Origin of the sequence: Pseudomonas sp. Z1-12 (genome assembly GCF_051132015.1) — a bacterium.
Classification (GTDB): domain Bacteria; phylum Pseudomonadota; class Gammaproteobacteria; order Pseudomonadales; family Pseudomonadaceae; genus Aquipseudomonas; species Aquipseudomonas zanjanensis.
This window is the reverse complement of sequence record NZ_CP071647.1, coordinates 1,780,577-1,838,247: the sequence shown is the minus strand read 5'-3', so window position 1 is coordinate 1,838,247 and position 57,671 is coordinate 1,780,577. Positions and strand designations below refer to the sequence as shown.

Below are 57,671 nucleotides of genomic sequence, written 5' to 3'. Positions count from 1 at the left end.
TTCAATACGATCACCCGTAGCCAGGCACTGGGACATTTGTTCAAGCATGGTCTTGATAGCCAGCTCCACATCCTTGGATGAGAGTAGCCCTTGATGGGTGACAATTCGTTCGATCAACTCCGACTTCGTCATATTTTTCCCTTCTTTTTCAAGCAGCTAGGAAAATCGCTTGAAAAGGTTTTAGCATGACCGGAGGGATTTGAACAGCCCAAGTATTGACATTCTTCTTTGCTCCCTGGCCGCTTCTTTCCATGCAGGCCAGGAGTTTTCTCAAACTATCGACAGATGACCAACATCGTGCGAGTCAGATAGCCAGCCGGATTAAAACCAAAGGGGTATTGATCGTTATCCTTCGCGTCGTCGGATCGGGTAATGACCTTGTAGCCTGCGCCCTTGCACTCTCTTGCGGCTCTCTTATGGCACTTCTCCCAGCCAGAGCCCAACCCTGAACAGTCGACTTCGATACCGCTGACACCACGCACTGCGTGGGTCTTGGCACTCGTAGCGCAACCTGTAGATGCCAATATTGCGAATATCAGGATGAGCCTGTTCATTCATCTCCTTAAATATCCATCACCTGACTGGGTGGCGCCTGATCTGACGCTATCGCGAGCAAGCTCGCTCCCACATTGCCCCAAGAAAACCAGGACGTCTGTGTCCAACCTTGATAGATAGCCGATCCGCTTAAAGAAAGAGACAGCCGGGTTGCAGGATTGGTTTCACAGCGAGACCAGACAGCGCACATGGAACGGGCAAAGCCTGGCTCTTCCTGAATCGCGCCCACAAAAAAGGGCGACCGAAGTCGCCCTTTTTCATGGTCTGACAGAACTTAGTTCTGTTTTTCCATCTGTGCACGCAGCAGGTCGCCCAGAGTGGTAGGACCAGGAGCATCAGTAGCTGGCTTCTCGCGCAGGCTCTGGATTGCTTCTTTCTCTTCAGCATCGTCTTTCGACTTGATGGAGAGCTGGATTACGCGGCTCTTGCGGTCAACGCTGATGATCTTGGCTTCTACTTCTTCGCCTTCTTTCAGAACGTTGCGCGCGTCTTCAACGCGGTCACGGCTGATTTCGGAGGCTTTCAGAGTCGCTTCGATATCGTCGGCCAGGGTGATGATGGCGCCTTTGGCGTCAACTTCTTTCACGATGCCCTTAACGATTGCGCCTTTGTCGTTCTCTTGAACGTACTCGGAGAACGGATCGCTTTCCAGTTGCTTGATACCCAGGGAGATACGCTCGCGCTCTGGGTCAACCGACAGGATAACGGTGTCCAGCTCGTCGCCCTTCTTGAAACGGCGTACGGCTTCTTCGCCCACTTCGTTCCAGGAGATGTCGGACAGGTGAACCAGGCCGTCGATGCCGCCGTCCAGACCAATGAAGATACCGAAATCGGTGATCGACTTGATGGTGCCGGAGATTTTATCGCCCTTGTTGAACTGGCCAGAGAAGTCTTCCCATGGGTTGGACTTGCACTGCTTGATGCCGAGGGAGATACGACGACGCTCTTCGTCGATGTCCAGAACCATGACTTCCACTTCGTCGCCGACTTGTACGACTTTCGAAGGGTGGATGTTCTTGTTGGTCCAGTCCATTTCGGAAACGTGTACCAAGCCTTCAACGCCTTCTTCCAGCTCAGCGAAGCAGCCGTAGTCGGTGAGGTTGGTAACACGAGCGGTGACGCGGGTGCCTTCTGGGTAACGGGCTTTGATAGCGACCCATGGATCTTCACCCAGTTGCTTGAGGCCCAGGGAAACACGATTGCGCTCGCGATCGTACTTCAGAACCTTGACATCGATCTCGTCGCCAACGTTGACGATTTCCGAAGGATGCTTGATACGCTTCCAGGCCATGTCGGTGATGTGCAGCAGGCCATCGACGCCACCCAGATCGACGAATGCGCCGTAATCGGTGAGGTTCTTGACGATACCCTTGACCTGTTGGCCTTCCTGCAGCGATTCCAGCAGAGCTTCACGCTCGGCGGAGTTCTCGGCTTCCAGGACACTGCGACGGGAAACGACAACGTTGTTGCGCTTCTGGTCCAGCTTGATGACCTTGAATTCCAGCTCTTTGCCTTCCAGGTGCGTGGTGTCGCGCACTGGACGGACGTCAACCAGGGAACCTGGCAGGAACGCACGGATGCCGTTAACGTCGACAGTGAAGCCGCCTTTAACCTTACCGTTGATAACGCCCTTGACCACTTCCTCAGCTGCGAAGGCCGCTTCCAGAACGATCCAGCATTCAGCGCGCTTGGCTTTTTCACGGGACAGCTTGGTTTCACCAAAGCCATCTTCAACCGAGTCCAGCGCAACGTGAACTTCGTCACCGACGTTGATGTTCAGTTCGCCAGCGTCGTTGTAGAACTGCTCAAGCGGGATCAGCGCTTCAGACTTCAGACCAGCGTGAACGGTTACCCAGCGAGCCTGGTAATCGATATCAACGATAACGCCGGTGATGATGGAGCCTGCCTGAAGGTTCAGGGTTTTCAAGCTTTCTTCAAAGAGTTCCGCAAAGCTTTCGCTCATTTTAATTCCTGTTGATTAGGGCGAAGTAAACGCCCATCTCCACACCCCAGACGATGTGGGTTAGTTTCATATAAAAGAAGCGCCGCAGGACTATGACTGGTCCCCTGCGGAGCTTCCTGTCACCCGGCGATATCGCGAAGCGCGATCTCGCTCATGATGCGTTGCAACACCTGATCGATGGACAACTCCGTGGAATCCAGCTGTATCGCATCGGCCGCCGGCTTTAGCGGGGCTACTGCGCGCTGGGTGTCACGCTCATCGCGTGCACGGATCTCATCTAGCAGACTCGACAGACTAACATCCTCGCCTTTGCCCTTCAACTGCAAATATCGGCGGCGCGCCCGTTCCTCGGCGCTGGCAGTCAGGAAAATCTTCAGTGGCGCGTCGGGGAACACCACCGTGCCCATGTCGCGGCCATCGGCCACCAGCCCCGGCGGCTCCTGGAATGCGCGCTGGCGTTGCAGCAAGGCTTCGCGCACCGCCGGCAGCGCGGCGACCTGGGAGGCACCGGCGCCCACGCTTTCGGTACGGATGACGTCGCTGACTTCGTCGCCTTCCAGAATAATGCGCTGGAGCTGGCCGTCGGTCGCCGCGATGAATTGCACGTCCAGATGAGCGGCCAGCGCCTTGAGCAATTCCTCGTTGGTCAGGTCGACGCCATGGTTGGCGGCGGCGAACGCCAACAGACGGTACAAGGCGCCCGAATCGAGCAGGTTCCAGCCCAACTGCCTGGCCAGGATCCCGGCGACGGTGCCCTTGCCCGAACCGCTTGGGCCATCGATGGTGATGACCGGTGCCTTGATGTTCACGACTGTGCCTCTTGTGCTACTCGGATACCGACCTGCGCGCACAGCGCCAGGAAGTTCGGGAACGACGTCGCGACGTTGGCGCAGTCATGGATGCGAATCGGCGCACTGGCGCGCAAAGACGCAACACTGAAGGCCATGGCGATGCGGTGATCACCGTGACCATGGACTTCGCCGCCGCCGATCTGGCCGCCATCGATAATGATGCCATCCGGGGTTGGCTGGCACTTGACGCCCAGGGCGAGCAAGCCGTCAGCCATCACCTGGATGCGATCCGATTCCTTAACCCGCAGCTCTTCAGCGCCCGTCAGCACGGTACGCCCTTCTGCACAGGCGGCCGCCACGAACAGCACCGGGAACTCGTCGATGGCCAGCGGAACCAGCGCCTCCGGAATCTCGATACCCTTGAGTTTAGCCGCTCGTACGCGCAGGTCAGCTACCGGTTCGCCACCCACTTCACGCTGGTTTTCCAAGGTGATGTCGGCGCCCATCAGGCGCAGGATGTCGATCACGCCGGTACGGGTCGGGTTGATGCCGACGTGTTCCAGAACCAGGTCTGAGCCTTCGGCGATCGAGGCGGCCACCAGGAAGAACGCCGACGACGAGATATCGCCCGGCACTTCGATGTGGGTCGCGGCCAGCTTGCTGCCAGACTCGACGGACGCCGTGGCGCCATCGACCGTGACCGGGTAGCCGAAGCCGCGCAGCATGCGCTCGGTGTGGTCGCGGGTCGGGGCCGGCTCGGTGACGGTGGTCTTGCCTTCGGCGTAGAGACCCGCCAGCAGCAGGCAGGATTTCACCTGGGCGCTGGCCATTGGCATGGTGTAGGTCAAGCCCTTGAGCTTGTTGCCACCACGAATGATCATCGGCGGACGACCCTCGGCGGCCGTCTCGATGACCGCGCCCATTTCCCGCAACGGGTTGGCCACGCGATTCATCGGACGCTTGGACAGCGACGCATCACCGGTCAGGGTGCTGTCGAAATCCTGGGCGGCCAGCAGGCCGGACAACAGGCGCATCGAGGTCCCGGAGTTGCCCAGGTAGATCGGCCCCGGAGCAGGCTTGAGGCCGTGCAGGCCGACACCATGGATGGTCACGCGACCGTGGTGCGGGCCTTCGATGACCACGCCCATGTCGCGAAACGCTTGCAGCGTCGCCAGGGCGTCTTCGCCCTCGAGGAAGCCTTCCACTTCGGTTACGCCTTCGGCCAGGGAGCCGAGCATGATCGAACGGTGGGAAATCGATTTATCGCCCGGTACACGAATACGCCCACTCAGGGAGCCACCAGGTTGTGCCAGGAAAATCAGATCGTTGGAGTTCATAGCGTCCACATAGGCCCGACGGGCCAGGATTTTACTGAAATGCTCGCGGGCCACCCTGGCGCGTGTGAAAACGCCCAGCAATTGGTGCCCGTCCCCTGCATCGACCGCGTCGCGCAAGGCGTCGAGGTCGCTGCGAAATGTATCGAGTGTGCGCAAGACAGCTTCGCGGTTGGCGAGGAAGATGTCGTGCCACATGACCGGGTCGCTTCCGGCGATTCTCGTGAAATCGCGGAAACCGCCGGCAGCGTAACGGAAGATCTCAAGATTTTCATTGCGTTTGGCCAATGAATCCACCAGGCCGAACGCCAACAGGTGCGGCAAATGGCTCGTGGCCGCCAACACTTCATCGTGACGCTCGACCTGCATGTGCTCGACATCGGCGCCCAATTCGCGCCACAAACGGTCCACTACGGCGAGCGCGGCAGGGTCCGTCTGGTCCAGGGGCGTGAGGATCACTTTGTGACGACGAAACAGTTCGGCGTTGGAGGCTTCCACCCCGCTCTGCTCGGAACCGGCAATCGGATGACCGGGTACGAAACGCGCCGGCATCCCACCGAAAGCCTCGGTGGCTGCACGCACCACGTTGCCCTTGGCACTGCCGACGTCGGTCAGGATCGCTTGCCCCAGGTTCATGGTTGCCAGACGCGCCAGCAATTTTTCCATGGCCAGGATCGGCACCGCCAGCTGGATCACATCCGCGCCTTGGCATGCGATTGCCAAGTCATCTTCGCAGCGATCAACCACGCCCAACTCCACGGCCAGCCTGCGCGACTGCGGATCCAGGTCGACACCGACCACTTCACGGCACAAGCCGCTTTCACGCAAGCCCTTGGCAAACGAGCCGCCGATCAACCCCAGGCCGACCACCACCAGGCGATCGATCATAGGGGCAGCAGGTTGCAGCGAAGTGACATCAACCACGAACCAGGACCTTGCTCAACGCCTCGAGGAAACGGCTGTTTTCCGCCGGCAGGCCAATGGTGATGCGCAGATGGTTCGGCATGCCGTAATTGGCCACCGGACGCACGATCACACCTTCGCGCAACAGCCCCTGGTACACCGGCGCGGCGACGCGCCCCAGGTCGACACAGATGAAGTTGCCTTTCGAGGGAATCCAGCCCAAGCCCAGTTCACGCAAGCCTGCTTCCAACTGCTCCATGCCGGCCGCGTTGAGGCGACGGCTTTCAGCCAGGTAGGCTTCATCCTGCAACGCGGCACAGGCGGCGGCCAGGGCGAAGCTGTTGACGTTGAACGGCTGGCGCACGCGGTTCAGCACATCGGCCACCACCGCAGTGGACAGGCCGTAGCCGACCCGCAGCGAGGCCAAGCCGTAGGCTTTGGAGAACGTACGCGATACCAGCAGGTTCGGGTAGGCCGCGAGGAAATCCAGGCCATCGGGCAAATCGCTGCCTTCGGCGTATTCGATGTAGGCCTCGTCCAGCACCACCAGCACATGCGCGGGCACGTCCTGGAGGAAATCATCCAGGGCCTGGGCATCGAACCAGGTGCCGGTCGGGTTGTTCGGGTTAGCGATGAAGACCACGCGGGTATTGGCGTCGATGGCCGCCAACATGGCCGGCAGGTCGTGCCCCCACTCCTTGGCGGGAACCACATGGGCATCAGCGCCGACGGCCTGGGTCGCGATCGGGTAGACCGCGAACGCGTGCTCGCTGAATACAGCGTTGAGACCTGGCGCCAGATACGCCCGCGCCACCAATTCAAGAATGTCGTTGGAGCCGTTGCCCAGGGTCACCTGGTTCAGCTCGACACCGCAACGCTCGGCCAGCAGGCTTTTCAACGCAAAGCCATTGCCATCGGGGTAACGGGTCAGCTCGGCCAGTTCGTCGCGGATTGCCGCCAGCGCCTTGGGGCTCGCGCCCAGCGGGTTTTCGTTGCTCGCCAACTTGACGATGCTGGCCGGATCCAGGTCCAGCTCGCGGGCCAGTTCGTCCACGGGTTTGCCCGGAACGTAAGGCGAGAGTTGTTGCACGCCTGGCTGAGCCAGAGCGAGGAAGTTGCCACTCATTTGCTATCCGCCCTTAAAGAACTGCCTTGGGGTAGGAACCCAGCACCTTGAGTGCCACTGCTTCCTGACTGATTTTTTCCAGCACACCTTTTACCAGCGGATCGCGGTGATGGCCGACAAAATCGATGAAGAACACGTAGGTCCATTTACCGCTACGCGACGGACGGGTCTCGATCCGCGTCAGGTCGATACCGTTGTCGTGGAACGGCACCAGCAACTCATGGAGCGCGCCCGGCTTGTTGCTCATGGAGACGATGATCGATGTCTTGTCGTCGCCGGTCGGCGGCACTTCCTGGCTACCGATCATCAGGAACCGCGTGGAGTTGTCCGGGCGATCCTCGATTTTCTCGGCCAGGCGAGTCAGCCCGTAGAGACCGGCCGCCATGTCGCCGGCAATCGCCGCCGAGTTCCACTCGCCCTTGACCCGCTTGGCCGCCTCGGCGTTGCTCGAGACCGCCACACGCTCGACGTTCGGGTAATGAGCGTCCAGCCACTTGCGGCACTGGGCCAACGACTGGGCGTGGGAATAGATCCGACTGATGCTATCGGTCTTGGTGTTCTCCCCCACCAGCAGGTGATGGTGAATGCGCAGCTCGACTTCGCCGCAGATCACCATGTCGTGCTCGAGGAAGCTGTCCAGCGTGTGGTTGACCGCGCCTTCGGTGGAATTCTCCACCGGCACCACGCCAAAATTCACCGCGCCGGCGGCGACTTCACGGAACACTTCATCGATGGCCGCCATCGGCTTGCTGATCACCGCGTGACCGAAGTGCTTCATGGCCGCAGCCTGGGTGAACGTGCCTTCCGGCCCCAGGTAGGCGACTTTCAGCGGCTGCTCGAGGGCCAGACACGAGGACATGATTTCGCGGAACAAGCGCGCCATCTCTTCGTTGCCCAGCGGCCCCTTGTTGCGCTCCATGACACGCTTGAGCACCTGGGCTTCACGCTCGGGGCGATAGAACACCGGCACTTCGCCTTCAGCCAGGGAGGCCATCTTCACCCGGGCGACTTCCTGGGCGCAGCGCGCGCGCTCGCTGATCAGCTCCAGGACTTTTTCGTCCAGGGCATCGATGCGCAGGCGCAGCGCCTTGAGTTCTTGCTCAGACATCAGCCATGTTCCTTCTCGAACTCTGCCATGTAGGCGATCAGCGCATTGACGGCGTTGATGTCGACGGCATTGTAGATGGAGGCGCGCATGCCACCGACCGAACGGTGGCCCTTGAGGTTCAGCAGGCCGCGTTCGTCGGCACCGGCCAGGAACGGCTTGTCGAGACGGTCGTCAGCCAGGCGGAACGGTACGTTCATCCATGAGCGATCGGTCTTGTTGATCGGGTTGCTGTAGAGACCGCTGGCGTCGATGAAGTCATACAGCGTGCGCTGCTTCACTTCGTTGAGCTTGCCGATGGCTTCGACACCGCCCTGCTCCTTCAGCCATTCGAACACCAGGCCGGACAGGTACCAGGCCAGGGTCGGCGGGGTGTTGTACATCGAGCCGTTGTCGGCCGCGACCTTGTAGTTGAGCACGGTCGGGCACAGGGAACGGGCGCGCCCCAGCAGGTCTTCGCGAATGATGGCGACCAGGATGCCGCTTGGGCCGATGTTCTTCTGGGCACCGGCATAGATCATGCCGAAACGGGAGATATCCACAGGGCGCGAGAGAATGTCCGAAGACATGTCGGCCACCAATGGCACGTCGCCAGTTTCCGGGATCCAGTTGAATTCCAGGCCACCAATGGTTTCGTTCGGCGCATAGTGAACATAGGCCGCGTCCTTGGACAGCTTCCACTCGTTCTGGCCGGGAATGGCGAAATAATCGTAGGGCTTGGCGGTGGCCGCCACGTTGACGTGACCGTAGCGCGACGCTTCTTCGATGGCTTTCTGCGACCAGATGCCGGTGTCGATATAGTCGGCGCTGCCGTTTTCCGGCAACAGGTTCAACGGGATCTGGGCGAACTGCTGGCTGGCGCCGCCCTGCAGGAACAGCACTTTGTAGTTGGACGGGATGTTCAGCAGATCACGCAGGTCCTGCTCGGCCTTGGTGGCAATGGACACGAACTCATCGCTGCGATGGCTCATTTCCATGACCGACAGGCCCTTGCCGTGCCAGTCGAGGAGTTCACCCTGGGCACGTTTCAGGACCGCTTCAGGAAGCGCCGCCGGGCCGGCACAGAAGTTATAGGCTCTCTTGCTCACATCCAATCTCGCTCTGATCTGGTGGTCACTTAAATCTTTTGATCTACACACAACTCCACTGTGGGAGCGAGCTTGCTCGCGATAGCGGCACAACAGTCAACATTGATGTTGAATGCCGGTCCGTCATCGCGAGCAAGCTCGCTCCCACAGGGGGCCGTTCACTCAAGGTATGAAACCTCAGGGGAGCAGCATTCCCCCGGCAGGGGATGGTGCAGTGTCGCAAATTTTCAAACAGAACAAACAACAAGGGGGCGAATCTTCATCCGCCCCCTGCGTGTCCGCTTAGTCCTGCGGTTCTTCTTCGTCTGCGGCAGCGTCGAGCGGTTGGTCGCCGACAGCGTCGTCGACATCGGCGCCGAGGGTGCCGTCGAGCGCCACGCCGTCTTCGCCTTCCAGCTCCTCGCCTTCGACTTCCGACGGCTCCTGGACCCGCTCGAGCCCGACCAGCGTTTCGTCGCTGGCCAGCTTGATCAGCGTCACGCCCTGGGTGTTACGACCCAGGCTCGAGACTTCGTCGACCCGCGTACGCACCAGCGTGCCCTGGTCGGAAATCAACATGATCTCCTCGCCGTCGAGCACCTGCACGGCGCCGACCAGGCGACCGTTACGCTCGTTGCTGACCATGGCGATCACGCCCTGGCCGCCACGCTTGTACTCGGGGAACTCGCTGATGGCCGTGCGCTTGCCATAACCACGGGCCGAAGCGGTGAGGATCTGGCTGCCTTCTTCAGGGATCAGCATGGAAATCAGCTTCTGCCCTTCCGGCAGGCGCATACCACGGACACCGCGGGCGGTACGGCCCATGGCGCGAACGTCGGATTCCTTGAAGCGGGTAACCTTGCCGCCGTCGGAGAACAGCATGACCTCACGCTCGCCGTCGGTGATGGCGGCGGAAATCAGCACGTCGCCTTCATCCAGTTCCAGGGCGATCAGGCCGACGCTGCGCTGGCGGCTGAAGGATTCCAGCGGGGTCTTCTTCACGGTGCCGTTGGCGGTGGCCATGAAGATGTAGTGACCTTCGGTGTATTCCTCAACCGGCAGCATGGTGGTGATGTATTCACCCTCATCCAGCGGCAACAGGTTGACCAGCGGACGGCCGCGGGCGGCACGGGATGCTTCCGGGATCTCGTAGGTCTTGAGCCAGTACACCTTGCCTTTGCTGGAGAACAGCAGCAGCGTGGTGTGGCTGTTGGCGACCAACAGGTGAGCGATGTAGTCCTCGTCCTTGACGCCGGTCGCCGACTTGCCTTTGCCGCCGCGACGCTGGGCCTGGTAGGCGGCCAGCGGCTGGGTCTTGGCGTAGCCGCCGTGGGAAATGGTCACCACGCGGTCTTCTTCCGGGATCATGTCACCCAGGGTCAGGTCCAGGCGCGCATCGAGGATCTCGGTGCGGCGCACGTCGCCGTATTCGGCGCGGATCACTTCCAGTTCTTCGCGGATCACTTCCATCAGGCGCGTGGCGCTGTTGAGGATGCGGATCAGCTCGCCGATCTGGTTGAGGATCTCCTGGTACTCGGCCAGCAGCTTCTCGTGCTCCAGGCCGGTCAGGCGGTGCAGGCGCAGTTCCAGGATGGCTTGCGCCTGTTCCGGGGACAGGAAGTACTTGCCTTCGCGCAGGCCATATTGCGGATCGAGGTTTTCCGGACGGCAGGAATCGGCACCGGCGCGCTCGACCATGGCCACCACCGCGGAGGATTCCCAAGGCGTGCTGACCAACGCTTCCTTGGCTTCCGACGGCGTTGGCGAAGCCTTGATCAAGGCGATCACCGGGTCGATGTTCGACAGGGCAACGGCTTGGCCTTCGAGAATGTGGCCACGCTCGCGCGCCTTGCGCAGCTCGAATACGGTACGGCGGGTAACCACTTCGCGGCGGTGACGGACGAAGGCTTCCAGCAGGTCCTTGAGGTTCAGGATCCGCGGACGGCCGTCGATCAGCGCAACGATGTTGATGCCGAACACGCTTTGCAGCTGGGTCTGGGCGTAGAGGTTGTTGAGGATGACCTCAGGCACTTCGCCACGGCGCAGCTCGATCACGACGCGCATGCCGTCCTTGTCGGACTCGTCACGCAGCTCGGTGATGCCTTCGAGCTTCTTCTCTTTCACCAGCTCGGCGATCTTCTCGATCAGACGGGCCTTGTTCAGCTGGTATGGCAGTTCGGTGATGACAATCTGCTGGCGACCACCGACTTTGTCGATGTCCTCGACCGTCGAGCGGGCGCGCATGTAAATGCGGCCACGGCCGGTGCGGTAGGCTTCGATGATGCCGGCGCGACCGTTGATGATCGCGGCGGTCGGGAAGTCCGGACCAGGGATGTATTGCATCAGCTCATCGACGGTCAGCTCGGGATTGTCGATGAGGGCCAGGCAACCGTCGATGACTTCACCGAGGTTGTGCGGCGGGATGTTGGTCGCCATGCCCACGGCGATACCGCTGGAGCCGTTGACGAGCAGGTTCGGGATACGGGTCGGCATGACCGCCGGGATCATTTCGGTGCCGTCGTAGTTCGGCACCCAGTCCACGGTTTCCTTGTGCAGGTCGGCCAGCAGCTCGTGGGCCAGCTTGGTCATGCGCACTTCGGTGTATCGCATGGCCGCGGCGTTGTCGCCGTCCACGGAACCGAAGTTGCCCTGGCCGTCTACCAGCAGGTAGCGCAGGGAGAATGGCTGCGCCATACGAACGATGGTGTCGTACACGGCAGTGTCGCCGTGGGGGTGATACTTACCGATCACGTCGCCGACGACACGGGCGGATTTCTTGTACGGCTTGTTGAAGTCGTTGCCCAGCTCGCTCATCGCGAACAGCACGCGCCGGTGCACGGGCTTCAAGCCATCGCGCGCATCCGGCAGCGCCCGCCCGACGATTACGCTCATCGCGTAGTCGAGGTAGGACTGTTTCAGCTCGTCTTCGATATTGACCGGGAGGATTTCTTTGGCCAGTTCGCCCATGAGAAGCCTGATTCCTTTTTCTGGTGAAACCTCGTCACATCCAGATGGGACGAACGAAGCTCGCCGCTGCAGAACAAGTGCCGTGCAGCGACTTACGACAAATCAACGAGTTATGCCATGGATCTGCGCAGTAAAGACCACCTCGCGAGGCAGCCTTGGAAACCGCCGGATGTTATCACAAGAGCCGCCACGCACCTATCCCCCAGATGCGCATGGTGCGTAGTTAGTTGACCGGTGACAGGCTGATATGGGATCAGAGGGGCTTAGAAGCGCAACGAATGAAGATTTATGGCTGGATTCCGACTCATTTGTTGACTTTTCGGACCTCATCGCGAGCAAGCTCGCTCCCACAGGAGTTTTGTGAACACCGAAAATCCAGTGTGGGAGCGAGCTTGCTCGCGATGGCGGCCGATCAAACCCTGAAGATCTTCAGTGCAACCGCTTGCGGCACATCAATTGCGCCAGCTTCGCGGTGTCCGGACGCTCGATGATGCCCTTCTCGGTCACGATCACATCGATCAAATCCGCCGGCGTGACATCGAATACCGGGTTGAAGGCGTCGATATCCGCGCCGAGCCCCTTGCCACCGACTTCCAGCAGTTCGCGCCTGTCGCGCTCTTCCATCGGAATGTCGTCACCGCTGGCCAGGCTCATATCGACGGTCGAACTCGGCGCCACCACCATGAAGCGCACGCCATGGTGCATGGCACAGACGGCCAGCTGATAAGTGCCGATCTTGTTCGCCACGTCGCCATTGGCGGCGATGCACTCGGCACCGACGATCACCCAAGTCACCCCTTTGGTCTTCATGATGTGGGCAGCGGCGGAGTCGGCGTTGAGGGTCACCGGAATACCCTCACGAGCCAATTCCCACGCCGTCAGGCGCGAGCCTTGCAGCCACGGCCGGGTTTCGTCGGCATAGACGCGCTCCACCATGCCTTCGATATAGGCACCCCGGATGACCCCCAAGGCCGTGCCGAAACCGCCGGTGGCCAGGGCGCCGGTGTTGCAGTGGGTGAGGATGGCCTGGGCGTTGCCCTGGTGCTTGCGGATCAGGTCGACACCCAGTTGGGCCATGGTCAGGTTGGCTTCGCGATCACTCTCGTGGATGGCGATGGCCTCGGCCTCGAGCACCGCCAGCGGCTCGGCATGCCCTTTCAAGCGCCCCAGCCGGTCACGCATCCGATCCAGCGCCCAGAACAGGTTCGCCGCCGTCGGCCGGGCCTCGGCCAGCAAGGCAAAATCGGCCTCCAGCGCCGCCTGCCAATCGCCGCCCTCGGCCATCCTGGCCCGCGCCGCCAGCACAACGCCATACGCCGCGCTGATGCCGATGACCGGCGCGCCGCGCACGACCATCGAGCCAATGGCCTCGGCCACGTCGGCGACACGGGTGCAGGCGATCCAGTTCTCCTCGAACGGCAGGCTACGCTGGTCCAGCAGGTACAGGACGCCATCACGCCAATCGATGGCCTTCACCTTCTCCGCAGCCAATAGTCGATCGCGCATCCTTCACCCCGTACTCATGAACAAAAGCCGCCGATTATAGCGATCCCTCCGCGAAGACGCTCGGGTATACTTCGCCATCCTTTATACCCCATGGAACCGTTCCACGATGCCCAAGCCTGCCGTTGCGCTCGACTTATTATTGCTGCCGACCTGGTTGGTGCCTGTCGAACCCGCCGGTGTAGTGCTCAAGGATCATGGCCTGGGCATCCGCGACGGCTGCATCGTGTTCATCGGCCCACGGGCAGAAGCCCTGAAGTGTGACGCCACCGAAGTCCGTGAGCTACCCGGCATGCTGCTCAGCCCCGGCCTGGTCAACGCCCACGGCCACGCGGCCATGACCTTGTTCCGTGGCTTGGCCGACGACCTGCCCTTGATGACCTGGCTGGAACAGCACATCTGGCCGGCCGAGGCCAAATGGGTCGATGAAGATTTCGTGCGCAATGGTACCGACCTGGCGATCGCCGAGCAGATCAAGGGCGGCATCACCTGTTTCTCCGATATGTATTTCTACCCCAAGATCGCCAGCCAGTGCGTCCACGACAGCGGGATCCGCGCGCAAATCGCCATTCCGATCCTCGACTTCCCGATTCCCGGTGCCGCCAGCGCCGACGACGCCATTCGTCAGGGCATCGAATTGTTTGGCGACCTCAAGCACCACCCGCGGATCAAAGTCGCATTCGGCCCGCACGCGCCCTACACGGTGGGCGACGAGAACCTGGAGAAAATCCGCGTGATTGCCGAGGAACTGGACGCGGCCATTCATATGCACGTTCACGAAACCGCCTTCGAAGTGCAGCAGGCTGTGGATAACACCGGTGAGCGACCGATGGCTCGCCTCGGGCGCCTGGGCCTGCTGGGGCCACGCTTCCAAGCCGTGCACATGACTCAAATCAGCGACGAAGACCAGGCCTTGCTGGTAGAAAGCAATTGCAGCGTGATCCACTGCCCGGAGTCGAACCTGAAGCTGGCCAGCGGTTTCTGTCCGGTGGAACGCCTGTGGCAGGCCGGCGTCAATGTCGCCCTTGGCACCGATGGCGCGGCGAGCAACAACGACCTTGACCTGCTCGGCGAAACCCGCACCGCCGCGCTGCTGGCAAAGGCCGTCGCCGGTTCGGCCACGGCCCTGGATGCCCATCGGGCCCTGCGCATGGCCACGCTCAATGGCGCCCGGGCGCTGGGCATCGAAACAACCGTCGGCTCCCTGGAAATCGGCAAGGCCGCCGACCTGGTGGCGTTCGATTTGTCGGGCCTGGCCCAGCAACCGATCTACGACCCGGTGTCGCAGTTGATCTATGCCACCGGTCGCGATTGCGTCAAACACCTGTGGGTAGGCGGCAAGCCGTTATTGGAGGATGGCCGGCTGACCCGGATGGACGAACCGACACTGATCGCCACGGCCCAGGCCTGGGGTCGCCGCATCCGCGGCCACAACGAATGACCACGCCCCTTGAGCCACGGCTCGGGGCACCTGATTTTTCAAGCTTTTCGAGGATCTGCACATGAGCAACGTCGACCACGCCGAAATCGCCAAATTCGAAGCCCTGGCCCATCGCTGGTGGGACCGTGAAAGCGAATTCAAACCGCTGCACGACATCAACCCGCTGCGGGTCAACTGGATTGACGAACGGGTCAACCTGGCCGGCAAGAAAGTCCTCGACGTCGGTTGCGGCGGCGGCATCCTCAGCGAAGCCATGGCCCAGCGCGGTGCAACGGTGATGGGTATCGACATGGGCGAAGCCCCGCTGGCGGTGGCGCAACTGCACCAGTTGGAATCCGGCGTCAGCGTGGAATACCGGCAGATCACCGCCGAAGCCCTGGCCGAAGAAATGCCCGGCCAGTTCGACGTGGTCACCTGCCTGGAGATGCTCGAGCACGTGCCAGACCCGTCCTCGGTCATCCGCGCCTGCTTCCGCATGGTCAAGCCGGGTGGCCAAGTGTTCTTCTCCACCATCAACCGCAACCCGAAGGCCTACCTGTTCGCCATCATCGGTGCCGAATACATCATGAAGCTGTTGCCACGGGGCACCCACGACTTCAAGAAATTCATCCGCCCTTCCGAACTGGGCGCCTGGAGCCGCGCGGCCGGGCTGACGGTCAAGGACATCATCGGCCTGACCTACAACCCGCTGACCAAGCACTACAAGCTGGCCGCCGATGTTGACGTCAACTACATGATCCAGACCCTGCGCGAGGAATAAGTCGATGCGTCTCAAAGCGGTTCTCTTCGACATGGACGGCACGCTGCTCGACACCGCGCCAGACTTCATCGCCATCTGCCAGGCCATGCGCGCCGACCGTGGCTTGCCACCGATGAACACCCAGCACATACGCGACGAGATTTCCGGCGGCGCCCGGGCGATGGTCGCGGTGACCTTTTCCATGGACCCGGAATCACCGGGGTTCGAGGAACTGCGCCAGGAATTCCTCGACCGCTACCTCAAGGGGTGCGCGGTCCACAGCCACCTGTTCGACGGCATGGCCGAGGTGCTGGCCGATATCGAGGCGGCCAACCTGATCTGGGGCGTGGTCACCAACAAGCCGGTGCGTTTCGCCGAACCGATCATGCAGCAACTGGGCCTGGCCGAGCGCTCGAAAGTGTTGATCTGCCCTGACCATGTGAAAAACAGCAAGCCGGACCCGGAACCGCTGACCCTGGCGTGCAAGCTGCTCGACCTGGACCCGGCCAGCGTGCTGTTCGTGGGCGACGACCTGCGGGACATCGAGTCCGGCCGCAGCGCCGGCACCAAGACCTGCGCGGTGACCTACGGCTACATTCACCCGGACGACAACCCCAAGCATTGGGGCGCGGATGTGGTGATCGACCATCCATTGGCCCTGCGTGAAGTGCTGGATAACGCGCTGTGCAGTTGCTGAGCTGATTGTGGTGATGTCGCTTTGGTGATGTCGCTTTTGTGGCGAGGGAGCTTGCTCCCGTCCGGCGGCGAAGCCGTCGCCTGGGGACCGCTTCGCGCTCCAGCGGGAGCAAGCTCCCTCGCCACAAAAGCTCACTAAATTCATTAAGCTCAGTTAGCTCAGTTAGCTCACTGGCCATGATTGCTCTGCACAAACGGTAACGTGCCGCTTTATTTTGTTGAGGTTCTTTATGTTTGATTATTCCGCCCGCCCCGACCTGCTCAATGGCCGGGTGATCCTGGTCACCGGCGCCGGTCGCGGGATCGGTGCCGCTGCTGCGAAAGCCTACGCCGCCCACGGTGCCACCGTCCTGCTGCTGGGCAAGACCGAAGCCAACCTGACCCAGGTCTACGATGAAATCGAAGCGGCCGGTCATCCGCAGCCGGCGGTAATCCCGTTCAACCTCGAAACCGCCCTGCCTCATCAATACGATGAACTGGCGGCGATGATCGAAACCGAGTTCGGTCACTTGGACGGCCTACTGCACAACGCCTCGATCATAGGTCCACGTATGCCACTGGAACAGTTGTCCGGTGAGAACTTCATGCGGGTGATGCACGTCAACGTCAACGCAATGTTCATGCTCACCAGCACCCTGCTGCCCTTGCTCAAATTGTCCAAGGACGCGTCGGTGGTGTTCACGTCCAGCAGCGTCGGCCGCAAGGGCCGGGCCTACTGGGGCGCCTATGGTGTGTCCAAGTTCGCCACCGAGGGGCTGATGCAGACCCTGGCCGACGAAGTCGATACCGTCGCCCCGGTGCGCGCCAACAGCATCAACCCCGGTGCCACCCGCACCAGCATGCGTGCCCAGGCCTATCCGGGAGAAAACCCGCTCAACAATCCGACGCCCGAAGAAATCATGCCGGTCTACCTGTACCTCATGGGCCCGGACAGCACCGGCGTCAACGGCCAGGCGTTCAACGCGCAATAACGACCCGGGCCGGCGGCGCGACGATTTACCGTCGCGACACCGGCCCTGATCCATGCCAAACCAGGCGAACCGCCAAGCCCACGTCGCCGACGCTTATCGCGAGCTGTTTTCAATCCATTGATTCCTAATCGGTTTTTACTGAAATGAACCGAATGGCACGACTTTCGCTCTAACCTCTTCAAACATGCCATGTTCGGCAGGTAATGGACGTTGAGACGAGACTTATGCCTGCCATGGAAAGCGGACTAAACTCAAATCAGTTGTCCTACGGGACTGATGGACCAGTACGACGCGCAGCCCGAAGCCGTCACCCCAACCTGCGGGACAGATTCAGCTTAGGGGCTAACGCCATATGAAAACGCCCACCCAGATCAACGCGATCGATTTCGACAGCGCCAAATTGCAGCGCCTGGGCCTGGCCCAGCCATCGCCGCTTGCGGCACGCTCTGTCAGTCTGTCGCAATTGCGCCAACAACTGAGCCAGCAACTGCAGACCAGCCTGGAGCCACAGCGCATCCTGGGCCTGTTTTTCCGCGAAATTCAGCGACTGGTGCCCCTGGATGCGTTGGCCTATCAGCACAGAGCCAGTGACCTGCGCCTGGAGTTCGGGCAACGGGGGCATCACACCCTCAGCTACAACCTCAGCCATGAAGGCGAACACCTGGGGGAACTGGTATTTCGCCGCAACCAGCGTTTCACCGAGGCGGAACAGAGCGATCTCGAATCCATCATGTCGACGCTGCTGTACCCATTGCGCAACGCGCTGCTCTACCGCGCCGCCACCCGTAGTGCCCTGCGCGATCCGCTGACCGGTACCGGCAACCGCATCGCCATGGACCAGACCCTGATGCGGGAAATCGACATGGCCAAGCGTCATTCGCAGCCCCTGTCAGTGCTGATGCTCGATATCGATCATTTCAAGCGCATCAACGACAACCATGGTCACGGCGTCGGTGACGAAGTGCTCAAGGCCGTGGCCGAGTCGATCAAGGGCCAACTGCGCAACGTGGACATGGTGTTCAGGTTCGGCGGTGAAGAATTTCTGATCCTGCTGGCCAATACCAGCCGGGATGCGGCGGCCATGGTCGGCGAACGGCTGCGTTATGCCGCCCAGGCCCAGGATTACTTCGCCGCTGGCACCCGGATCGAGCTGACCGTCAGCCTGGGCTGCGCCACCCTGCTACCGGGGGAATCTTCGGAAAGCCTGCTGCGCAGGGTCGACAGCGCGCTGTACGTGGCCAAGCGCGAGGGTCGCAATCGACTGGCGATGGCCGGCTGACAAGTATCGGCAGCAAAGAATATCGAAATACCTGTGGGAGCGAGCTTGCTCCGGGCGGCGATCCGGTGATGATGGCTGCACATCCAACATCTGCGCAAGCTGACCCACCGCTATCGCGAGCAAGCTCGCTCCCACAGGGATTTGGAGTGGGGTTGAAACCAGCCTCCACCCCGAAACAACTGTGGGAGCGAGCTTGCTCGCGATAGCGGCCTTGCAGTCAACCTCCCCGTCGACTGTCAGACCGTTTCGCGAGAAGGCTCGCTCCCACAGGTTGTGGCTATCTGTAGTGGTAGAAATCAGCTCCCGGCCAATGCCAGGCGCTCGCGGGTGGATGACGACTTACTCACCGTTTCCGACTGTTCCAGTTGCATGCAACGCTCCAGGAACAGGTACATGTAGTCATAGCTCTTGCACACGGCCTGGCGCAGCTCCGTTTGCAGGGCTTTGCTCGGGTTCATCCCCGCCAGCGTACAGATGATTTCCAAGGCTTCCCAAGGATGAGCATCGTCGTACTGGGCATGCATCTTCAGCCATTTCATGGCCCGCTTGCGGTCTTCCTCGGCGAAGGCGGCCGCATAGACACCGTTGGAACACACCAGCGCCGACCACTCTCCCGTGGCACCCTCGATGGCATAGTTGGTCGCGGCGATGGCCACGATCAACGCGTCCGAGGAACTGGTGTGCCAGCACCAATGGCTCAAGGCATGAAGCTCAGGCGGTACCTGCTGGGCCTGCAGGTCTTCCAGGGTCACGCCGTGGGCGGCGCTCCAGTTGACCCAGTAGTCGGCATGGTTGAGTTCGACACGAATGTTGCGCATCAGCCAGCGACGCGCCATGTCCTCGCCAGGGTGGCGGGCAAAGCGGGTCTTGGTGAGGTTCTGTGCCATGTATAAAGCGAACTGTTCGACGACCGGCCAACCACCAATGAGGTAGTGGCGCATGGTCTTGGCGCTGAGCTTGTTGTCGCGCATGCGCTGATACAGTTCGTGTTCGACAACCCGGCGCTTGCTCTCGCTGCAATCGGTAATGAGCTGCTGTGCCCATTTCGGATAGCTTGCCGCGTCCATGAGCGGGCCTGTTCGGTTGAATGTGTCGATCACTGTCGGGCTCCTTTTGATTGTGATTTTCTCGGATCAACAAGCGTTTCAGCGGAACGTGCCGGGGGCCTTGAATAACAACGGCTGGGGCCGGGCCGGCCGACATTGCAACGTGTCGCAGGTAAACAATTGCGGGCGTTCGATCACATACCCCTGAGCGTAGTCCACCCCGATCTCCAGCAATGCCTGCTCGATCTGGGCGGTTTCTACAAACTCGGCAATCGTGCGCTTACCCATGACGTGACCGATGTGATTGATCACTTCGACCATTGCACGGTTAATCGGGTCGTCCAGCATATCCTTTACGAAACTCCCGTCGATCTTCAAGAAGTCTACAGGTAAATGTTTCAGGTAAGCGAATGAAGACATTCCGGCGCAAAAGTCATCCAGCGAGAAATAACATCCCAAGCTCTTGAGTTCATTGATAAAACGGATCGCACTGCCGAGATTCGAAATAGCGCTGGTTTCTGTAATTTCAAAACAAATCATTTCCGGCGGAATCGAGTAGGCGGCGAACTGTTTACGCAGGAAGTCGAGGAACGCCTGATCTCCGATAGTTGTGCCTGACAGATTAATCGCACACATCGCCATGGGCCCCTGTCGCGATTCATTCAGGCACTGGCGGATGATCTTGAAGACGTTTTCCACCACCCAACGATCCAGGGATGTCATCAGCCCGTAGCGTTCCGCCGCGGGAATGAAGCTGTCCGGCAGGATCATCCGCCCGGCCTCGTCATGCAGGCGCAGCAGGATTTCAATGTGTCCGCCACCATGATCGCCCGGGCCCAGCGCGGCGATTTCCTGGGCGTACAGGCAAAAGCGGTTTTCCTCCAAAGCCATGTGCAGGCGCTGGACCCAGGCCATCTCACCAAAACGCAGGGACAACTCCGAATCGTCGGCATGATAGACCTGGACCCGGTTGCGCCCCTTTTCCTTGGCCATATAACAGGCCATGTCGGCGGCCCGCAGGGATGCCTCCAGGGTCGTCGGGGTCTGGGCGATATGCACCAGGCCAATGCTCACGGTGGTCACGAACGGCCGGCCCTTCCAGACAAAATGCAGGTTCTGCACGGTCTGGCGCAGCCCTTCGGCAATCTTTTCCGCAGCCTCCGGCGAACAGTTCTCCAGCAGGATCCCGAACTCATCGCCGCCCAACCGGGCCAGGGTGTCGTTTTCCCGCAGCCCTGATTGCAGCAAGGCACAGATATGCCGCAACAACTCGTCTCCCGCCGCGTGGCCGCAGGTGTCGTTGACCAGCTTGAACTGGTCCAGGTCGAGAAACATCAAGGCATGACGACCGACCTGGCGAGTGAGGTTGTGCAAGGCCTGCTCGAGGCGATACTCGAATTCCCGGCGGTTGGCCAGGCCGGTCAGGGCGTCGTGGGTGGCCTGCCACGACAGGTTGGCGATGTATTGCCGCTCCTGGGTCATGTCATGCAGTACCAGCACGGCGCCGCTGACCTTGCCAGCATGGCGGATCGGCGCGCCCACCAGGGTGACCGAGACCGTGCTGCCATCCAGGCGCTGGATCAGTTTCGAATGTTCGCTGGCGCCACTGAGTCGACCGCTGAGGATGTGCTCGATCAAGGTCAGCCCTTCGGTCTGGGCATTGTCATCGAGCAAATTGAACAGCGCGGCCAAGGGCAGGCCCGTGGCATGTTCGGCCTTCCAATGGGTCATCGCTTCGGCGGCGGGGTTCATGTAGGCGATGGCCCCTTCCACGTCGGTGGTGATCACACCATCGCCAATGGATTGCAGGGTGATCTGCGCTCGTTCTTTCTCCATCTGCAGCGCATTGGCGAACACCTGCCGCTGGGCCAGCAACTTATGGGTACGCAACAGCGCCAGGACGATCAATCCCAGGGCGGTGGCGAAATTGGTCACCAGCAGCAGCCGCAGGATGAAACGCGAGCCCTCGCCCAGTGCGTCGCTGAACGCCTTGGCAGCCGGGGTCACGGAATCATTGATCGCGAAGATCTGGGCCTTCCAGCCGCGGATGTCCACCTCCGAGGCCTGGCCCGCGGCGATGCTGCCGTGCATCTGCCGGGCGACATTATTCAATTCGATCAGGTAGCCATCGCCCACCGTCCAGAGATCGATGGCTTCTTCCAAGTAACTGAAGTGACGGAAATTCAAATAAAGCCAGATCAGGCTGGACACATCGTCCGGGTGATTGCCGCCCTTGAGGATGCCGGCCCGTGCGGCTTCCAGGTCCGGCGGTTCGCGGTCCAGCGCCACCCGCAGTTCGTGGCCGCCCTCGGGAACGGCGATGGCTTGCTGAAATTTTCGGAAAATCGCCTCGTCGCGGCTGTCGGCGTAAAGGTTGAGGTAATAGATGGCGTCTTTCTGCCCCTTGGACCAGAGACTCTCCCCCGCCACATAGCCACGAACCGCGGACAATACGTATAGGCTGACGCCGCCGAGCAATGCCTGAAATAGCACAACGGCGATAAAGGGCCAGACGATACCCAGCAGCCGTGGTGTTCCGAGAGTCTGCTTTTGCTTCATGAGGTCCCTTGCACACAGGTATTGCGGACGAACACCCGCCAGAATTCCACTCCTGACTCAATAGCCTAGGCTAGTTTTCGACCCATCGAATGAATGGATGAACAGATCGACAGACTTTGCGTGGAATTTGGGGAAAACAGCGGGTTTGCCTGCTTTTTTTCCGATACTAAGCGCAGAAAACCGCCGGAAACTCAAGGCTGCTGTATTTGTTGCAAATGACCGTAGAGCCGAGCGTACAAACCCCCTTCGGCAATCAGCTGCAAATGGTCGCCGTCTTCGGCGATTCGCCCACCGTCGAACACCAGGACTCGATCGGCCTGTTTCACCGCCGAGAGCCGGTGGGCGATGATCAGGGTGGTACGTGCGCTCAAAAAACGCGCCAGGGCCTGGTGCAGGTTGTACTCGGTGGCCGCGTCCAGGGCCGAGGTGGCTTCGTCGAGAATCACCACCCGAGGATTGGCCAATACCATGCGGGCAATGGCCAGCCGTTGGCGCTGCCCGCCGGACAACCGCACCCCGGAACGCCCAACGATGCTTTCCAGGCCCAGGGGCAGCGCCCGTACCGTGGCGTCGAGCTGGGCGATTTCCAGCGCCTGCCAGCAGGCCTCATCGCTGCGTTCACGGCCCATGGTCAAGTTGGCCCGCACCGTGTCGTTGAACAACGCCGGATGCTGAAGCACCACAGCGACGTTCTCGCGAATGGTTTCCAGGCCAACCTCCTGCTGCGTGGCGCCGCCGAAACGAATGCTACCCGACTGCGGCGTGTACAGCCCGAGCAGCAACTGCACCAAGGTGCTCTTGCCGCCGCCACTGGCCCCGACGATGGCGACTTTTTCCCCCGCAGAGATGGACAGGTTCAATTGGTCGAGCACCAACTCCTCGCCGTAACCGAAACTCAACCCTTGGATCTCGATGCCCACGGTGTCACGGCCCTTGAACGGATCGACGACGCCGGTGTACTGCGGCTCGTCGGCCCGGGCCAGCAGTTCATTGATGCGGTTCAAGGCGCCGCCGGCGGCGTAAAAGGCGTACTGCAAATTCAACAACTGCTCGACCGGACCGATCATGAACCAGAGGTAGCTGAACACCGCCAGCATCTGGCCGATGGACAGGTCGGAAAACACCACCGTGAGCATGGCCGCCGCACGAAAAATATCGATGCCGAACTGGAACAGCAAACCACTGGCACGGTTCGAGGCGTCGGTTTTCCACTGCGAGTTCACGGCGTAATCGCGGACTTCCTTGGCGCGCATTCCCAAGCGCCCAAGGAAATGGCCTTGGCGATTGCCGGCGCGCACTTCCTGGATGGCGTCCAGGGTTTCGGTCAAGGCCTGGGTGAAGCGCGAGGTGCTGTCGTTCTCCAGTTTCTTGAGATGCTTGACCCGCTTGCCCAACTGCACCGTGGCGTAAATCACCAGCGGGTTGAACAGCAGGATCAGCAGCGCCAGTTTCCAGTGCATCCACACCAGGATCCCTGCGGTGCCCACCAAGGTCAGCATCGCCACCAGGAAACGGCTGAGGGTTTCGCCGATGAATTTGTCGAGGGTGTCCAGGTCGGTGACCAGATGGGCCGCTACCGTGCCGCTGCCCAGGCTTTCGTACTCGCCCAGGGAGATTCGCTTGAGACGTTCGATCAGGCGGATACGAATGCGGTAGACAAGGTCCTTGGCCAGCCTGGCGAACAAGCGCGCCTGCAGCACGTTGAACAGCAAGGCGCCGCAGCGCAGGGCCAGGGTCGCCAGCAACATCAGCCCGATATAGCCAGCAGCGCTCTGCCACGCCGTTGGCAATGCTTGGTTCATGACGTTCAAGGCCGCATCGCCGTGACCCAGCAGGACTTCGTCCACCAACAGCGGCAGCAGCAACGGGATCGGCACGCTGCACAGCGTCGCCAGCACAGCTACGCCGTTGGCGATCCACAGGGCTTTTTTATGGGTGAGGGCCAGGCGACGGATTTCCGCCCAGCTCAACCGGTCGATGCGCCGCGAGGCCGATGGGTCTGGCGGCCGCTCAGGCACAGGTCGCGCGCTCCAGCCATCGGCCCAGCAACGGCGACAACTGGCCCAGGGGTTGATAACCGTTGGTCAGCAAGGCCAGTTGGCCGTCGCGTTCGGCCAACAGCGTGGGGAACCCGGCGATGCCCAGGTCCTGTACCCAGGTGAAATCCGCCGCGGTGGCCGCGTGTTGGTCGGCGCGGTCAAAAGCCGCCGCGAATTCGATGCGTGGCAACCCGGCCTGTTCGGCCAGCTCCACCAGGACGCTGGCGTGGGTGACGTCGCGGCCTTGCACATAAAAGGCCTGCTGGATCAGCTTCACCAGCTTCCAGGCCAAGTCCGGGGCGAGGCTGCGAGCCGTCACCAATGCCCGGCAGGCTGGTTCGGTGTCGTAGACGAAACCGTCCGGCAGCGCGCCCTCAAGCTTGAAGGGCTGGCCGGTGGCCTGGGTCACGGCCTGCCAATGCTCAAGAATGTAGCGCCGGGTAGTCGGCTCCAGTGCCGAACCACTGCCGGTGCGCAAACCACCCACCACCAGGTGCACTTCAACGCCCGCGGCCTGCGCCTGCTCGACCAATGCCTCGGCCACCGGTGCAAAGCCCCAGCACCAGGAGCACATCGGGTCCATCACGTAGAGCAGGCGTGACGCCATGGTTCAAGCCTCGGAAGATGTTTGCTTATAGTTGTAGCCGATCGGGTGCGGCATGTTCCGCGCCTTGGCCAACTCGATCTGCTTCTGTCGGTCGATGGCGCTGCGACGGGTTTTCTCGCTCAGCTTATCCCAGCAATGCGGGCAACTGATGCCAGGCACGTAATGCTCCGAAGCGCGGTCTTCGACGCTCACCGGCGTACGACAAGCGTGACATTGATCGTAGTCCCCTTCGCTGAGGTCGTGGCGAACGGTCACGCGGTTGTCGAACACGAAGCAGTCGCCGCGCCACTTGGTTTGCTCCTGAGGCACCTCTTCGAGGTATTTCAGGATGCCGCCCTTGAGGTGATAGACCTCGTCGAAGCCTTGGCCAAGCATGTAGCTGGAAGCCTTTTCACAACGAATGCCGCCGGTGCAGAACATCGCGACTTTCTTGTGCCTGGCCGGGTCGAAGTTGGCCTTGATGTACTCGGGGAACTCGCGAAAGCTGGTGGTCTTGGGGTCGATGGCGCCTTCGAAGGTGCCGATGGACACTTCGTAATCGTTGCGGGTGTCGATCAACAGCACTTCCGGATCGCTGATCAACGCGTTCCAGTCCTGTGGCTCGACGTACGTGCCGACCTGCTTGTTCGGGTCCACGCCTTCGACGCCGAGGGTGACGATTTCTTTCTTGAGCTTGACCTTGGTGCGGTAGAACGGCTGCTCGTCGCAGTACGACTCTTTATGGTCGATGTCGTCCATGCGCGGATCGTTCTTGAGCCAGGCCATCAACCCGTCGATGCCTTCACGGGTGCCGGAGACCGTGCCGTTGATGCCTTCCTCGGCGATCAGCAGCGTGCCTTTGATGCCGTTGTCGAGCATGGCCTTGAGCAGGGGCTCACGCAGCTCGACGTAATCTTCAAGGGTGACGAACTTATACAGTGCCGCCACGACAATGGGTTGTGTCATGGGTGTTTCTCCAGGTGGCTACCCTCGTAAAGGGTGAACCGGATGCGAAAAAAAACGCGCCGGGTGAGCGGCGCGTTGCGATTCTAACAAAAACAATGTGGTTTTAGGAGCGAGAGCCTGCGTGGCGAGGGAGCTTGCTCCCGCTGGGTTGCGCAGCAGCCCCAAAAAACTGATTGGGATCAGCCTGACACGACGCGGTGATTGGCTTGGGGGGCCGCTTCGCAGCCCAGCGGGAGCAAGCTCCCTCGCCACAAAAGCTTCCTCGCCATAAGAACAGGTTGTGCGCTCAGTGCTTGCTGCCACCGGCACACGTCGGCGAAGCCGGGGCCGCGTCAACCTGCGCCCATTCTTCGGGCGTGTAGGTGTGCAGCGCCAACGCATGGAACTCACCCATCAGCTCGCCCAGCGTGCCGTAGACCTTCTGGTGGCGCTTGACGCGATTGAGCCCTACGAACTGCTGGCTGACCACCACGGCCTTGAAATGCGTCTGCAGGCCACGGCTGTGCATGTGGCTTTCATCCAGCACTTGCAAGTGCTCGGGCTGCAAGAGCCCGAGTGTCGATTCGATGCGTTGTTGCATGCTCATACCGGGCTCCGCTTACGGCTTTTTCTTGGCTGGGGCAGCGGCTTTTGGCTCGAGCTCGGCCGTCATGTCGGCCAGCAGCTTGTTGACCACCGGCACCGCGCTTTCAAGCTTGGCCTGGGTCAGCTGGGCCGATTGCTGGGTCAGCTGTGGCATTTTTTCCAGGACTTTCTTGCCCAATGGCGATTGGTAGAAAGCCACCAGGTCCTTGAGCTCCGATTCGTTGAAGTTGCTGGTGTAGAGCTTGACCATGTCAGGCTTGAGCTTGTTCCAGCCGATGGCTTGGTCCAGCGCGGCATTGGCCTTGGCCTGATAGGTTTCCAGGGTGGCTTTTTTCGACTCAGGGGCCTTGGTCTGTTCAAAGCGCTGGGCAAACATCTGCTGCACTTGCATGTACACCGGAGTGCCCAGTTTGTCAGCGTGCGCCAGGGTCAGGAACGCTTCGGCGCTGGCGTTGTGGCTGGCGGTATCGGCGAAAACAGGGCCGCTGGCACACACCAGAGCAACTGCGGTACAGATGGCACGAAGACGGGTCATCGAGTTTCCTTTGATTACAGGCGAGGTAAAACCCCAAGGGCGACCATTCTGCGCCTAAAAAACGCCGGGCCTCAACCCCGATGCTTGTCGGGTCCGATTGACGGACCGAACACACCGCTCCTGGATTGAGCGATGATTGAGGGAACCGGTGCTGCCCATCTGGGCCTAAACTGCGCATTCAGTCTTTAAGGAGTTTGACCCGATGAGCCGTATCGAAACCGACAGCCTTGGCCAGGTTGAAGTCCCGGACGACGCCTACTGGGGCGCCCAGACACAGCGTTCCATGATCAACTTCGCCATTGGCAACGAACGCATGCCGCTGTCGGTGCTGCATGCCCTGGCACTGATCAAGAAGGCCGCCGCGCGGGTCAATGATCGCAACGGCGACCTCCCCGCCGACATCGCCCGCCTGATCGAACAGGCCGCCGACGAAGTGCTGGACGGCCAGCACGACGACCAGTTCCCGCTGGTGGTCTGGCAGACCGGCAGCGGGACGCAGAGCAACATGAACGTCAACGAGGTGATCGCCGGGCGCGCCAACGAACTGGCCGGCAACCCCCGCGGCGGCAAGAGCCCGGTGCACCCCAACGACCACGTCAATCGCTCGCAGAGTTCCAACGACTGCTTCCCCACCGCCATGCACATCGCCGCCGCCCAGGCTGTCCATCAGCAATTGCTGCCGGCCATCAGTGAACTCTCCGGCGGCCTCGCGGAACTGGCGGCGCGCCACATGAAGCTGGTCAAGACCGGCCGCACCCACATGATGGATGCCACGCCAATTACCTTTGGCCAGGAGCTGTCGGCGTTCATTGCCCAGCTCGATTATGCCGAACGGGCGATCCGCGCCGCGCTGCCGGCCGTCTGTGAACTGGCCCAGGGCGGCACGGCCGTGGGCACCGGGCTCAATTCACCCCATGGTTTCGGCGAAGCGATTGCCGCGGAACTGGCGGCGCTCTCGGGCCTGCCGTTCGTCACCGCACCGAACAAGTTCGCCGCGCTGGCCGGCCATGAACCCCTGACCTCCTTGTCCGGCGCCCTGAAGACCCTCGCCGTGACCCTGATGAAAATCGCCAACGACCTGCGCCTGCTGGGCTCAGGTCCCCGGGCCGGCTTCGCCGAGGTGAAATTGCCAGCCAACGAACCGGGCAGTTCCATCATGCCTGGCAAGGTCAACCCGACCCAGTGCGAAGCCTTGTCCATGCTGGCCTGCCAGGTCATGGGCAACGACGTGACCATTGGTTTTGCCGCCAGCCAGGGGCATTTGCAGTTGAACGTGTTCAAACCGGTGATCATCCACAACCTGCTCCAGTCGATACGCCTGCTGGCCGACGGCTGCAGCAACTTCCAGCAGCACTGCATCGCCGGTCTCGAACCGGACGCCGAGCAGATGGCCGCGCACCTGGAACGTGGGTTGATGCTGGTGACCGCACTGAACCCGCATATCGGCTACGACAAGTCAGCGGAAATCGCCAAGAAAGCCTACGGCGAAGGGCTGACCTTGCGCGAGGCGGCGCTGCAACTGGGGTACCTGACCGATGAAGAATTCGATGCCTGGGTGAGGCCGGAGAATATGTTGGAGGCCGGTAGCCAAGGCTAACGCCATCTCTCCTGTGGGAGCGAGCCTGCTCGCGATGGGGCCGGCAGGCTCGACATCACTATTGCCTGTCAGGCCGCCAATCGCGAGCAAGCTCGCTCCCACAGGGGGGGACAGTTTTAACCGCGACAGTCCAACCGCTGGAGATCCACTGTGGGAGCGAGCTTGCTCGCGATGAGGCCGGCAGGCTCGACATCACAGTTGCCTGTCGGGCCGCCAATCGCGAGCAAGCTCGTTCCCACAAAGGGGCTAACGCCCCACACGTCGGGCCTTGAGTCCGGCGATCAACGAGGGGCCCAGGGCGACCAGCGCCGAACCCAGCACCACCAGCACCGCCCCGCCATAGCCCAGCAGGTTGATCTGCTCGGCATGGACATACTCAGGCCACCACCAGGCCGCCATCGCCACGGCGGCGAAGGTCACCAGCGGCGTGATCGCCAGGGTCGCGCTGACCCGCGACGCTTCCCAATGGGCCAGGGCTTCGGCAAACGCGCCATAGGCAATCAAGGTATTGAGGCAGCACGCGAGCAACAACCAGCCTTGCAGCGGGCTCAGTTGCAGCGCCTCCAACGGATGCACCCAGGGCGTGAGCAGCAGCGCGCAAAACAGGTAGATTACCATCATCACCTGCAGCGAATTCCACACCGTCAACAATTGCTTCTGGCCCAGGGCGTAGAACGTCCAGACCGTCGAGGCCAACAACACCATCAACACTCCGGCGGTGTATTCGCTCAGGGACGTCAGCAACTCGCCCAGGCGCTGGTTGAAAAACAGCGTGAAACCGATCAGCAGCACCAGCAGGCCAATGCCCTGCCCCACGCTGAACCGCTCCTTGAACACAAACAGGCTGGCGACCAGCAACATGATCGGCCCCATCTGCACCACCAATTGCGCGGTGCCGGGGCTCAAGCGGTTCAGGCCCATCAGGTACAACACATAGTTGCCCACCAGCCCGAGCACCGCCATCGCCACCAGCCAGCCGCCGCGTGGGCCGAGGACCTTGCGACTGGGCAGGCGCCGGGTCGCCGCCAAATAAATGAACAGCAAACCGCCGGACACCAGTAAGCGAAACCAGGTCACGGTAACCGGGTCCATCACTTGCAGCACTTGCTTGAGCTTGATCGGCAGGATTCCCCAGAGCAGGGCCGTCAACAGGGCGAGGAACAAGCCGTAGACCCAGCGACCGGACGATATGTGCATGCAAAACCCTCGAAGCCCAGGACAAAGAACGCCCATTCTAGGCATCTATTCGCCCAGCGACACAGGAACAGTTGGGGATTAATTGAATCGATACCGACATGGCACATGGCCGCCTATCGGCTGGCCAAGCAGCGGTTCACGCCAGCCTCTAAACTTCACTCAACCTGATCCCGCCGCCCCTTTTGGAGCCCCTCATGCTTGGCAAACGCGCCCAGGACCTCGCCCCTGCGATGGTCTTTCCAAGTGACCGGATTTGCCGAATAAACGGCGAATTTTACTTCAACACCCGGGAAGGCACCCAGGAAGGGCCGTTCGCGAGTCGCAAGGAGGCGTTGCGGGAGGTGGAGGCGTATGTACAGCGGATGCTGCAACTGACTCAGGTCGCCAGCTAGCGCCGTACTCCTGTGGCGAGGGAGCTTGCTCCCGCTGGGTCGCGAAGCGGCCCCCCTGCCCCATCAATAAACCGCATCGACAGTTTGGCGCCTGCTTCGCAGCCGAGCGGGAGCAAGCTCCCTCGCCACAAAAGCTCTGTGCAAGCATAGTTTTTGCGGTTATCTCACCGCCTCGAACAACCCCGTCGCCCCCATCCCGCCGCCCACGCACATGGTCACGATACCGTAGCGCAGGTTGCGCCGTTGCAGCTCACGCACCAGATGCCCGACTTGCCGGGAACCGGTCATGCCGAACGGATGGCCGATGGAGATCGAGCCGCCGTTGACGTTGTATTTCTCTGGATCGATTTCCAGCCGGTTGCGGCTGTACAGGCACTGGGAGGCAAACGCCTCGTTGAGTTCCCAGAGGTCGATATCGGCGATCTGCAAGCCCTTGGCCTTGAGCAGCTTGGGCACTGAAAATACCGGGCCGATGCCCATTTCGTCCGGCTCGCAACCGGCCACGGTGAAACCGCGAAAAAACGCCTTGGGCTTGAGCCCCAGCGCCAGGGCCTTTTCCAGGCTCATGACCAAGGTCATCGAGGCGCCGTCGGACAACTGCGACGAGTTACCCGCCGTCACCGAGCCGTCTTCGGCGAACACCGGTTTCAGGCCTGCGAGGCTTTCATAGGTGGTGTCCGGGCGGTTGCAATCGTCATGATCGACCACGCCTTCAAGAATCTGCACCGCACCGGTCTGCTTGTCCTCGACCCGGTACTTGACCGCCATCGGGATGATTTCATCGTCGAACAATCCCGCCGCCTGGGCCCTGGCGGTGCGTTGCTGGCTCTGCAAGGCGTAGCGGTCCTGTTCCTCGCGACTGACCTGGTAACGGCGAGCGACGATCTCGGCCGTCTGGCCCATGGGAAAATAAATTCCCGGTACCTGCTCCTTGAGCAACGGGTTGATCAGGTTGTCGGTATTGACGCTTTTCATCGTCAGGCTGATGGATTCCACACCGCCCGCCACAATGATGTCGCTGCAACCGGAAGCGATCTGGTTGGCGGCGATGGCAATGGCTTGCAGGCCCGAGGAACAGAAACGGTTGAGGGTCATGCCGGCCGTGCCAATGCCCAATCGCGAGAGCACCGCCACGTTGCGCCCGATGTTGTAGCCCTGGGCGCCCTCATTGGAGCCGGCCCCGACGATGCAATCCTCGACACTGGCCGGGTTGATGTCGTTGCGCGCCAACAAGGCATCGACGCAATGGGCCGCCATGTCGTCTGGACGGGTCATGTTGAACTTGCCACGAAAGGACTTGGCCAGGCCGGTCCGTACGCTGTCGACGATCACTACTTCACGCATGGCTGTACCTCATTGTTCTGGTCGGTTGAGAGTGAATCGAGCATAGATCCACTGGATAACCGACCGCGACAATCATTCACCTCGCGTATGCGTACCCATCGCCCTAGCGCTTCTTCTTGCGAGCCTGTTTTGCGCTGCGCTCGAAAGCCGCCTCCAGTGCCTGGTTAAGGGTGCGCAGTACCTTGACCCGCGCCCAGCGCTTGTCGTTGGCCTCCACCAAGGTCCAGGGGGAAATCTCGGTGCTGGTACGGTCGACCATGTCGCACACCGCGGCGCGGTAGGCGTCCCACTTGTCGCGGTTGCGCCAGTCATCCTCGGTGATCTTGAACCGCTTGAACGGGATTTCCTCGCGCTCCTGGAACCGCTCCAGCTGGGTTTCCTTGTCGATGGCCAGCCAGAACTTGACCACCACCACACCGGCGTCGGCGATCTGCTCCTCGAAGTCGTTTATTTCCCCGTAGGCCCGCAGCCAGTCGGCCTGGCTGCAAAAACCTTCGACCCGCTCCACCAGCACCCGGCCGTACCAGGAGCGGTCAAACATGGTGAACTTGCCGCGCGCGGGGATATGCCGCCAGAACCGCCACATGTAGGGGTGGGCGCGCTCCTCTTCCGTGGGCGCGGCAATCGGCACGATGCTGTATTGGCGTGGGTCCAGGGCCGCCGTGACCCGCCGGATCGCCCCACCCTTGCCCGCCGCGTCATTGCCTTCGAACACCGCCACCAGGGCATGCTGGCGCATGCGCTTGTCCCGCAGCAGACCGGCGAACCGCGCCTGCTCGGTGATCAGTTGTTCTTCGTAATCGGCCTTGTCCAGGCGCCGGGTCATGTCCAGGCTGTCGAGCAGCGTGACCTGGCCGTCCAGCTCGGGCAGCGGCGCCACGCTGACTTTTTGCGGTTTGATCTTCGACCGGTCCAAGGCCTGGCGCAAACCGTCGAGCAGGATCCGCCCGACGGTAAGGCTGCGATAACAGCTGTCCATGCCTTCGATCACGTGCCACGGCGCGTAGTCGCGGCTGGTGCGGCGCAGCACCCGCTCACCGTATTTGACGAACTTGTCGTAGGTCTGGGACTGCTGCCAATCCAGCGGGCTGATGCGCCAACTGTGCAGCGGATCATCCTTGAGCCCCTTGAGTCGGGCCTTCATCTGCTTCTTGGAGAGGTGGAACCAGAACTTGAAGATCAGCGCGCCTTCATCGCAGAGCATTTTTTCCAGGCGCTCGGCACCGGCGATCGCCTGGTCGAGTCGTGGGTCCTTGAATTCGCCATGGACCCGGCCCTGGAGCATCTGGCTGTACCAGTTGCCGAAGAAAATCCCCATGCGCCCCTTGGCCGGCAGCATCCGCCAATAGCGCCACGCGGGAGGCCGCGCCAGTTCCTCGTCGGTCTGCTGGTCGAAGGTGCGCACTTCAATCAGCCGTGGGTCCATCCATTCATTGAGCAACTTCACCGTCTCGCCCTTGCCCGCGCCTTCGATGCCGTTGATCAACACGATGACCGGAAACCGGCCCTGCTGCTGCAACTCGAACTGCGCTTCCAACAGCGCTTCACGCAGGGCGGGCACCTCGGCCTCAAAGGTGTCTTTATCGATCACATGGCCGATTTCAGCGGATTCAAACATGGGCAGCTCCTTCCGGGGATGGCTCAAGACTAGCGGATTGGATGCGGCCCTGTGCAGCAGATTCCATTCAGATGTGCGCTCTGTTGCGATGGGTCAAGCAAGCCGATACCGATCGGCTAGAATGGCCGCTCAGTTTTGACCGAGCCTGCCATGACGCCCATCCAGCAACACGCCCAACTCGACTGGGATGAACAGGGGCGCCCGCGTTCGCGGGTGTTCGACGATGTGTATTTTTCCGATCAGTCGGGCCTGGATGAAACCCGTTATGTGTTCCTCGAGCAGAACAACCTGGCCGAGCGCTTCGCTGCGCTGGCCGCTGGCGGGCGGCTGGTGATCGGCGAAACCGGGTTTGGCACCGGCTTGAATTTTCTCTGCGCCTGGCAATTGTTCGAACAGAGCGCGCCAGCAGGCGCTCGGCTGCACTTCGTCAGCGTCGAGAAGTATCCCTTGAGCCCCGAAGACTTGCGCCGGGCCCTGGCCCTGTGGCCGCAACTGAGCCTTCAAGCGGAACAATTGCTTGAGCAGTACGTGGCGATCCACCAGGGTTTCCAGCGCCTGGTCCTGGCCAATGGCCGGGTGACGCTGACCTTGTTGATCGGTGATGCCCTGGAGCAGTTGCCGCAGTTGGACGGGCAGATCGATGCCTGGTTCCTCGACGGCTTTGCCCCAGCCAGGAATCCCGAGATGTGGACCGCCGAGCTGTTCGCCGAACTGGCCCGGCTGGCCGCACCCGGCGCTACCCTCAGTACCTTTACCAGCACCGGTTGGGTTCGGCGGTTGCTGAACGCGGCAGGCTTCAAGATGAAGCGCATACCGGGCATTGGCCATAAATGGGAAATCCTGCGCGGCGTGTTTCTTGGCTGGCCCGAGCAGACACCCGCGCCGTCCCTGGCAAAACCCTGGTACGCCCGCCCCTTGCCGCCCACCGGCGAGCGTCGGGCCTTGGTCATCGGCGGTGGCCTGGCCGGTTGCGCCAGCGCGGCGAGCCTCGCCGCCCGTGGCTGGCAGGTGACGCTGCTGGAGCGTCATGCCGGGTTGGCCGAGGAAGCGTCCGGCAACCCCCAAGGCGTGCTGTACCTCAAATTGTCGGCCCATGGCACCGCGTTGTCGCAGATGATCCTCAGCGGCTTCGGCTACACCCGCCGCGTGCTGGAGCAACTGCAACGCGGCGTTGACTGGGATGCCTGTGGCGTCTTGCAACTGGCCTTCAACAGCAAGGAAGCCGAGCGCCAGGCGCAACTGGCCGAGGCGTTCCCAGCGGATTTGCTGCATTCACTGGGTCAGTCCGAGGCCCAGCTTCGCGCCGGCATCGGCCTGGCCTGTGGCGGCTTGTTTTATCCCGAAGGCGGTTGGGTTCATCCGCCGGCGCTGTGTCGCTGGCAAGCCTCGGGGCCGGCAATTGATGTGCGATCCCATCATGACGTGCTGCACCTGCGCCGAGTCGACGGCCAATGGTCGGCATGGGACAGCGAACGCTGCCTGGCCAGTGCGCCAGTGGTGATCCTCGCCAGCGCTGCCGAGATCAGACGCTTCGAACCTGCCGCTGGTTTGCCGCTCAAGCGCATTCGCGGGCAGATCACGCGGTTGCCGCAAACCAGCCGCAGCCAGAGCCTGGCGACGGTAGTCTGCGCCGAAGGATATGTGGCGCCACCGCGGCTGGGCGAACATACCCTGGGCGCCAGTTTCGATTTCAATAGCGACGATCTGACCCCCACCGCTGCCGAGCATGCCGGCAATCTGCAGATGCTCGAAGAGATCTCCCACGACCTGGTGGAGCGCCTGGATGCTGGCACCCTGGACCCGCACCACCTCGAAGGCCGCGCGGCGTTTCGTTGCACCAGCCCGGATTACCTGCCGATTGTCGGACCGCTGGCCGAACGCCAGGCCTTCACCGAGGCCTACGCTGCCCTGGGCAAGGACGCCCGCCAAGTGCCGGACGCCCCCTGCCCATGGCTCGATGGCCTGTACATCAACAGCGGCCACGGTTCCCGCGGCCTGATCACCGCGCCCCTGTCGGGCGAACTGATCGCCGCCTGGCTGGACAACGAACCCCTGCCACTGCCCCGCAGCGTAGCCGAGGCCTGCCATCCGAACCGGTTCGCGTTGCGGGCCTTGATTCGAGGTAAGGCCTGATACCCATTGAAAGTGCCCCCCATCCCCTGTGGGAGCGAGCTTGCTCGCGATAGCGGTGGATCAGTTGGCATCTGAGTTGACTGACCCACTGCCATCGCGAGCAAGCTCGCTCCCACAGGATCCTCTTAGCCGGTGAGGCATGCGGCAACCCCCACCCACCGGCTTATAACGCATCGATCTAAAACTCACAGCAATCCCTCCGGTCAGTTTCAGAGTACGCGCCCTTTCGGCGCGTGCTGCTTGACCCCTCCCCAACGGAAACACCGGTAAGGACTTATGTGCGGATTAGCTGGAGAGTTACGTTTCGATCAACAACCTGCGGACCTTGCGGCCGTAGAGCGAATCACCCATCACCTGGCCCCTCGCGGCCCTGATGCCTGGGGTTTTCATAGCCAGGGACCGATTGCCCTCGGCCACCGACGCCTGAAAATCATGGACCTGTCGGACGGCTCGGCCCAGCCGATGATCGACAATCAACTGGGCCTGTCCCTGGCCTTCAACGGCGCGATCTACAACTACCCGGAGCTTCGCACCGAGCTGGAAGGCCTGGGCTACACCTTCTATTCCGGTGGCGACACCGAAGTGCTGCTCAAGGGTTACCACGCCTGGGGCGAAGCGCTGTTGCCCAAGCTCAACGGCATGTTCGCCTTCGCCATTTGGGAGCGCGATGCCAAGCGGCTGTTCATCGCCCGCGACCGCCTCGGCGTCAAGCCGCTATACCTGTCGCGCACCGGCCAGCGCCTGCGCTTCGCCTCGGCATTGCCGGCGCTGCTCAAGGGCGGCGACATCAATCCGATGCTCGATCCGGTGGCTCTCAACCATTACCTGAATTTCCACGCGGTGGTCCCGGCGCCCCGCACCTTGCTCGCCGGAGTTGAAAAACTGCCGCCCGCCACCTGGATGCGCATCGAAGCCGACGGCACCACCGAGCAGAAAACCTGGTGGACCCTGCCCTACGGCCCCCGCGCCGATGAACAGCACCTGGACCTGGAAGACTGGATCGATCGCGTGCTCGACAGCACCCGGGAAGCGGTTGCCATTCGCCAGCGCGCCGCCGTCGATGTCGGCGTGCTGCTGTCCGGCGGCGTCGACTCAAGTATGTTGGTGGGTCTGTTGCGGGAAGTCGGCGTCGAGGACTTGTCGACATTCTCCATCGGCTTCCAGGATGCCGGCGGCGAGCGCGGTGACGAATTCCAATATTCGGACCTGATCGCCAAGCACTACGGCACTCGCCACCACCAACTGCGCATCGACGAAAAAGAGATCATCGAGCAACTGCCCGCCGCGTTCCGCGCCATGAGCGAGCCGATGGTCAGCCACGACTGCATCGCCTTCTACCTGCTGTCGCGGGAAGTGGCCAAGCATTGCAAAGTGGTGCAAAGCGGCCAAGGCGCGGATGAGCTGTTCGCCGGTTATCACTGGTACCCGCAGGTCGATGGCGCCAGCGATCCGTACGCCGCCTATCGCGCGGCATTCTTCGACCGCAGTTACGAAGAATACGCCGCCACTGTGCAACCCAACTGGTTGACGGCCAACGACGCGGCCGGGGACTTCGTCAAGGAGCATTTCGCCCAACCCGGCGCCGATGCCGCGGTGGACAAGGCCCTGCGCCTGGACAGCACGGTGATGCTGGTGGACGACCCGGTCAAGCGCGTCGACAACATGACCATGGCCTGGGGCCTGGAAGCGCGCACACCGTTCCTCGACTATCGCCTGGTGGAACTCTCGGCCCGGGTCCCGGCGAAATTCAAGCTGCCCGATGGCGGCAAGCAGGTGCTCAAGGAAGCCGCCCGACGGGTGATTCCCAGCGAAGTGATCGACCGCAAGAAAGGCTATTTCCCGGTGCCGGGCCTCAAGCACCTGGAAGGCGACACCCTGGCCTGGGTTCGCGAACTGCTGCTGGATCCGAGCCAGGACCGCGGCCTGTTCAACCCAGCCATGCTCGACCGCCTGCTCACCGACCCCAACGGGCAGCTCACGCCGTTGCGCGGTTCGCGACTATGGCAGCTGGCGGCGCTGAACCTGTGGCTCAGCGAGCAAGGAATCTGATCGATGAAACCTCACGCAACTGTTCACAACCAACGCCTCTTGCGCGGCCAGGCGCCCTCCTATGAACGCCTGCAGGCACGCCTGGCCGAAGACGGCAGCGAATTGGGCGCCGACCCTATCGCGGTACATTGCGGCTGGGGCCGACTGCTGATCGGCCACACCTTCCCGGACGCGGCGTGCCTGGCCCGGGAACTGCTCAACGAACAACCCGGCGAACGCGACATTGCCTTGTACGTGGCCGCGCCCCAGCAGGTGCTGGGGCTGGAACCGGCGCAACTGTTCCTCGATCCATCCGACACCTTGCGCCTGTGGTTCAGCGACTACCGCCAGTCCACCCGGGTGTTTCGCGGCTTCCGCATTCGCCGCGCCCAGAACGAGACCGACTGGCAGGCCATCAACCAGCTCTACCAGGCCCGGGGCATGCTGCCCATCGACCCGCTGCGACTGACCCCGCGTCACGAAGGCGGACCGGTGTACTGGCTGGCTGAAGATGACGATACCGGTGCGGTGATCGGCAGCGTCATGGGCCTGAATCATCAGAAGGCCTTCAACGACCCGGAAAACGGCAGCAGCCTCTGGTGCCTGGCCGTCGATCCGCAATGCCCGCGGCCCGGTGTCGGCGAAGTGCTGGTGCGTCACCTCATCGAACATTTCATGAGCCGTGGCTTGAGCTACCTCGACCTGTCGGTGCTGCACGACAATCGCCAGGCAAAAAATCTCTACGCCAAACTCGGTTTTCGCAACCTCTCGACCTTCGCCATCAAGCGCAAGAACGGCATCAACCAGCCGTTGTTCCTCGGGCCCGGCCCCGAGGCGGAGTTCAATCCGTATGCGCGGATCATCGTCGAAGAAGCTCACCGGCGCGGCATCGAAGTGCAGGTGGACGATGCCGAGGCCGGCTTGTTCACCCTGGTCCACGGCAGCCGCCGGGTGCGCTGCCGCGAGTCCCTGAGCGACCTGACCAGCGCCATCAGCATGACCCTGTGCCAGAACAAAAGCCTGACCCACAAGGTGCTGAAAAACGCCGGCCTGAACCTGCCGGCGCAACAGCTGGTGGGGAACGCCGATGACAACCTGGCGTTTCTCGATGAGCACGAACGGGTGGTGGTCAAGCCGCTGGACGGTGAACAGGGCCAAGGCGTGGCGGTGGACCTGCGCACCATCGAGGAGGTGCAGAGCGCCATTGAAGCGGCTCGGCAGTTCGATAGCCGGGTGCTGCTGGAGAGCTTCCACGAAGGGCTGGACCTGCGCATCCTGGTGATCGGCTTTGAAGTGGTGGCGGCGGCGATCCGGCGCCCGGCGGAGGTGATTGGCGACGGCCGGCACACCATCGGCGCCCTGATCGAAGCCCAGAGCCGCCGACGGCAGGCCGCTACGGGTGGTGAAAGCAAGATACCGATGGACGCCGAGACCCTGCGCACCCTCAATGCGGCGGGGTACGACTACGACAGCGTCCTGCCGGCCGGAGAGCACCTGTTCGTACGCCGTACAGCGAACCTTCATACCGGCGGCGTCCTGGAAGATGTCACCGGTATCCTGCATCCGACCCTTGCCGATGCGGCGGTGCGCGCCGCGCGGGCGCTGGACATCCCCATGGTCGGCCTTGACCTGCTGGTGCCGGCGGCCGATCAACCCGAGTATGTGTTCATCGAAGCCAACGAACGCGCAGGTTTAGCCAACCACGAACCCCAACCCACCGCCGAGCGTTTTGTGGATCTGTTGTTTCCTCATAGCCAGACGGTGGCTTAGCAGAGGTGTGGTGCCAGAACAGTCCCCCTCGCGAGCAAGCTCGCTCCCACAGGGTTCTGAGGCGCACTGCAGATCCCATGTGGGAGCGAGCTTGCTCGCGATGAGGCCAGTTCAGGCACACCCAGCATCCACAGTCGAACACACTCATCGAAACCATCGATGCGCTCAACCCATCAGGAGTTTCCATGATCAGCAAAATTCCCGAACCGGATCTCGAATACCTGCAAAAGGTCCTGCTGGAAATGCTCGCCATCCCCAGCCCGACCGGCTTCACCGACACCATCGTGCGCTACGTCGCCGAGCGGCTCGAAGAGCTGGGTATCGCCTTTGAAATGACCCGTCGTGGCACGATCCGCGCCACGCTCAAGGGCCGCAAGAGCAGCCCCGACCGGGCCGTGTCGGCGCACCTGGATACCATCGGTGCCTCGGTGCGGGCCATCAAGGACAACGGTCGCCTGACCCTGGCTCCGGTGGGGTGCTGGTCCAGCCGGTTTGCCGAAGGCAGCCGGGTCAGCTTGTTCACCGACACCGGCGTGATTCGTGGCAGCGTGCTGCCATTGATGGCCTCCGGTCACGCGTTCAACACCGCCGTGGATGAAATGCCCATCAGTTGGGACCACATCGAATTGCGCCTGGACGCCTATTGCGCCACCCGCGCCGATTGCGAAACCCTGGGGGTGGGCATCGGCGATTACGTGGCCTTCGACCCCTTGCCGGAATTCACCGAAAGCGGTCACATCAGCGCCCGGCACTTGGACGACAAGGCCGGGGTCGCGGCACTGCTGGCGGCGCTCAAGGCGATTGTCGACAGTGGCGAGGAACTGCTGATCGACTGTCACCCCCTGTTCACCATCACCGAGGAAACCGGCAGCGGCGCAGCGGCCGCACTGCCCTGGGACGTCAGCGAGTTCGTCGGCATCGACATCGCGCCCGTCGCCCCTGGCCAGCACTCGAGCGAACATTCGGTCAGCGTGGCGATGCAGGACTCCGGCGGCCCCTACGACTATCATCTGTCGCGGCATTTGCTGAAACTGGCCAAGGAGAACGACATCTCGGCACGCCGCGACCTGTTCCGCTATTACTTCAGCGACGCTCATTCGGCCATCACCGCTGGCCACGATATCCGTACCGCCCTGCTCGCCTTCGGCTGCGACGCCACCCATGGCTACGAACGCACCCACATCGACAGCCTGGCCGCCCTTAGCCGCCTGCTCGGCGCCTACATCCTCAGCCCACCGGTGTTCGCCAGCGACGCGCAACCGGCCCAAGGCTCCCTGGATCGCTTCAGCCATCAGATCGAGCACGATGCCCAGATGGAAAGCGATACCCGGGTGCCGTCGGTGGATAGCCTGGTGGGGCAGCGGTCGGATAATTGATCCAGCGCTTTCATTGCCTGGTCTATCGCCATCGCGAGCAAGCTCGCTCCCACATGGGGTCTGCAGTACGCCTCAGAACCCTGTGGGAGCGAGCTTGCTCGCGATGGCGATAGACCAGCCACCACAAAACCCAGGCTAGCCGCAAAAGCCCATTGGCCGTAGCATCCCCCTATTGTCTAGCCGAGGTCCCCCATGCTCATCCCCCACGACCAACTCGAAGTCGACACGCTCACTCGCCTGATCGAAGATTTCGTGACCCGCGACGGCACCGACAACGGTGACGACACGCCCCTGGAGACGCGGGTGCTACGGGTCCGGCAAGCCCTGACCAAAGGCCAGGCCTTGATTGTCTTCGACCCGGAAAGCGAACAGTGCCAACTGATGCTCAAGCACGACGTGCCCAAGCACCTATTCGACTGAACAGGCCTTGCGGGCGGCGTTAGCCTTTTTCCTCTGGATCTTTTCATAGATTTCGGAGCGATGGACATCGACGTGCCGTGGCGCTTCGACGCCAAAACGCACGGTGGTGCCACTGACCGACAGCACCCGGACGGAAATATCGTCACCGATGGAAATCAACTCGCCCACAGCACGGCTTAATACGAGCATGGTTCTTGTCCTTAAGAATGTCTGGACCCTGACCATGCCCGGCCTGCTTTCCGTTCTCAAGACACCGGCGAGAATTCAGTAAGGCCCTACAAGCAAAGTTCTTGCGACTGAAGGAAACGTCCTGCAAAAACCTGGCGAACCGTAGGTTATTTCAGGAAGCTGAGAGCCGTGGGCCGAATAGAATCACGCTCGCCCCCAACACGCAGAGCGCCACGCCAATCCAGTCGGAACCCAGTGGCCGGACCCGCTCCACCACGGCCAGCCAACCGATCGAGGCAACGATATAGATACCGCCATAGGCGGCGTAGGCGCGCCCGGCGTAAGTCGCTTCGATGCGGGTCAGCAACAGCGCGAACAAGGTCAGGCTGAGCAGCGCCGGGGCGATCCACCAGGCGCTCTTGCCCTGGCGCAGCCACATCCAAAAGGCGTAGCAACCGGCGATTTCAAACAGCGCGGCGAGAAAGAACCACAGGTAGTTGAGCATGCAGATGTCCATCAAGAGGGCCGAATGGCGCCATCCTGAGGACATCGCGCAGCCAGGTCAATTCAGGTTCTGGCGGGCCTTGGCGCGCATCTTGTCGGCCATGGCGGTCATTTCGTCGTAGAGCAACTGTGGGTTCTTCTGCTTGAGCGCCCAGGCCATGCGCCCTTGCTCATGGGGCAGGATCATGAACTGGCCGTCGGCGACTTGCTGGTAGATGTAGTCGGCAATGTCGGCAGCGCTGATCGGTGAGCTTTCCAGCAACTTGCCGACCTGAGCCTTCATGGCTGGGGTCGGCCCTCGGAAGGAGTCCAGCAGATTGGTCTGGAAAAACGACGGGCACACCACGTGGACGCCGACTTCCTGCTGCGCCAGTTCCACCAGCAGGCTTTCCGATAACGCCACGACACCCGCCTTGGCCACGTTGTAGTTGCTCATGGCTGGCCCCTGCATCAAGGCCGCCATGGAGGCGATGTTGATGATCTTGCCGCGGCTCTTTTCCAGCAATGGCAGGAACGCCTTGCAGCCCTTGACGACGCCCATCAGGTTGATCGCGATCTGCCAGTCCCAATCTTCCAGGGACAGTTCACTGAAAAACCCACCCGAGGCAACGCCGGCGTTGTTGACGATGATATCGATACCGCCGAGCTTTTCTTCGCAAGCCTGGGCGAACGCCGTCAACTGGCTGTAGTCGCGCACATCGCAACGCTGGATGAAGCCTTCACCACCGGCAGCGCGCACCAATTTCAGAGTTTCCACCAAGCCCGGCTCGCTGACATCCGACAAGGCCAGGCGCCAGCCTTCACGAGCCCAGCGCAGCGCGATTTCGCGACCCAGGCCGGAGCCGGCCCCTGTGATCATCATGCGATTTTGCATAGCAAACAGCCTTGTTCCGGGAGAGATAGGCCGAGTGTAGCGAAGGCGCCTGCCGGACCCACGCTCCATCAGATTGCTGAATGGCGAGGGCAAACTGTAGGAGCTGGTAGGGCTGTCTGATGAAAGCGTCAGGAAAGATCGCAGCCTCGTTTCACTCGACAGCGCCTACCAGCGCCTACAAAAACTTTGAATTTTTTACAGGACGTTACGGTCGGACTTATTAAGCCGCCCGGATTTAACACATGCGCGCTGGTAGTTGGAAGTTGCATCACTCCAGAACCAACCAATAAGGAAATCTACGATGGGCACAATACTTATCATTATTCTGATCCTCCTGCTGATCGGTGGTCTTCCGGTCTTCCCGCACTCCAGAAGTTGGGGTTACGGTCCGTCCGGTATCATCGGTGTAGTGTTGGTGGTGCTGTTGGTCCTGCTATTACTGGGCAAGATATAAACCACTAAGTAAGCGCAAAAAAAAGAGGCCTCTGCAGGCCTCTTTTTTTATGCTCGCCGTTTCTCAGTCCGGCTTGCCGTCAATCACGCCGGCGGTGTTATCCAGCAGGCTCTTGGTCGCGGTTTGCAGGAACGATTCGAGCTTGAGCTTCATCTCAGCCGTCTCCGGTGCATCCGGGATGACCTCTGCATGTGGATTGGCGCCCAGTTGATAACGGAACAGTTTCGGTGCCATTGCCTTTTCCTCCGGCAACACCAGGATCTTGTCGTCGTGGATAAGTGCGGTGGTCTGATCGCTACCCGACGGTTTGATCACGCCAAAACCGGTGTCGCCTGGCGGCAGATTCAACAGGTCGCGGCCCCAGCACTGGTTGCGCACTTCTCCGCCGAGCCGGCCCATGATGGTCGGGACGATATCGACCTGGGTGCCAATGGTGTGGTTGCGCTGGCCGAATTTTTCCTGGACGCCCGGCCCGATCAGCAGCATCGGCACATTGAAGCGGCCCAGGTCCATCTCGGTGATCTGGCGCTCGTTGCCGAAGCCATGGTCACCGACCACGACGAACAGGGTTTCCTTGAAGTAAGGTTCCTTGCGGGCCTTCTCGAAGAACTGGCCCAGCGCCCAATCGGAGTAACGCATGGCGGTCAGATGTTCGTTCAGGCGGCCACGGTCAGTGACCGGCTCCACCGGCAACGGCGTCGGCAGCGCATAAGGCGTATGGTTGGACAGGGTCTGCAGCAACGCATAGAACGGCTTGCCGTTTTCCCGCGCCTTGAGTTCGATCAGGCCCCGGTCGAACATGTCCTGGTCGGACACGCCCCAGGTCGGGTCGGAGAACACCGGGTTCACGTAGTCGTTACGCCCGATGAACGTGGTCATGCCCTGGCTGCTGAAGAAACCCGACTGGTTGTCCCAGGCAAAATCGCCGTTGTAGACATACACGTCGTCGTAGTTGCGGGCGCTGAGCAGTTGCGGCAGGCCCGACAGCTTGTGGCTGCCCTCCGGCGTCTGCATCAGGTATTCGAAACCCGGCAGGTTCGGGAAGCACGCCATGGTGGCGAACATGCCTTGGTGGGTGTGGGTGCCATTGGAGAAAAAACGGTCGAACAACAGGCCTTCCTTGGACAGTTTGTCCAGGTAAGGCGTGATGTTGCCCGGCGCGCCCAGGGCGCCCACCGAGTGACCGGCCATGCTCTCCATGAGAATCACGACCACGTTCTTGATCGGCAGGGTCTTGTCCGCTGGCGGCGTGTAGTCGCGGCGCACGGCGGCTGTCTCGGTGTCCACGAGTTTGTCGTCAGGCATCACCAGCATGTCGCGCACGGTCTGCTGTGCCAGCGGTTGCGCCAGGGTGGCTTTCCAGATGTTGTCGCGGTCTTCGGACATCCGGCTCTTGGCCGCCGCCACCAGCGACAAGGTGCCATTGAGGCCCAACTGGTTGGCGAAGTTCGAATCGGTGGTATAGACGTCGCCCCAACGCAGTGGCGGACCTTGGCGCAGGGTACCGCGCGCAGCGGCCACGGCCACCAGCAGGCAAACCATGAACACCGCGACACGCGCGTACCACGGGGCGAGCTGACGCGTGCCGATGCTGCCGCCGCTGAACGGCCCACGCGGGCGGGTGGCATGGTCGGCGCCCTTGAACGCCAGGCTCAGGATAAGGGTGCCGCCCACCCAGGCCAGCAGGTAGCGCACTACCGGAAAACCGTACCAGAGCATGCTCATCACGGTTTTCGGGTCTTCCTTCACATACTGGAAGACCAGGCCGTTGAGGCGCTGGTGGAATTCACGGTAGAAGTCCATCTCCATCAAGCCGAGGAACAGCGCAACACTGGAGGTTATGGTCAGCCAGAAACGAAAGAAGCCACGGGCGGCCATGGCCCTTGCGCTGAACAATGCCAGCAGCAACGGGATGCTGAGGTAGACCACCAGGCGCAAGTCGAAGCGCAGGCCATTGAAAAACGCTTCAACGAAGGTCGAGGCCGGGGTGTCGAGGATCATCTCGCGGTTGTAGACCAGCAGCGCCACGCGCAGCAGGCTCAGCATGACCATCATCACCAGGGCGCAAAGCAACGTGTAGGCCAGGTGCGATTTGACGGTCGGTTGCAGCAGGCGATGCGTGGTGCGCTGCTGACTCAGGGCGTCCGGGATTGCCATGTCGTTTAAGGACCCTATTGGAGTTGGAGTGACAAAAAAGAAACAACGGCGCGCCCTCTGTTGGCCAAAGCCTGGCCCCGGGGCTTGCGCGAGTGCGCAAATGTTGCACGAACGGCTACGGCATTGCCATTAAATAACCGGCGGCGATATGAGCGCGGGGGATTGTCCGCAAGATTTAGTGAAAATTTCGTTCAAAGAATATTCGGAAACACAAAAAGCCCGGCCTACTGCACGGTTGTGCCGAACGCTGTTGTGGTAGAGGACTTGATTGTGGCGAGGGAGCTTGCTCCCGCTCGGCTGCGCAGCAGTCGTAAAACCTGGATAGCGAAATATGCCCGACAGACCGCGGTGGCTGGATTGGGGCTGCTTCGCAGCCCAGCGGGAGCAAGCTCCCTCGCCACAGGGTTGCCGATCACTTCCAGATCAGTGTTAAACGATCACTTTCAGTGGAACTTGCGCCCCAGCCCCGCCGGCACGCCTTCGATGGTGGTTTCTTCCCACGGGCCGTTCGGGCTGACGGAACGGCTCCAACCGTTGTTCCAGCGGAAATAGGTGCGCTGGCGGTAGAACGTATTGGTCTGGTTATCCAGCACATAGACCCCCAGCTTGGCGTCCCAATGGCTGTTGCCACCCGGTGGCGGGGCGAAACTGGCGGAGGTACGTGGCACCGGCTTGGCCGGTTTGTTCGAGATGACTGGCTTGCCAGGAGGCGTGGACGGGGCCGGCTTGGTGGTCGGGGTCGACGGTGGAATCGGTGGCAGTGGCGCCGAGGGCTCCGGCGGACGCTGGACCGCGCAAGCGCTCAGGCCCATGACGAGCGTGAGCAGGGTGATACGAGCGATGGCGGTCATGGTGCGAATTCCTGTTATTTATCCGGGCTGTCGATGGTCAATTGTTGTTGCGCCGTGGTGCTGCTCGCCAGGGGCTGGCTGCGGCCGATCCACTCACCGGCGGTCGGCTGGCCGGCCCGGGAGATGCGCGCCATCAGTTGGACTTCGGGGAAGTTCGACAGTTTCAACTGGGGCATCATGGCGTCCGCATCGCCCAGTTCTACCGTGACCGGCAGATCGGCCACTGTCAGGCGCTTGGCGGCCAGGGGTGCCGGCGGGCCGGAAACGGCGCGGGCAAAGATGAACACGCTGTCGCCCGGCTGCACCTTGGCCTTGAGCTCCGGCGCCAGGTCGACGCGAACCTTGAGCAATGCACCGGTCTTGGCCTGCGGGGCCTGGACGACTTTGCCGCCGCTGGCTTGCAGTTTCTCGGTGGCCCGGGTAATGCCGCCCTGTAGGGCCTCACGGGATTTGTCACCTTCCGGCAACTGCGCGAGCAGGCGCCCCCAATAATCGATCGCCTCCTGGTAGCGTTCGCCTTCGAATGCGGCGATGCCCAACAGGCCAAGACTGGTGACTTCCTTCGGATCGAGCTTGAGCGCTTCGTCGGTCAAGGCCTGGACCTTATCCGACCATTTCTTGCCATCGGCGAAATACTGCGCCTGGGCCCACTGGCCCAACAGTTCCGGTTGGCGACCGGCGACCGCCACGGTGCGCTCGAAGATCTTCGCCGCATCCGCGGGCCGATCCTGGGCCATGTAGGTACGCCCGAGGAAATACAGGCCTTCGGCCGAGTCCGGCTGCGCCGCCACCGCGCGTTCCAGGCGCTGGGTCATCTCTTCCATCGACTGCGGCGCCTGGGCGAATTCGCGGGTCAGCTCGACCTTGTCACTGGCACCGAAATGCAGGTACAGCGCCAGGCCCAGCACCGGCACCAATACGGCGGCGAGCAACGGCAACGGTTTGCCTAGCCGGGATTCGCGCGGCGCATCGGCGCCCTCGGTGTCGGCGAGCAGCTCCCGGGCGGCTTCGGCACGACCGGTGTCCAGTTGCGCGGCGTTGAGCACGCCCTCCTCCCGCTCGGCTTGCAGTTCGGCCACGCGCTCCTGATACAGCGCCACGTTGAGGGCGGTGCGGTCCTCTTCGCGTTGAGCGCGACGACCACGCAGTACAGGGATCAACAGAAAACTCAGGGCAACCAGGAGAAGCAGACCTGCGGCGAGCCAGAAATCAATCATGCTTGGTTTTATCCAACAGTTGGTCGAGGCGCTGGCGCTCTTCGACAGAAAGCGTGTCCGGTGCGGCCGTGCGCTGGACCCGGCGCCGGCGCACGATGACTGCGATGATCACGAGACCACCGAGCAACAGCCCGGCGGGGCCGAACCAAAGCACCGCGGTCTTGGAGGACAGGGCGGGGTTGTAGCGCACGAACTCACCGTAGCGATCGACCATGAAGTCGATGATTTGCTGGTTGTCCTTGCCCTCGCCGAGCATGCGGAAGATTTCCTTGCGCAGGTCGGCGGCAATCGGGGCGTTGGAGTCGGCGATGTCCTGGTTCTGGCATTTGGGGCAGCGCAGTTCCTTGGTCAGCTCGCGAAACCGCTCGCGCTCGCCGTCGTTGGCGAATTCGTAGGTGTCGATGGCGGCCTGGGCCACGCATACCAGGCTCAACCCCAGGATGGCAGCGGCTAACCAGCGCTTCATGGCTTGGCCTCGTCCACCAGGGACTGGTATTTGGCGGCCAGTTTCTCGCGCCAGACCTGTTCGTCGATCACACCGACGAACTTGTCGCGGATCACGCCCTTGGCATCGATGAAGAAGGTTTCCGGCGCGCCATAGACGCCCAGGTTCAGGCCCAGGGAGCCGTCTTCGTCACGAATGTCCAATTGGTACGGATTGTGAAACTCGGCCAGCCACTTCAGAGCGTCGGCATTGACGTCCTTGTAGTTGACGCCGTAGATCACCACGCCGTTCTGGGCCAGCTTGTTCAGCACCGGGTGCTCGACCCGGCAGGAAATGCACCAGGTGCCCCACACGTTGACCAGCGCCGGCTTGCCCAGCAGGTCGGCGCGGGTCAGGGTCTTGTCGCCTTGCACCGAAGGCAGGGAAAACTCCGGGAATGGCTTGCCGATCATCGCCGAGGGCAACTCGCTCGGGTTCAGGTACAACCCCCGGTACAAGAACACCGCCATCAACAGGAACAGCGCCAGCGGCAACAGCATCAACCAACGTTTCATGCAGTGGCTCCCGTCACGCCCAGGGCTTCACGCACCCGGGTTCTCACCTTGACTCGATAGCGTCGATCCAGCGCCGCCAGTACCCCGCCCAGGCCGGTGAGCAAGCCACCGAACCAGATCCAGCGCACGAACGGCTTGACATGAACACGCACTGCCCACGCGCCGTCGCCCAGGGACTCGCCCAGGGCCACGTAGAGATCGCGAGTGAACCCGGCATCGATCCCGGCTTCGGTCATGACCGAGTTCTGCACGGTGTAGAGGCGTTTTTCCGGGTGCAGCACGGTGATTTCCTGACCGTTGCGAATGACCCGCACAGTGCCTTTGTCAGAGGTGAAGTTCGGCCCTTCGAAATGCTTGGCGCCTTCGAACACGAACTGATAACCCCCCAGGTCCATGGACTCCCCCGGCGCCAGGCGCAGGTCGCGCTCGGCACTGTTCTGGCTGGACAACACCACGCCCAAGGCGCAGACGGCGATGCCCAGGTGGGCGATCTGCATGCCCCAATAACTGCGGGTCAGGGATGGCAGGCCTTTGATCAGGCCTTTGTGGCGGGTCTTGTCGAAAATGTCCCGGACGCCGGCCAGCAACACCCAGGCCGCCAGCACGAACGTCGCCAGCACCGCCCAGTTGAAATCGCCGTAGGCCACGCCGGCCACCACGGCCAGGGCGGCCGTGCCCAGCAGCACCGGGGTCAACATGCCCAGTAGCCACTTGACCGGGGTGTCTTTCCAACGCACCAGCATACCGATGGCCATCACCACCATCAGGATCGCCATCAGCGGGATGAACAACGCGTTGAAGTACGGCGGACCCACCGACAGCTTGGCGCCGGACAGTGCGTCGAGCACCAGCGGGTACAACGTCCCCAGCAGGATCATCGACGCCGCCACCACCAGCACCAGGTTGTTGCCCAGCAACAGGGTTTCCCGCGACCAGAGGTTGAAGCCGACCTGGCTCTTGACCACCGGGGCACGCAGGGCGAACAGCGTCAGCGAACCGCCAACGACGAACAGCAGGAACATCAGGATGAACACGCCACGTTCAGGGTCCGAGGCAAAGGCATGCACCGACGTCAGCACGCCGGAACGCACCAGGAACGTGCCCAACAGGCTCAACGAGAACGCCGCGATGGCCAGCAGCACGGTCCAGCTCTTGAACACACCGCGCTTTTCCGTGACGGCGAGGGAGTGAATCAGCGCGGTACCCACCAGCCAAGGCATGAAGGATGCGTTTTCCACCGGATCCCAGAACCACCAGCCGCCCCAGCCCAGTTCGTAGTAGGCCCACCAGGAGCCCAACGTGATACCGACACCGAGGAAGGCCCAGGCGACGATGGTCCACGGCCGCGACCAGCGCGCCCAGGCGGCATCGAGGCGCCCGCCGAGCAACGCGGCGATGGCGAAGGCGAAGGCCACGGAAAAACCGACGTAGCCCATGTAGAGCATCGGCGGGTGAACGATCAGGCCGATGTCTTGCAGCAGTGGGTTGAGGTCGCGGCCATCCATCGGCATCTGCGGCAGGATGCGCTCGAACGGGTTGGACGTGACGATCAGGAACAGCAGGAAACCGGTGCTGATCATGCCCATGATCGCCAGTACGCGGGCGAGCATCACCCGTGGCAGTTGCCGGGAGAACACCGAGACGGCGAAGGTCCAGCCCGCGAGAATCAATGCCCACAACAACAGCGACCCTTCGTGGGCGCCCCACACCGCGCTGAACTTGTAATACCAGGGCAAGGCGCTGTTGGAGTTGCTGGCGACGTACTCCACGGAAAAATCGTCAGCCATGAACGCGTAGGTCAGGCAACCGAAGGCGAACAGCAGGAACGCGAACTGCCCCCATGCCGCCGGCTGTGCCAGGCCCATCCACAACCGGTCGCCACGCCAGGCACCGAGCAGGGGCACCACGGCCTGGACCAGGGAGAAACACAGGGCCAGGATCATCGCCAGGTGGCCCAACTCGGGAATAAAGATACCAGCCGTCATCGGTCAGCCCTCCTTCACTGGCGCGGGTGCCGACTGGCCGCTGTCTTTCAGGGCCTTGGTCACTTCCGGCGGCATGTATTTCTCATCGTGCTTGGCCAGCACTTCATCGGCGACCACTACGCCGTCAGCGTTGAGCTTGCCCAGGGCGACGATGCCCTGCCCTTCGCGGAACAGGTCCGGGAGAATGCCGCGATAGGTGATGGTCACGGTCTTGCTGAAATCGGTGACATTGAATTTCACGTCCAGCGAATCCCCGGAACGCACCAGTGAGCCCTGCTCCACCATGCCGCCGGCGCGGATGCGCGTGTCTTTCGGCGCTTCGCCATTGGCGATCTGGGTCGGGGTGTAGAACAGGTTGATGTTCTGCTGCAAGGCGCTGAGAGCCAGGCCGACCGCGGCACCGACACCCACCAGGATCGCCAGAATGATGACAAGACGTTTTTTGCGCAGCGGATTCACTGACCGTTCTCCCGGCGCAGACGACGCGCCTCTTGTTGCAGATACCGCTTGCGGGCCAGGATCGGCACCGCCACGTTGAGGGCCAGCACCACCAGGCAAATGCCATAGGCTGACCAGACATACAGGCCATGATGGCCCATGGCGAGGAAATCGCCGAATGACGCGAAACTCATCGAGCGGCCTCCAGGCTGTTCTGTACTTCGGCCTTCACCCAACTGGCCCGGGACTCGCGCTTGAGCACTTCCAGGCGCATGCGCAGCAACAACACCGCGCCAAAGAAACAGTAGAAGCCCAGTACCGTCAGCAGCAGCGGCAGCCACATTTCGACGGGCATCGCCGGTTTTTCGGTCAGGGTGAAGGTCGCGCCCTGGTGCAGGGTGTTCCACCACTCCACCGAATACTTGATGATCGGGATGTTGATCACGCCGACAATCGCCAGCACCGCGCAGGCCTTGGCCGCGCTGTCACGATTGCTGATGGCGTTGCCCAGCGCAATAAGACCGAAGTACAGGAACAGCAGGATCAGCATCGAGGTCAGCCGCGCATCCCAGACCCACCAAGAACCCCAGGTCGGCTTGCCCCAGATGGCCCCGGTGACCAGCGCCACGGCGGTCATCCAGGCGCCGATGGGGGCGGCACATTGCAGCGCCACGTCGGCCAGTTTCATCTTCCACACCAGCCCGACCACACCGCACACCGCCAGCATCACATAGATGGACTGGGCCAGCAGGGCCGTGGGCACGTGGATATAAATGATGCGAAAGCTGTTGCCCTGCTGGTAGTCCGGCGGGGCGAAGGCCAGGCCCCAGACCACGCCAGAACCCATCAATAGCAGCGCGAAGAGGCTCAACCAGGGGAGCAGTTTGCCGCTGATGCCGTAGAACCACTTGGGTGAGCCGAGCTTATGAAACCAGGTCCAGTTCATTGCTGTTTCCATCACGGTTGCGGTTCGCCATCACGAACCGCCGGGTCTGCCTTTACTTCCAGGGAAGTGGTCATTTTTTGACCAGGCCTCGTTATTATTCGCCGACGCTGATTTTCAGGCCAGCGGCTATTGCGAAGGGTGTCAGGGTTATCGCCAGGGCGGTCAGGCTCCCAAGCCACAGCAGATAACCGGTCGCGGGCATGCCTTGCAATGCGGCTTGCAAGGCACCGCTGCCCAGGATCAACACCGGGATATACAACGGCAGGATCAGCAGCGCCAACAACAGGCCGCCGCGCTTCAAACCCACCGTCAACGCCGCGCCCACCGCACCCAGCAAGCTCAGCACAGGAGTGCCCAGCAGCAGCGACACCAGCAGCACCGGCATGCACGCGGCGGGCAAGCCCAGCATCATCGCTAGCAGCGGCGAGAGCAGCACCAGTGCCAGCCCGGAAAAAACCCAGTGTGCCAGTACCTTGGCCAAAACCAGAAGGGCCAGGGGGTGCGACGAAAGGACCCACTGTTCCAGTGAGCCGTCTTCGAAATCACTGCGGAAAAGCCCGTCCAGCGAGAGCAGGACCGATAAAAGCGCGGCCACCCAGACCAGTCCTGGAGACAAGGTTTGCAACAATTGAGTCTCCGGACCGACCGCCAACGGGAAGAGCGCGATGACAATCGCGAAGAATACCAGCGGATTGGCCAATTCGGCCGGACGACGAAACAGCAGGCGCGCCTCGCGGGCAAGCAGCAGGCCAAACACACTCATACGGCCCAGTTCCCCAGATCGATATTGCGATAACCGGACGGCATCCGCGCCAGCGTATGGTGGGTCGTCAACAGGACCATGCCGCCGTTCTCGCAGTGCCGGGCCAGGTGTTCCTCGAGTTGCGCGACGCCCTGCTTGTCCAGGGCCGTGAACGGCTCGTCGAGAATCCACAGCGGCGGGCTGTCCAGGTACAACCGGGCCAAGGCCACTCGGCGCTGCTGGCCGGCGGACAGGGTGTGGCTCGGCACGTCTTCGAAGCCGCGCAGCCCGACCGCCGCCAACGCTTGCCAGATCGCCTCGCGCTCGGCCGGCGTATGCAGCGCACAGAGCCAACTGAGGTTTTCTTCGGGGGTCAGCAAATCCTTGATGCCCGCGGCGTGGCCGATCCAGAGCAGGTTACGGGCCAGTTCGCTGCGCTGGCTGTGCAAGGGCTGGCCATTAAGCAACACTTGCCCTGCGGTGGGCTGCATCAACCCGGCGAGCAGGCGCAACAGACTGGTCTTGCCACTGCCGTTGGGGCCACTGATCTGCACCATGTCGCCAGGCGAGAGTCTCAATTCCAGATGTTCGAAAAGCAGCCGCAAGTCTCGCTCACAGGCGAGGCCAACGGTTTGCAGGAGAGGACTGGTCAAGGGATCGCGGGCCTTATACGGTGTTCAAGTCGGCGGTGCAGCGGCCGTTAAAGAGGTGCAGCATAGATGCTTTGACGGCCTGTTCCACAGAGCTGCGTCAAACAATTGCAAGGTTTTCGCCACTCCCTGAAAGACGGGCGGCATTATACATGCCCTGACCTACTCTCAAGAGAGCTTATTTCCCCAAGGTAAGACCGCAAATGACAGGCGACATGAACATCCTGCCGCTGCCCCAGGCCACGGCAACGACGCGTATGCCAACGGTGACGGGGGAGCTGCTCAAGTTGCTGGCGCCAGCCGAAGGGCTGATCGGGCCCGGCCAGACCGCCAAGGCCGAAGTGCTGTCGCTCAAGCAGGCGGACCAGACTTTTCAGCTACTGCTCAAGGTCACCCTGGAAAGCGGTCGACAGGCCACCGTACAGGCCACCAGCACCCAGCCACTGCCCCAGGGCACCAGCCTGGCCGTGACCCAGCCGTCCGCCAGCAACTTGGCGATTGCCGTGCAACAGGCCGTTGCTTCCAGCGTTGCCACCTTGACGCGGATCGACACCGCGCAGATGCCGGTGGGCACGTTGCTGCAAGGCAAGGTGTTGACCAGCCAGGCGTTGCCCGCCTTACCCGGACAGCCGGTGGTCTACCGGTCGTTGGTGAGCCTGCTCAACACCGCCCAGGCTGGCAGCACCCTGGACATCGACAGTCCCCAACCGCTGCGCATCGGCACACTCTTGAGCGCCCAGGTGCAAGATGCCCAGACGCTGAAATTCGTACCCCTGAGCAACCGTCAGGAGCAACTGGCGGTGAGCCAGCAACTGGTCACCCAAGTCAGCCGCCAGGGCTCGCTGGACGGCCTGATCACTGCGCTGCAAAACCTCCCCGTCACTGATGACACAGAAACACAGCTGCGTGCGGCGGTGACTCGCTTGCTGGCAGGCCTGCCGGATGCCCAGCAACTGAGCACGCCCAAGGGCGTGGCCCAGGCCATGATCGCCAGCGGTGTGTTCCTGGAAAGTAAACTGCTCGCCGGACAGCCACCGAACCTGGCGCCGGACATGAAGGGCGACCTGCTGAAACTGATTGCCCAGCTGACACCGGCCCTGCCCGCCTCGACCAACCTCGGTGCCATCATTGCCGCCAACACGCTGGCCCAGGCCCTGCCGAGTTTCGTACGCAGTGCCCTGGGGATGCTCGGCCAGGTCAGCGCCAAACCGTCACCCACCAGCTTTCCGCTGCCCTCCCGGCAGCTGAAAGAGCAGGACGAAGAAGGCGACCTGGAACACCTGCTGCGCCTGGCCGCCGCGGCCGTGTCGCGCCTGCAAAGCCATCAGTTGTCGAGCCTTGAACAGACCGGCCTGACCGACGACGGCCGACTGATGAGTACCTGGCAGTTGGAGATCCCGATGCGCAACCTGCAGGACATCGTGCCATTGCAGGTCAAGTTCCAGCGCGAGGAAACCCCGCCCCGGGAACACCCCGACGAACGCCGGGAAGAACGCGAGCCGAAACAGCAGCTCTGGCGGGTGGAACTGGCGTTCGACGTGGAACCGCTCGGCCCCTTGCAGGTCCAGGCCCAGTTGCTCAGCGGTAGCCTGTCCAGCCAGTTATGGGCAGAACGGCCGTACACCGCGAGCCTGATCGAAAGCAACTTGACCGCCTTGCGTGAACGCCTTGTGACCTGTGGCCTGAACGTCGGTGATCTGGACTGCCACCTCGGCACTCCGCCCCAAGGTCCCAAGACTCGCCTGGAACAACGCTGGGTGGACGAAACCGCATGACCACCCACACCGAACCCCGCCAGGCCATCGCCCTCAAGTACGACGGCCACCACGCCCCGACCCTCACCGCCAAGGGCGACGAGGCCCTGGCCGAGGAAATCCTGCGCATCGCCCGCGAAAGCGAAGTACCAATCTATGAAAATGCCGAACTGGTGAAGTTGCTGGCACGGATGGAGCTGGGGGACAGCATCCCGGAGGAACTGTACCGCACGATTGCCGAGATCATCGCGTTCGCCTGGAACCTCAAGGGCAAGTTTCCCCAAGGCTATGACCCGCACGGGCCGAGTGTCGAGAAGGATGTGACCGACCGCGGTGACGATTACTGATCTGTGGCGAGGGGATTTATCCCCGCTGGGTTGCGCAGCGACCCCATTTTTGCGGCTGCTGCGCACCCGAGCGGGGATAAATCCCCTCGCCACAGGGGCTGGGCTGGAAAGATTGGCGCGCCAGAAAACCTGTGGGAGCGAGCTTGCTCGCGATGGGGCCCTGTCAGTCGATATTGATTTGACCGGAACACCGCTATCGCGAGCAAGCTCGCTCCCACAGTGGATCTGCGGCAGGACGCGACATCGTGGCGAGGGAGCTTGCTCCCGCTCGGCTGCGCAGCAGTCGCAAAACCGGGCGATACGGTCTGCTGCGGGGGCCCGCTTCGCAGGCCAGCGGGAGCAAGCTCCCTCGCCACAAGCGCTGCGTGGGCTGGAATGATCAGGCGTGAGCAGCAGAAAAACCTGTGGGAGCGAGCTTGCTCGCGATGGGGCCCTGTCAGTCGATATTGATTTGACCGGAACACCGCTATCGCGAGCAAGCTCGCTCCCACATTGAATCTGCGGCAGGACGCGACATCGTGGCGAGGGAGCTTGCTCCCGCTCGGCTGCGCAGCAGTCGCAAAACCGGGCGATACGGTCTGCCTGGGAACAATGCTGGGGCCCGCTTCGCAGGCCAGCGGGAGCAAGCTCCCTCGCCACAAGCGCTGCGTGTGCTGGAATGATCAGTCGTGAGCAGCAGAAAAACCTGTGGGAGCGAGCTTGCTCGCGATGGGGCCCTGTCAGTCAATATTGATTTGACTGGCACACCGCTATCGCGAGCAAGCTCGCTCCCACAGTGGATCTGCGGCAGGACGCGACATCGTGGCGAGGGAGCTTGCTCCCGCTCGGCTGCGCAGCAGTCGCAAAACCGGGCGATACGGTCTGCTGCGGGGGCCCGCTTCGCAGGCCAGCGGGAGCAAGCTCCCTCGCCACAAGCGCTGCGTGGGCTGGAATGATCAGGCGTGAGCAGCAGAAAAACCTGTGGGAGCGAGCTTGCTCGCGATGGGGCCCTGTCAGTCGATATTGATTTGACCGGAACACCGCTATCGCGAGCAAGCTCGCTCCCACATTTCGATCGGAGTAACGCGATCAGCCGCCCTTGTGCAGCTTGCTCATCAACTCCGCCTCGGCCTGGGTCAGGCCGCAGGCTTGGGTCAGTTCGTCGACGCTGGCGCCCATGCCTACCAGGCGGGCGGCCTGGGCGAAAGACAGGCTGGAGGGGTCGCGCTGTTCCAATTGGGCGAGTTTGTCCGGCAACGGCGCAACCACGGCACGCAGCTCATGGAGCGCTTCGCCCATGCGCACGGTGCCGTTCTGGTAATCGTCGACGCGCTTGGCCAGGTCCTTGATGCGCTGGTCGCGCAGCGCATCGCCCTGGGCCTGCTGAGCGGCGATCTGCCGCTGGCCACGTATGTATGCCAAGAACATCGCCAGCGTGCCTGCCCAGAAAAGGAACAGGACAATGACTGCTACCTCAAGAATCAAATCAGATACTCTCCAGTTCCGACCACTCTTCTTCGCTCATCATCTTGTCCAGTTCAACCAGAATCAGCAACTCGTTGTTCTTGTTGCACACGCCCTGAATGAACTTGGCGGACTCTTCGTTACCCACGTTCGGCGCGGTTTCGATTTCCGACTGGCGCAGGTAAACCACTTCGGCGACGCTGTCGACCATGATGCCAACCACTTGCTTGTCGGCTTCGATGATGACGATCCGGGTGTTGTCGCTGATCTCGGCGTTCATCAGGCCGAAGCGCTGACGGGTATCGATCACGGTGACCACGTTGCCGCGCAGGTTGATGATGCCCAGCACATAGCTCGGTGCACCCGGTACCGGGGCGATCTCGGTATAGCGCAGCACTTCCTGAACGCGCATCACGTTGATGCCGTAGGTTTCGTTATCGAGCTTGAAGGTCACCCATTGCAGAATCGGATCTTCAGAACCCTTTTGAGACGACGCCTTATCATTCATACCCTGACCCCTCGAAAAACCGCCTGTGGCGGCGTGTATTCTGTCCGGTGACGCTGCGCGCCACCGGTTGTCTTATTTCGGTTTCTGGACCGGCTTCTTGCTGCCGCCCAAGTGTTTTGCCCCGCCGCTGGCGATCAGCTCCGCCAGTTCGGAAACGTCCAGCAAGGCGCACATGTGCTCGATCACCGTACCGGCCAGCCATGGCCGTTGCCCTCGATGGCTGCGCCACTTGATCTCGTTCGGGTCCAGGCGCAGCGAACGGCTGACCTGGTGCACCGCCAATCCCCACTCATAACCTTGCACCGAAATCACGTATTGCAAGCCCTGGCGAAAGTCATCGCGATAACGGTCCGGCATGACCCAGCGCGCCGTATCCAGCACCTTCAGGTTGCCGGCCTGGCTCGGCAGGATCCCGAGGAACCATTCCGGCTGGCCAAACAACGGCGTCAATTCCTGACCGGCCAGGGAGTAGATCGATCCCAGGCAGACCAGCGGCACTGCCAGGGTCAACCCGGCCACATCGAACAACAAACACTCGAACGGCTCGGCCGCCCAGGCCGGACGGTCGTCGCCCGGCACCGGTGGCGGCGGACTGCTCGGCGGCAAGTGGACTTCCACCACCGGCGTCACCAGGCTCTGCAGCAACGGGGCAACGGTCGAGACCGGCGCCAGGATCGGCGCTGGTGCTTGAATCACTGCCAGTTGCGGCTTGATGAGCGGTGCTTCGACCGCCGCAGCCACCACTGGTTTGCGTGCATCACGGGCCTGCTCTTCGAGCACGGCCGCTTGAAATTCATCCAGCACACCCTCGGCTTCGACGGGGTCGGGCAACGCCTCGATCACGCTTGGCGGCGGTGGTAGTTCTTCGGTCGCTTCCTGCAACAGCCCATCCAGATAGGACTGCAGGGCCATTTGCGGACGCGAGGTTGTCTTTATCGGGCGGCTCATGGGAACAGTGCGCCACTTGAAGAGGTTATCGGCATGAATGCGCTAGGACTTGAGT

General features: G+C 61.9%; 52 protein-coding genes (1 of these 52 cut by a window edge). 15 read left to right on the top strand and 37 right to left on the bottom strand.

Annotated elements, in window-relative coordinates; translation table 11 throughout:
* The 10 genes from ihfB to mtnA all read right to left on the bottom strand — a co-directional run.
* Window positions 1-132 carry the beginning of an integration host factor subunit beta gene (gene ihfB / locus J3P85_RS08225; RefSeq protein ID WP_003199243.1) on the bottom strand. 165 nt of this gene lie to the left of the window's left edge, so only the first 132 of its 297 coding nucleotides appear in the window; it begins with the start codon at window positions 130-132; the stop codon falls past the left edge of the window.
* Window positions 133-275: 143 nt separating this feature from the next.
* Window positions 276-554 carry a hypothetical protein gene (locus tag J3P85_RS08220; protein ID WP_434705433.1) on the bottom strand — a complete coding sequence of 93 codons (279 nt, stop codon included), beginning with the start codon at window positions 552-554 and terminating at the stop codon, window positions 276-278.
* A 275-nt stretch (window positions 555-829) separates the two neighbouring features.
* A complete protein-coding gene (gene rpsA, locus J3P85_RS08215) occupies window positions 830-2,518 on the bottom strand; it encodes a 30S ribosomal protein S1 (protein ID WP_186704721.1) in 1,689 nt (562 codons plus the stop codon).
* A gap of 119 nt (window positions 2,519-2,637) precedes the next feature.
* On the bottom strand, window positions 2,638-3,327 hold the full coding sequence (gene cmk, locus J3P85_RS08210; protein ID WP_003183882.1) for a (d)CMP kinase: 690 nt from the start codon (window positions 3,325-3,327) through the stop codon (window positions 2,638-2,640).
* Entirely contained in the window at window positions 3,324-5,531 is a 2,208-nt protein-coding gene (locus J3P85_RS08205) for a bifunctional prephenate dehydrogenase/3-phosphoshikimate 1-carboxyvinyltransferase (protein ID WP_434706339.1), read from the bottom strand. The genes cmk and J3P85_RS08205 overlap by 4 nt, the downstream gene beginning before the upstream one ends.
* Window positions 5,532-5,559: 28 nt before the next feature.
* Window positions 5,560-6,672 (bottom strand): histidinol-phosphate transaminase, encoded by a 1,113-nt coding sequence (gene hisC / locus J3P85_RS08200; protein WP_186704719.1) that lies wholly within the window; start codon window positions 6,670-6,672, stop codon window positions 5,560-5,562.
* A gap of 13 nt (window positions 6,673-6,685) precedes the next feature.
* Window positions 6,686-7,780, bottom strand: a complete 1,095-nt coding sequence (pheA, locus tag J3P85_RS08195; RefSeq protein WP_003199233.1) for a prephenate dehydratase — start codon at window positions 7,778-7,780, stop codon at window positions 6,686-6,688.
* Window positions 7,780-8,865, bottom strand: coding sequence for a 3-phosphoserine/phosphohydroxythreonine transaminase (gene serC / locus J3P85_RS08190; RefSeq protein ID WP_434705431.1), 1,086 nt, complete (start codon window positions 8,863-8,865; stop codon window positions 7,780-7,782). Before serC ends, pheA begins: the two co-directional genes overlap by 1 nt.
* Window positions 8,866-9,147: 282 nt before the next feature.
* On the bottom strand, window positions 9,148-11,811 hold the full coding sequence (gene gyrA, locus J3P85_RS08185; protein ID WP_434705430.1) for a DNA gyrase subunit A: 2,664 nt from the start codon (window positions 11,809-11,811) through the stop codon (window positions 9,148-9,150).
* Window positions 11,812-12,240: 429 nt separating this feature from the next.
* Window positions 12,241-13,317 carry an S-methyl-5-thioribose-1-phosphate isomerase gene (gene mtnA, locus J3P85_RS08180; protein ID WP_434705429.1) on the bottom strand — a complete coding sequence of 359 codons (1,077 nt, stop codon included), beginning with the start codon at window positions 13,315-13,317 and terminating at the stop codon, window positions 12,241-12,243.
* Window positions 13,318-13,423: 106 nt separating this feature from the next.
* On the opposite strand from mtnA, the gene J3P85_RS08175 reads away from it, so the two are divergent.
* The 5 genes from J3P85_RS08175 (at window position 13,424) to J3P85_RS08155 (ending at window position 18,440) form a co-directional block, all read left to right on the top strand.
* The gene (locus J3P85_RS08175; protein WP_434705428.1) at window positions 13,424-14,755 is read left to right on the top strand and encodes a TRZ/ATZ family hydrolase; all 1,332 of its coding nucleotides are present in this window, start codon (window positions 13,424-13,426) and stop codon (window positions 14,753-14,755) included.
* Window positions 14,756-14,816: 61 nt separating this feature from the next.
* Complete coding sequence (ubiG, locus tag J3P85_RS08170) at window positions 14,817-15,515, top strand: bifunctional 2-polyprenyl-6-hydroxyphenol methylase/3-demethylubiquinol 3-O-methyltransferase UbiG (RefSeq protein WP_063322361.1); 699 nt, start codon at window positions 14,817-14,819, stop codon at window positions 15,513-15,515.
* A gap of 4 nt (window positions 15,516-15,519) precedes the next feature.
* The gene (gene mupP / locus J3P85_RS08165) at window positions 15,520-16,191 is read left to right on the top strand and encodes an N-acetylmuramic acid 6-phosphate phosphatase MupP (RefSeq protein ID WP_434705427.1); all 672 of its coding nucleotides are present in this window, start codon (window positions 15,520-15,522) and stop codon (window positions 16,189-16,191) included.
* Between the two features lie 229 nt (window positions 16,192-16,420).
* Complete coding sequence (locus J3P85_RS08160) at window positions 16,421-17,161, top strand: YciK family oxidoreductase (RefSeq protein ID WP_434705426.1); 741 nt, start codon at window positions 16,421-16,423, stop codon at window positions 17,159-17,161.
* A 352-nt stretch (window positions 17,162-17,513) separates the two neighbouring features.
* Window positions 17,514-18,440: a GGDEF domain-containing protein gene (locus J3P85_RS08155; RefSeq protein WP_434705425.1), complete on the top strand. Its 927-nt coding sequence runs from the start codon at window positions 17,514-17,516 to the stop codon at window positions 18,438-18,440.
* A 296-nt stretch (window positions 18,441-18,736) separates the two neighbouring features.
* Here the strand turns inward: J3P85_RS08155 and J3P85_RS08150 are convergent, their stop codons facing one another.
* From J3P85_RS08150 to J3P85_RS08120, 7 genes are all read right to left on the bottom strand, one after another.
* Window positions 18,737-19,507 (bottom strand): TenA family transcriptional regulator, encoded by a 771-nt coding sequence (locus J3P85_RS08150; protein ID WP_434706338.1) that lies wholly within the window; start codon window positions 19,505-19,507, stop codon window positions 18,737-18,739.
* A 78-nt stretch (window positions 19,508-19,585) separates the two neighbouring features.
* Window positions 19,586-22,045, bottom strand: coding sequence for an EAL domain-containing protein (locus J3P85_RS08145; protein WP_186704710.1), 2,460 nt, complete (start codon window positions 22,043-22,045; stop codon window positions 19,586-19,588).
* A 191-nt stretch (window positions 22,046-22,236) separates the two neighbouring features.
* Window positions 22,237-24,063, bottom strand: coding sequence for an ABC transporter ATP-binding protein (locus J3P85_RS08140; RefSeq protein ID WP_434705424.1), 1,827 nt, complete (start codon window positions 24,061-24,063; stop codon window positions 22,237-22,239).
* Entirely contained in the window at window positions 24,056-24,658 is a 603-nt protein-coding gene (locus J3P85_RS08135) for a DsbA family protein (RefSeq protein WP_434706337.1), read from the bottom strand. The genes J3P85_RS08140 and J3P85_RS08135 overlap by 8 nt, the downstream gene beginning before the upstream one ends.
* Before the next feature lie 36 nt (window positions 24,659-24,694).
* Complete coding sequence (locus tag J3P85_RS08130) at window positions 24,695-25,636, bottom strand: rhodanese-related sulfurtransferase (protein WP_434705423.1); 942 nt, start codon at window positions 25,634-25,636, stop codon at window positions 24,695-24,697.
* Window positions 25,637-25,922: 286 nt separating this feature from the next.
* The gene (locus tag J3P85_RS08125; protein ID WP_434705422.1) at window positions 25,923-26,222 is read right to left on the bottom strand and encodes a BolA family protein; all 300 of its coding nucleotides are present in this window, start codon (window positions 26,220-26,222) and stop codon (window positions 25,923-25,925) included.
* 12 nt (window positions 26,223-26,234) lie between these two features.
* Window positions 26,235-26,756 carry a DUF2059 domain-containing protein gene (locus J3P85_RS08120; protein WP_092167494.1) on the bottom strand — a complete coding sequence of 174 codons (522 nt, stop codon included), beginning with the start codon at window positions 26,754-26,756 and terminating at the stop codon, window positions 26,235-26,237.
* Between the two features lie 202 nt (window positions 26,757-26,958).
* Between J3P85_RS08120 and J3P85_RS08115 the strand changes: the two genes are divergently transcribed.
* Window positions 26,959-28,353, top strand: a complete 1,395-nt coding sequence (locus J3P85_RS08115; protein ID WP_053183039.1) for a class II fumarate hydratase — start codon at window positions 26,959-26,961, stop codon at window positions 28,351-28,353.
* Window positions 28,354-28,599: 246 nt separating this feature from the next.
* Here the strand turns inward: J3P85_RS08115 and J3P85_RS08110 are convergent, their stop codons facing one another.
* Entirely contained in the window at window positions 28,600-29,550 is a 951-nt protein-coding gene (locus J3P85_RS08110) for a DMT family transporter (RefSeq protein ID WP_434705421.1), read from the bottom strand.
* Between the two features lie 194 nt (window positions 29,551-29,744).
* Between J3P85_RS08110 and J3P85_RS08105 the strand changes: the two genes are divergently transcribed.
* Entirely contained in the window at window positions 29,745-29,942 is a 198-nt protein-coding gene (locus tag J3P85_RS08105) for a DUF6316 family protein (RefSeq protein WP_434705420.1), read from the top strand.
* Between the two features lie 159 nt (window positions 29,943-30,101).
* On the opposite strand, the gene J3P85_RS08100 is transcribed toward J3P85_RS08105, so the two are convergent.
* The gene (locus tag J3P85_RS08100) at window positions 30,102-31,286 is read right to left on the bottom strand and encodes a thiolase family protein (RefSeq protein ID WP_434705419.1); all 1,185 of its coding nucleotides are present in this window, start codon (window positions 31,284-31,286) and stop codon (window positions 30,102-30,104) included.
* A 103-nt stretch (window positions 31,287-31,389) separates the two neighbouring features.
* Complete coding sequence (pap, locus tag J3P85_RS08095) at window positions 31,390-32,904, bottom strand: polyphosphate:AMP phosphotransferase (protein ID WP_434705418.1); 1,515 nt, start codon at window positions 32,902-32,904, stop codon at window positions 31,390-31,392.
* Between the two features lie 150 nt (window positions 32,905-33,054).
* Between pap and mnmC the strand changes: the two genes are divergently transcribed.
* The 5 genes from mnmC (at window position 33,055) to J3P85_RS08070 (ending at window position 40,631) form a co-directional block, all read left to right on the top strand.
* Window positions 33,055-35,037 (top strand): bifunctional tRNA (5-methylaminomethyl-2-thiouridine)(34)-methyltransferase MnmD/FAD-dependent 5-carboxymethylaminomethyl-2-thiouridine(34) oxidoreductase MnmC, encoded by a 1,983-nt coding sequence (gene mnmC / locus J3P85_RS08090; RefSeq protein WP_434705417.1) that lies wholly within the window; start codon window positions 33,055-33,057, stop codon window positions 35,035-35,037.
* 276 nt (window positions 35,038-35,313) lie between these two features.
* Window positions 35,314-37,086: an N-acetylglutaminylglutamine amidotransferase gene (locus J3P85_RS08085; protein ID WP_434705416.1), complete on the top strand. Its 1,773-nt coding sequence runs from the start codon at window positions 35,314-35,316 to the stop codon at window positions 37,084-37,086.
* 3 nt (window positions 37,087-37,089) lie between these two features.
* Entirely contained in the window at window positions 37,090-38,835 is a 1,746-nt protein-coding gene (gene ngg, locus J3P85_RS08080) for an N-acetylglutaminylglutamine synthetase (RefSeq protein ID WP_434705415.1), read from the top strand.
* Window positions 38,836-39,020: 185 nt separating this feature from the next.
* Window positions 39,021-40,211: an osmoprotectant NAGGN system M42 family peptidase gene (locus J3P85_RS08075; protein ID WP_284739109.1), complete on the top strand. Its 1,191-nt coding sequence runs from the start codon at window positions 39,021-39,023 to the stop codon at window positions 40,209-40,211.
* A gap of 192 nt (window positions 40,212-40,403) precedes the next feature.
* Window positions 40,404-40,631 (top strand): YheU family protein, encoded by a 228-nt coding sequence (locus J3P85_RS08070; protein WP_003199186.1) that lies wholly within the window; start codon window positions 40,404-40,406, stop codon window positions 40,629-40,631.
* Here J3P85_RS08070 and csrA read toward each other — a convergent pair.
* From csrA to J3P85_RS08055, 3 genes are all read right to left on the bottom strand, one after another.
* Entirely contained in the window at window positions 40,620-40,820 is a 201-nt protein-coding gene (gene csrA, locus J3P85_RS08065; protein WP_053120338.1) for a carbon storage regulator CsrA, read from the bottom strand. The genes J3P85_RS08070 and csrA overlap by 12 nt on opposite strands.
* A gap of 151 nt (window positions 40,821-40,971) precedes the next feature.
* Window positions 40,972-41,304: a YnfA family protein gene (locus tag J3P85_RS08060; protein WP_434705414.1), complete on the bottom strand. Its 333-nt coding sequence runs from the start codon at window positions 41,302-41,304 to the stop codon at window positions 40,972-40,974.
* Between the two features lie 57 nt (window positions 41,305-41,361).
* The gene (locus J3P85_RS08055; protein WP_434705413.1) at window positions 41,362-42,177 is read right to left on the bottom strand and encodes an SDR family oxidoreductase; all 816 of its coding nucleotides are present in this window, start codon (window positions 42,175-42,177) and stop codon (window positions 41,362-41,364) included.
* A gap of 301 nt (window positions 42,178-42,478) precedes the next feature.
* Between J3P85_RS08055 and J3P85_RS08050 the strand changes: the two genes are divergently transcribed.
* On the top strand, window positions 42,479-42,631 hold the full coding sequence (locus J3P85_RS08050; RefSeq protein WP_003183939.1) for a DUF3309 family protein: 153 nt from the start codon (window positions 42,479-42,481) through the stop codon (window positions 42,629-42,631).
* A gap of 63 nt (window positions 42,632-42,694) precedes the next feature.
* On the opposite strand, the gene J3P85_RS08045 is transcribed toward J3P85_RS08050, so the two are convergent.
* The 11 genes from J3P85_RS08045 to ccmA all read right to left on the bottom strand — a co-directional run bounded on the left by J3P85_RS08045 (window position 42,695) and on the right by ccmA (window position 52,619).
* Window positions 42,695-44,788, bottom strand: a complete 2,094-nt coding sequence (locus tag J3P85_RS08045) for an LTA synthase family protein (RefSeq protein WP_434705412.1) — start codon at window positions 44,786-44,788, stop codon at window positions 42,695-42,697.
* Window positions 44,789-45,231: 443 nt separating this feature from the next.
* A complete protein-coding gene (locus J3P85_RS08040; protein WP_434705411.1) occupies window positions 45,232-45,639 on the bottom strand; it encodes a hypothetical protein in 408 nt (135 codons plus the stop codon).
* 14 nt (window positions 45,640-45,653) lie between these two features.
* Entirely contained in the window at window positions 45,654-46,856 is a 1,203-nt protein-coding gene (ccmI, locus tag J3P85_RS08035; protein WP_434705410.1) for a c-type cytochrome biogenesis protein CcmI, read from the bottom strand.
* Window positions 46,849-47,322 carry a cytochrome c-type biogenesis protein gene (locus tag J3P85_RS08030; RefSeq protein WP_434705409.1) on the bottom strand — a complete coding sequence of 158 codons (474 nt, stop codon included), beginning with the start codon at window positions 47,320-47,322 and terminating at the stop codon, window positions 46,849-46,851. Before J3P85_RS08030 ends, ccmI begins: the two co-directional genes overlap by 8 nt.
* The gene (locus J3P85_RS08025) at window positions 47,319-47,855 is read right to left on the bottom strand and encodes a DsbE family thiol:disulfide interchange protein (protein WP_186728631.1); all 537 of its coding nucleotides are present in this window, start codon (window positions 47,853-47,855) and stop codon (window positions 47,319-47,321) included. The genes J3P85_RS08030 and J3P85_RS08025 overlap by 4 nt, the downstream gene beginning before the upstream one ends.
* Window positions 47,852-49,840, bottom strand: a complete 1,989-nt coding sequence (locus J3P85_RS08020; protein ID WP_434705408.1) for a heme lyase CcmF/NrfE family subunit — start codon at window positions 49,838-49,840, stop codon at window positions 47,852-47,854. The genes J3P85_RS08025 and J3P85_RS08020 overlap by 4 nt, the downstream gene beginning before the upstream one ends.
* 3 nt (window positions 49,841-49,843) lie before the next feature.
* A complete protein-coding gene (gene ccmE, locus J3P85_RS08015; RefSeq protein ID WP_186704692.1) occupies window positions 49,844-50,299 on the bottom strand; it encodes a cytochrome c maturation protein CcmE in 456 nt (151 codons plus the stop codon).
* Complete coding sequence (gene ccmD, locus J3P85_RS08010) at window positions 50,296-50,472, bottom strand: heme exporter protein CcmD (RefSeq protein WP_003199159.1); 177 nt, start codon at window positions 50,470-50,472, stop codon at window positions 50,296-50,298. The genes ccmE and ccmD overlap by 4 nt, the downstream gene beginning before the upstream one ends.
* The gene (locus J3P85_RS08005; RefSeq protein ID WP_081352495.1) at window positions 50,469-51,224 is read right to left on the bottom strand and encodes a heme ABC transporter permease; all 756 of its coding nucleotides are present in this window, start codon (window positions 51,222-51,224) and stop codon (window positions 50,469-50,471) included. Before J3P85_RS08005 ends, ccmD begins: the two co-directional genes overlap by 4 nt.
* Before the next feature lie 94 nt (window positions 51,225-51,318).
* Complete coding sequence (ccmB, locus tag J3P85_RS08000) at window positions 51,319-51,987, bottom strand: heme exporter protein CcmB (protein ID WP_003183957.1); 669 nt, start codon at window positions 51,985-51,987, stop codon at window positions 51,319-51,321.
* A complete protein-coding gene (gene ccmA, locus J3P85_RS07995) occupies window positions 51,984-52,619 on the bottom strand; it encodes a cytochrome c biogenesis heme-transporting ATPase CcmA (protein WP_434705407.1) in 636 nt (211 codons plus the stop codon). Before ccmA ends, ccmB begins: the two co-directional genes overlap by 4 nt.
* Before the next feature lie 200 nt (window positions 52,620-52,819).
* Between ccmA and J3P85_RS07990 the strand changes: the two genes are divergently transcribed.
* Together J3P85_RS07990 and J3P85_RS07985 are read left to right on the top strand one after the other, a co-directional pair.
* Window positions 52,820-54,391 carry a flagellar hook-length control protein FliK gene (locus tag J3P85_RS07990; protein ID WP_434705406.1) on the top strand — a complete coding sequence of 524 codons (1,572 nt, stop codon included), beginning with the start codon at window positions 52,820-52,822 and terminating at the stop codon, window positions 54,389-54,391.
* Window positions 54,388-54,717, top strand: a complete 330-nt coding sequence (locus J3P85_RS07985; RefSeq protein WP_434705405.1) for an EscU/YscU/HrcU family type III secretion system export apparatus switch protein — start codon at window positions 54,388-54,390, stop codon at window positions 54,715-54,717. The genes J3P85_RS07990 and J3P85_RS07985 overlap by 4 nt, the downstream gene beginning before the upstream one ends.
* A gap of 1,068 nt (window positions 54,718-55,785) precedes the next feature.
* Here the strand turns inward: J3P85_RS07985 and J3P85_RS07980 are convergent.
* The 3 genes from J3P85_RS07980 to J3P85_RS07970 form a co-directional block, all read right to left on the bottom strand.
* Entirely contained in the window at window positions 55,786-56,181 is a 396-nt protein-coding gene (locus J3P85_RS07980; protein ID WP_003183966.1) for a DUF2802 domain-containing protein, read from the bottom strand.
* A 1-nt stretch (window position 56,182) separates the two neighbouring features.
* The gene (locus J3P85_RS07975; protein WP_003199144.1) at window positions 56,183-56,668 is read right to left on the bottom strand and encodes a chemotaxis protein CheW; all 486 of its coding nucleotides are present in this window, start codon (window positions 56,666-56,668) and stop codon (window positions 56,183-56,185) included.
* Between the two features lie 72 nt (window positions 56,669-56,740).
* A complete protein-coding gene (locus tag J3P85_RS07970) occupies window positions 56,741-57,616 on the bottom strand; it encodes a CheW domain-containing protein (protein ID WP_434705404.1) in 876 nt (291 codons plus the stop codon).
* Between the last annotated feature and the right edge of the window lie 55 nt (window positions 57,617-57,671).

Coding starts and splice junctions, on each gene's coding strand:
- J3P85_RS08220 (WP_434705433.1), bottom strand. CDS start 554: ATGAACAGGCTCATCCTGATATTCGCAATATTGGCATCTACAGGTTGC.
- rpsA (WP_186704721.1), bottom strand. CDS start 2,518: ATGAGCGAAAGCTTTGCGGAACTCTTTGAAGAAAGCTTGAAAACCCTG.
- J3P85_RS08205 (WP_434706339.1), bottom strand. CDS start 5,531: ATGATCGATCGCCTGGTGGTGGTCGGCCTGGGGTTGATCGGCGGCTCG.
- hisC (WP_186704719.1), bottom strand. CDS start 6,672: ATGAGTGGCAACTTCCTCGCTCTGGCTCAGCCAGGCGTGCAACAACTC.
- pheA (WP_003199233.1), bottom strand. CDS start 7,780: ATGTCTGAGCAAGAACTCAAGGCGCTGCGCCTGCGCATCGATGCCCTG.
- gyrA (WP_434705430.1), bottom strand. CDS start 11,811: ATGGGCGAACTGGCCAAAGAAATCCTCCCGGTCAATATCGAAGACGAG.
- mtnA (WP_434705429.1), bottom strand. CDS start 13,317: ATGCGCGATCGACTATTGGCTGCGGAGAAGGTGAAGGCCATCGATTGG.
- J3P85_RS08175 (WP_434705428.1), top strand. CDS start 13,424: ATGCCCAAGCCTGCCGTTGCGCTCGACTTATTATTGCTGCCGACCTGG.
- ubiG (WP_063322361.1), top strand. CDS start 14,817: ATGAGCAACGTCGACCACGCCGAAATCGCCAAATTCGAAGCCCTGGCC.
- mupP (WP_434705427.1), top strand. CDS start 15,520: ATGCGTCTCAAAGCGGTTCTCTTCGACATGGACGGCACGCTGCTCGAC.
- J3P85_RS08160 (WP_434705426.1), top strand. CDS start 16,421: ATGTTTGATTATTCCGCCCGCCCCGACCTGCTCAATGGCCGGGTGATC.
- J3P85_RS08155 (WP_434705425.1), top strand. CDS start 17,514: ATGAAAACGCCCACCCAGATCAACGCGATCGATTTCGACAGCGCCAAA.
- J3P85_RS08150 (WP_434706338.1), bottom strand. CDS start 19,507: ATGGACGCGGCAAGCTATCCGAAATGGGCACAGCAGCTCATTACCGAT.
- J3P85_RS08145 (WP_186704710.1), bottom strand. CDS start 22,045: ATGAAGCAAAAGCAGACTCTCGGAACACCACGGCTGCTGGGTATCGTC.
- J3P85_RS08135 (WP_434706337.1), bottom strand. CDS start 24,658: ATGTGCTCCTGGTGCTGGGGCTTTGCACCGGTGGCCGAGGCATTGGTC.
- J3P85_RS08130 (WP_434705423.1), bottom strand. CDS start 25,636: ATGACACAACCCATTGTCGTGGCGGCACTGTATAAGTTCGTCACCCTT.
- J3P85_RS08125 (WP_434705422.1), bottom strand. CDS start 26,222: ATGAGCATGCAACAACGCATCGAATCGACACTCGGGCTCTTGCAGCCC.
- J3P85_RS08120 (WP_092167494.1), bottom strand. CDS start 26,756: ATGACCCGTCTTCGTGCCATCTGTACCGCAGTTGCTCTGGTGTGTGCC.
- J3P85_RS08115 (WP_053183039.1), top strand. CDS start 26,959: ATGAGCCGTATCGAAACCGACAGCCTTGGCCAGGTTGAAGTCCCGGAC.
- J3P85_RS08110 (WP_434705421.1), bottom strand. CDS start 29,550: ATGCACATATCGTCCGGTCGCTGGGTCTACGGCTTGTTCCTCGCCCTG.
- J3P85_RS08105 (WP_434705420.1), top strand. CDS start 29,745: ATGCTTGGCAAACGCGCCCAGGACCTCGCCCCTGCGATGGTCTTTCCA.
- J3P85_RS08100 (WP_434705419.1), bottom strand. CDS start 31,286: ATGCGTGAAGTAGTGATCGTCGACAGCGTACGGACCGGCCTGGCCAAG.
- pap (WP_434705418.1), bottom strand. CDS start 32,904: ATGTTTGAATCCGCTGAAATCGGCCATGTGATCGATAAAGACACCTTT.
- mnmC (WP_434705417.1), top strand. CDS start 33,055: ATGACGCCCATCCAGCAACACGCCCAACTCGACTGGGATGAACAGGGG.
- J3P85_RS08085 (WP_434705416.1), top strand. CDS start 35,314: ATGTGCGGATTAGCTGGAGAGTTACGTTTCGATCAACAACCTGCGGAC.
- ngg (WP_434705415.1), top strand. CDS start 37,090: ATGAAACCTCACGCAACTGTTCACAACCAACGCCTCTTGCGCGGCCAG.
- J3P85_RS08075 (WP_284739109.1), top strand. CDS start 39,021: ATGATCAGCAAAATTCCCGAACCGGATCTCGAATACCTGCAAAAGGTC.
- J3P85_RS08070 (WP_003199186.1), top strand. CDS start 40,404: ATGCTCATCCCCCACGACCAACTCGAAGTCGACACGCTCACTCGCCTG.
- csrA (WP_053120338.1), bottom strand. CDS start 40,820: ATGCTCGTATTAAGCCGTGCTGTGGGCGAGTTGATTTCCATCGGTGAC.
- J3P85_RS08060 (WP_434705414.1), bottom strand. CDS start 41,304: ATGCTCAACTACCTGTGGTTCTTTCTCGCCGCGCTGTTTGAAATCGCC.
- J3P85_RS08055 (WP_434705413.1), bottom strand. CDS start 42,177: ATGCAAAATCGCATGATGATCACAGGGGCCGGCTCCGGCCTGGGTCGC.
- J3P85_RS08050 (WP_003183939.1), top strand. CDS start 42,479: ATGGGCACAATACTTATCATTATTCTGATCCTCCTGCTGATCGGTGGT.
- J3P85_RS08045 (WP_434705412.1), bottom strand. CDS start 44,788: ATGGCAATCCCGGACGCCCTGAGTCAGCAGCGCACCACGCATCGCCTG.
- J3P85_RS08040 (WP_434705411.1), bottom strand. CDS start 45,639: ATGACCGCCATCGCTCGTATCACCCTGCTCACGCTCGTCATGGGCCTG.
- ccmI (WP_434705410.1), bottom strand. CDS start 46,856: ATGATTGATTTCTGGCTCGCCGCAGGTCTGCTTCTCCTGGTTGCCCTG.
- J3P85_RS08030 (WP_434705409.1), bottom strand. CDS start 47,322: ATGAAGCGCTGGTTAGCCGCTGCCATCCTGGGGTTGAGCCTGGTATGC.
- J3P85_RS08025 (WP_186728631.1), bottom strand. CDS start 47,855: ATGAAACGTTGGTTGATGCTGTTGCCGCTGGCGCTGTTCCTGTTGATG.
- J3P85_RS08020 (WP_434705408.1), bottom strand. CDS start 49,840: ATGACGGCTGGTATCTTTATTCCCGAGTTGGGCCACCTGGCGATGATC.
- ccmD (WP_003199159.1), bottom strand. CDS start 50,472: ATGAGTTTCGCGTCATTCGGCGATTTCCTCGCCATGGGCCATCATGGC.
- J3P85_RS08005 (WP_081352495.1), bottom strand. CDS start 51,224: ATGAACTGGACCTGGTTTCATAAGCTCGGCTCACCCAAGTGGTTCTAC.
- ccmB (WP_003183957.1), bottom strand. CDS start 51,987: ATGAGTGTGTTTGGCCTGCTGCTTGCCCGCGAGGCGCGCCTGCTGTTT.
- J3P85_RS07990 (WP_434705406.1), top strand. CDS start 52,820: ATGACAGGCGACATGAACATCCTGCCGCTGCCCCAGGCCACGGCAACG.
- J3P85_RS07985 (WP_434705405.1), top strand. CDS start 54,388: ATGACCACCCACACCGAACCCCGCCAGGCCATCGCCCTCAAGTACGAC.
- J3P85_RS07975 (WP_003199144.1), bottom strand. CDS start 56,668: ATGAATGATAAGGCGTCGTCTCAAAAGGGTTCTGAAGATCCGATTCTG.
- J3P85_RS07970 (WP_434705404.1), bottom strand. CDS start 57,616: ATGAGCCGCCCGATAAAGACAACCTCGCGTCCGCAAATGGCCCTGCAG.